Genomic DNA, 51287 nt, shown 5'->3' on the forward strand with positions numbered 1-51287 from the left:
GGCCAGGACAGGGGGAGACACCCCTGGCCCGGGCAGACGGCCGGCACCAGCCCTCCAAGGAGACCTCATGATCGAGCAGAACCCGTGGCCGACGGAACGGGCGGGACGGTCGACCGTCCTGGCCCAGTTCGGCCAGGCCCGAGCCGACCTGATGCAGTGGGCACTGACCACCGGCGACGTGCTCGCCGACGCGGTCGTCGCCGAGATGCACCAGATCGGGATGAAGCAGGCCAGACCCGTGCTGAGCAGAGGCATCCGGGAGGGCCTGGACTCCCTCACCGATCCGCCTCCGGCAGTGGAGGCGCTGCTGCGGCAGACCGAGAGCGTGCCCGGCTACGTGGACGACTCCCTGCTCGACCAGGGCCCGATGCCGTTCTACACCTCACCGCTGCCGGTGCACATCATCGCGCTCAACGCGGGTTCACTGATCCGGGTCTACGAGTCGCCGTCGATCTCCAAGGTACTGACCACGACGGGCCGCCTGGTCGACTCCGCCCAGCGGCGCATCCGAGAGACCGGGGCGTGGCACGCACAAGTCATGCTGCCCGGCGGCCTTCGCGTCGGGCAACCGGGCTATGTGGCGACCCTGGAGGTGCGCATGCTGCACGCACACATGCGCAGACTCGCGCTGGACCGCGGCTACGACAGCTCGGCGGACGGCTGTCCGATCAACCAGGTCGACCTGGGGCGGACCTGGATGGACTTCACCCTGACCGCCTACACGGCCGAAGAGCTTCTCGGGTTCGGGCTGAGCAACCGCGAGCTGGCCGACCTGTACCGCTACTGGTGGTACATCGCCCACCTGCTGGGGATCGATGCCCGCCTGGTCGAGGGGATCACGGGCAACGAGGCCGCCGCGCGCCTCGACGCCGTGTTCCAGACCGTGACCGGACCGGTCACGGAGGACTCCGCCCTGCTGGCGGACGCGACGCTGGTATCGGTGACCTCCGCGCTGCACGGAATGCTCAAGGTCCCGCGCGGACTGGCCCGACCGGCGCTGAACGCGATCACCCGCCGGGTCCACGGCGACAGCATGTGCCAGGACCTGCGCATCCCCGCGGCTCCGATCGCCGACGCGTGGCTGGGGCCGGCGCTCTCCGGGCTCGCCCTGGCGCGCGACCGCCGCCGCCGGGACCCGGGACGATGGCAGGCCGCGATCGACCAGAACCTGGCAGCCACCCGCAGCGTGCTGGCGCGGCCCGACCAGCCGACGGCCTACCAGCGCGGCGCCACCGGATCCCACGACTGAGGGACCGGGACCTTGCCCGCGAACCCCCTCCACAGCCAGAACCAGCAGGCGGGCCTCGTGGCCGAGCAGCCGAGCAGCCGAGCAGCCGAGCAGCCGACGCATCTGATCAGCCGAGCAGGAGAGGGAACTTGATGCAGACGAACGGATACATGGACACGTTCTACGTGAACGGGCGCTGGGTCCGCTCGCACAGTACGCGACAGGCCGTGGTGACCAACCCGGCCACCGAGGAGAGCCTGGGACAGGTCACGTTGGGGGACGTCACCGACGTCGAGGCCGTGGTCGACGCCGCCCGTCGGGCCGCGCCGGGGTGGGCCCGGACGCCCGTGTCCGAGCGTGCGACGCTGCTGCGCGCCATCGCGGACGAGCTGACGATCCGTCATGAGGACATCGCACAGTTGGAGACGGCGGAGGTCGGCTCCCCGATCGCCCTGTCCCGCCGGGCGCACGCCGGGAGCCCGATCCAGTTCTTCGCCTCGGCCGCCGACCTGATCGAGCAGTCCGAGCCGGACGAGACGATCCCCGGCGCGACGGTGCTGCGTGAACCGTACGGGGTGGTCGGTGCGATCACACCGTGGAACTACCCGCTGCACCAGAGCGCGGCCAAGACGGCGCCGGCACTGGCGGCCGGGAACACCGTCGTGTACAAGCCCAGCGAGCTCACTCCGCTGGGGGCCTACGCCCTGGCCGAGGCGATCGATTCGGTGGGCCTGCCGCCCGGTGTGTTCAACATGGTCATCGGCGACGGAACGACCGTCGGAGCGCGCATCGCCGCCCATCCGGACGTCGACCTCGTGTCGTTCACCGGTTCCACCCGGGCGGGCGTCCAGGTCGCGACCGCGGCGGCGGCCACCGTCAAGAAGGTGTCCCTGGAACTGGGCGGCAAGAGCCCCGCCGTCATCCTGCCGGGCGCGCCACTGCAACCGGCCGTGCGGCAGGCACTCCGTTCGGGTTTCCTGAACTCCGGTCAGACGTGCATGGCCCTGACCCGGATCCTCGTCGACCGGGCGCGCCTGGCCGAGACCGAGACGATCGTCCGCGACACGGTCGCCGGTTACGTCGTGGGCGACCCGACCGACCCGGACACCGACTACGGTCCGCTCGCCTCGAAGGCTCAGCAGGATCGCGTGCGGGACTACATCCGCCGGGGACAGAGGGAAGGCCTGCGACTGGTGACCGGCGGCCCCGATCGCCCGGCCTCGCTGAGTCGTGGCTACTACCTGCCGCTGACGGTCTTCTCCGACGTCCCGCCGGGCTCGGCCCTGGTGACCGACGAGATCTTCGGGCCCGTACTGGTGATCCAGGCCTATGACTCGGTACACGAGGCCGTCGACCTGGCGAACCGCACGCCCTACGGTCTGTGCGCCGGCGTGTGGGGTGCCGACCGCTCCGAAGCCGTCGAGGTGGCGCGGCAGCTCCAGGTCGGCCAGGTCTTCGTCGACGGCGCCGGGTTCAACCCCGCCGTCCCGTTCGGCGGCTACAAGCGGTCAGGGATCGGCCGCGAGTGCGGACGCCACGGGTTGGAGGAGTTCCAGCAGACCAAGGGACTGGTGTTCGGCGCCGACACCGCCGACTCCGGTTCACCCCGCTGACGAGAGCTGGGTGTGACCGACCTCAGTGGTCAGTGCTTCTAGTCTTTGGTCTGGCCGTCGGTGAACCGTCCGACCGGCTCCAGGTCCAGGCCGCGCAGGGCTTTTGAGATGTCGGACAGGGCCTTGGCGTTGGCCAGGGAGGCGAAGAACCGGGCACTCTCCAGGTCCCCCCTCTCCTCGGCCGCGACCGCCTTGTCCACGAAGTGGTCGATCCTGGTGTCCGTGAACCCCATCGAGACCCCCGGTGTCGTTGTTGAACTCACAGTGGAACGCCAGGTCAGCTTAGGGCTTGGGTGACCTGCGCCCCCGGCAACTCGCCCGACGACCGCACTCGGCCGCCGACCGTCGGGGCTTCCGTCCGGAGACGGCAAGGGCCCGGGGACGGTCACCACCGCCCCCGGGCCCTGACGAAACGCGTGCCTCAGTGCCGCTGGGAGGCCACCTCGTCCGCGTCCTCCTCCGCCGCGACCCCCCGCGCACGTGGACGGCGGTTCTCCGGGGCCGCGCCCCCCACATCGATGTCGGGCGGGGTCCGGGCGCGCCACGCGGGCCGCCACCAGGCCCCGTGCCCGGCCGGGTGCATGAGCGCGGGGTCCTTGTGCTCTGCCAGGTCCGGCGCACCGGAACCGCCGTGGGACGGCACGGACACCGGATCCGTCACCTGCTCGGGGGCCGGCTGCCGCGTACCCGACTGCCTGGCCGCTCGTCTGCGCAGGTAGAAGCGCCGCAGCAAGGTGAAGAAGCGGTCCGGAAGGAACACGGCGTCCGCGATGATCATCGCCCCGGAGAAGAGGGGCAGCCCCATGAACACTGCGATACCGATGTGCATACTCAGCAGCATGGCCAGAACAGGGTACTTGAGCCGGCCGAACAGGACGAAGGGGAAGGCGACCTGCAAGAGCACCGTCAGGTAGCCGACGATCGCGAGGAGGACCACGTGGTCCTCCGCCATGTGGGACAGCGCCGGCCAGGGCTGGAAGAGTTCGAGGTTCAGAACGTAGTGGAGAGCAGTCCCGTCGCCCCAGGTACCGCCTTGTACCTTGTACAGGCCGGCCGCCCCGTAGAGGATGCAGACCTGGGCCGCGATGACGAAAAGGCTGCAGTTGTGCAGCACCGTGGTCAGGGTGTTGCGCGCGTCGCGCAGTTGTTGTCCGAGGGAGTCCCCCACCGCTTCCGGCGCCTTGTCCGCGCCCGCCGCTCTGATCCGGGCCCGGCGCGCGTCCAGGGACCAGCGTCGGCCGCAGGCGGTGAAGACGAGGTAGACCGCCATCAGGAGGATGAGGTTGTCTCCTCCGTCCGTCATGAAGATCGACCTGGCGTGGAACGAGGCCACCATGAGGGCGAAGAGGATGGAGATGATCCGGGTCCGCCAGCCCAGCATGAACAGCACGGACGTGATGAGAGCCATCACGTAGCAGAGTTCGAAGTAGGCAGGGCTGTCGGAGAGGGTGAGGATGCTCTTCCAGCCCGTCTGGTCGAAGAGCTGCCTGGCCAGAGCGGGTGTCCACGGTGAAGCGGGGCCCCAGATCTCGTGGCGGTGAGGGAACTCGCGCAGCAGGAAGGCCAGGTAGAGCAGACCGTAGCCGATGCGCATGACCGCCACGGCATACAGGGAGATCGGCCGTTCCGTCAGGAGCGCGCACAGCGCGCTGGTCCTGTCGAGGAGCCGCCGAACCGTGGTCGCGTCCGCTTTCCTGCGGCGGGCGGGCCGTAGCGGTGAGTCCGGCTCGGGCTGGATGTGCTCAGTTCCCATGGAGGGTCACCTTCCACCAGGGTAGAAGCCGGGTCTCGATGGGCGCCGGCGAGGTCCCGGGCGATCGGTCGGCGTCCGTCGTTCCGGGCGCGGCGATGGGCAGGGTTCTCACCCGGAGCTGGATGTGCTCGAAACTGCCGCCGTTGTGTTCGGCGAAACGGGCCGCAGCGATGTTACACAGGTACTTCTGCATCAGCACGGCGTGTTCCGAGTACGACTCGTCGCCTCCTCCGTGTGATTCGAGATAGGACGTCCAGGACCGGCGCAACATGTTCTGCGACGTGTGGCTCGGGAATATGTTGTGCTCTACGGCGGAATTGTCCACAGCGGTCAGGTCGAACCAGTCGCTTACCTGGACCGAGCCGTCCGGGGCAGTATGTGCGGTCCTCGCTGAAATCTGCTGGTTGACCGAGTCCGGGTCCGGTGCGAAGAGACGCCAGTTCTGCTCGAACAGTGGATAGACCCATGCGTTGACCTGTTGGCTGTACCGCTGCGAGACGGTGTTGGAGGGGGCCACATGCAAGAACACCAGAATCACATGGGCCAGCGTCGTCACCACACACAGGACCACGGCGATTCTCAGACCCGCCTTCAGCGCGAGGGCCGTGGTGGCCCTCCTACGCGGCGTGGTCGTTTCTTCGTCGCTCTCCTGCGGGGTCGGACCGGAGCCGTTCTGTGGGGATTCCTTCACGTCCACTGATTCACTTCGGGCCTGCACCGCCCCACCCTGTCTTTCTCATATCGGCTACTCGTGTCCGCTTCTTCGGGGCCCATCACGGAAGGCGCGCGGCGGGGTCGACGAGGACCCCGCCGCGCGCTGTCAACCGGTGAGCGTGCTTCCTACTGCCCGTTGCCCAGTCATCAGGGCCGTCCCGGCCCCTCTACACGTCGGGCTGGTCCCCGTAGCCCCCGTGACGCGCGTGCTCGCGGCCGGGCTTCCCGTCGTGGCCGTGGCCGTGGCCGTGGCCCGGCTTACCGGGCTTACCGGGCTTGCCGGGTTTGCCGTCGTGGCCGTGGCCCGGCTTACCCGGTTTTCCGGGCTTCCCGTGGCCCGGCTTGCCGGGCTTGCCGGGCTTGCCGCCGCCACCGGTGGTGTTGCCCGCCGTGTTGCCCGCCGTCTGCCCCACCGTGTTGCCCGAGGTGTTGCCCGCCGTGTTGCCCGCGATGTTGCCGGCGGTGTTGCCCACGCTCACTCCGCCCGAGGTGCCCCCGTTGGTGCCCCCGTTGGTGCCACCGCTGGTGCCACCGGTCAGGACACCGCCCAGGAGGCCGCCGGTGGTGCTCCCAGCCGTCACGCCGCCCAGGACACCGCCGACCACGCCGGCGGTGGTGCCGTTGGTCGTTCCGTTGGTCGTACCCGTGGTGGTGCCGTTGGTCGTACCGGTGGTCGTACCCGTGGTGGTGCCGTTGGTCGTACCCGTGGTGGTGCCGTTGGTCGTACCCGTGGTCGTACCGGTAGTCGTTCCCGTGGTCGTACCGTTGTCACAGGTGGAACGGGTGATCGTGTTGGTGTCCAACGTGACCGAGCCTTCGCGGGCCAGCGCCCGCCCGTCGATGGTCGCGCCGGTGGTGGCGCTGATCGAGGTCAGGGCCATGATGGTGCCCACGAAAGTGGAGTCGGTGCCCAGGGTGGCCGAACTGCCGATCTGCCAGAACACGTTGCAGGCCTGCGCGCCGTTGATGAGGGAGACCTGGCTGGCAGAGGCCGTGGTCAGCGCTGAGCCGACCTGGAAGACCCAGACGGCGTCGGGGTTGCCCTGGGCGTTGAGGGTGAGCGTGCCGGTCAGACCCAGGGCCGAGGAAGCGGTGTAGACGCCGGGAACCAGCGTCAGACCGCCGGCATCGGGCGGAAGCGCCGCGTCCGTGGCCTGCCCTGCGGCGTTGTTGTACGCCGCTACCAGGTCGGACTTGGCCTGGAGCGCGACTGCGTCCGCCGAGTGCTGGGTCCCGTTGACCAGGCCGGGCGGGAACCCGGTGATGGCCGTGCCAGGACTCACTCCGATGTCTCCGGTGATCACGGAGGGACCGGTGTTGGTGATCGACTCACCAGCCAGAACCGCGAAACTCTCCGCCGTGCCCAGAGGTACGGGAGTGGCGATGGCGAGCGCCTGTGTCGGCGTCATCACGACCATGGCGGCGATGACTGTCGCGGAGAGCATTGCGGTGGGCCAGGCGGGCACGGTGCGCCGTCGAGCCACAGCACGAATCTTGAGCTTCATTAAGAGGCCGATTTCTGTGGGATACGGGGCATACCGGGCCGTTACCGATCGCCCGGAAAGCCTTAATTCTGTCGCTGGAATATTAAGCTCGGGAGCACTGTCGGCATGAGCAGCGCCGCGCCGCAACCACAAGATTTCACCCGCTGGGGTCGCGGGAATTCCACCGGGTCGAGCAGCCACCCAGGAGCAGCCCTAGGATCAGTTCGCGTACAAATCGCCATACTGAGTGACCGAAAGACCACAGGGCACCGCCTGCATCACACCCGGGGCGCCGACCGGGCTTCGCCGGACGAGAATCCCCAGGCAGGGACCGGTGCGCCGACCGCAACAGTATAAGCCATACCACTCGGATCGAGTTGGTGCCGAGCGCTTTCGTGGAGCAGAAAATCAGGCCCTGCGCCACAGCCATCATTCGCATTGCACCAACTCGGCAATTCGATTATTATTTGCGCGCCCTGACCATTTTATCTCTGTTTTCTCACAGGACCGCCGCATTCGCCCCCTTTCCGTCGAACTCGGGCGCCAGGTTGTGGATCAAGGCCCCGGGCAGGGCCGCGAACACCAACACGGGGCCACGGCTTCGCGGCCACCGGTGCGTCCTGGTCCGCCGCGACGCGGCCCGGACACGGCAAGGGCCCGGGGGCGGTCACCACCCCGCCCCCGGGCCCTGACAGAACGTGTGCCTCAGTGCCGCTGGGAGGCCACCTCGTTCGCGTCCTCCTCCGTCGCGACCCCCCGCGCACGCGGATGGCGGTTCTCCAGGGCCGCACCCTCCACGTCGATGTCGGGCAGGATCCGGTCGAGCCACGCGGGCAGCCACCAGGCCCCGTTCCCGGCCAGGTGCATGAGCGCGGGGATCAGCGCCATGCGCACGACGAAGGCGTCGATGAGCACGCCGAAGGCGAGCGCGAAACCGATCGAGCTGATCATGACGCTGTGGGAGAAGACGAACCCTCCGAACACGGAGATCATGATGATCGCCGCGGCGGTGACCACCGCACGACCGGCGTGGAACCCGCGCACCACGGCGATCCGGGCGGGGTCTCCGTGCACGTAGGCCTCACGCATGCCCGTACCGATGAAGAGCATGTAGTCCATCGCCAGGCCGAACAGGATCCCGGCCAGGAGCGTGGGCAGGAAGTTCAGCACCGGCCCGGGGTTCTCGATCCCGAAGAGGCCGCCCAGCCACCCCCACTGGTAGACGGCCACCACGCCGCCCAGCGCGGCGAAGTAGGACAGGACGAACCCGAGCGTGGCCACGACCGGCACGAAGACCGAGCGGAACACCAGCAGCAGGATCACCAGGGACAGGCCCACGACCACGGTGAGGTAGGTCGGCAGCGAATCGCTCAGGGTCGCGGAGATGTCGATGTTGCCGCTGGCCATGCCCGCGACCCCCAGCGGACCGGTGCCGTCGATCGGCTCCAGGTCGCGGAAGGTGTGCACGAGGTCCTCGGTGGACGCGCTGGCCGGGCCCTCCACGGGAACGACCTGGAAGATGGCCAGGGTGTAGTCGTCGGAGACCGCGATGGGGGCGACCGCCGCCACGTCCTCGTGGGAGTAGAGCTCCTCGGCGATCAGCGCCTGCTCGTGTGCGGCGTTCTGCTCGGCGGCCTCCTCGGTCGGCCCGCCGGTGAGCCCGGCCGCGACCAGGAGCGTGCCGTTCTGTCCCGCGCCGAAGTGCTCCTCCACCACGGAGTAGGCCCGGTACTGGGTGGAGTCGGTGGGTTCGGAGGAGCCGTCGGGCATGCCCAGCCGCAGGTCCAGGGCGGGCAGGGCGACGATACCCAGGGCGAGCACGGCGACGGCGGCCTGGAGCAGCGCCCGACCGGTCGCCATCGGCCGGACCTGCTCGGGGGCGCCTCCGTCCCCGTCCTTCCCGGTTGCCCCGTCCTTCCCGGCGAGGCGGGCGCGCTCACGCCGGGACAGGATCCGCGCGCCGAGCAGTGACAGCAGGGCCGGGACGAGCGTGATCGCGATGAACACGGCGACGGCGATGGAGATGGCGCCCACACTGCCCATGAGGCCCAGGAACCCGATCCCGGTCAGGTTCAGGCCCAGCAGTGCGACGAGTACGGTCGTCCCGGCGAAGACCACGGCGTTGCCCGCGGTCCCGTTGGCCAGGCCGATGGACTCGCCCACGTCGATGCCCTGCTTGAGCTGGCGACGGTGGCGGTTGACGATGAACAGCGCGTAGTCGATGCCGACGGCCAGACCGAGCATCAGGCCGAGGATCGGCGTCACCGACGCCATCTCCAGCACCCCCGACAGCGACATCGCGATCAGGGTGGCGATACCGACGCCGACCAGCGCCGTCAGGATGGGCAGGCCCGCGCCCACCAGGGTGCCCAGCATGATCACCAGGACCACGCCGGCCACGATCACGCCGATGATCTCGGCGGCGCTGACCAGGCTGGGCATGGCCATGGCCATGTCGTTGCCGAAGTCGACGGTGGTGCCGGGGACCGGGTCGCTCTCGAAGACCGCCATGACGGCGTCACGGGTCTCCTGGGAGATCTCCGTCTGGCTGTCGGTGAAGGCGATGTTGACCAGTGCGGTGGAGCCGTCCTCGGAGACCGTGCGGATTCCGGAGGCCATCTCAAGCAGGGACTCGCCCTGTTCGAGGTCCTCCAGGCCCGCCTCGATCTCCTCGCGGTTCTGGTCGATCACGACCTGTTCCGCGTCGAGCCCGGCTTCGGCCTGTTCGAGCACTCCGCCGGCCTCGGCCTGGGCGCGGCCCTCGTCGAGCTCGTCCTGGCCGGCTTCGAGGTCCTGCAGTCCGGTTTCGAGCTCGTCGCGGCCCTCCTCCAGCTCCTGCTGCTGGTCGGTGCGCTGGTCCTCGGTGGCGAACGGGTTCATCGCCGTCTCGACGCGGGGGGCCTCGGCGGCCTCCTCGACGCGGTCGGCGATCGCGTCCTGCTGTTCCTCGGTGAAGGCCGAGCCGTCCTCGGTCTGGTAGACGACGGTGCCCGCGCCGCCGCCCATCCCGGAGAACTCCTCCGACAGGAGCTGTTCCACCTCGTCGGTGGGTGTCCCGGGGATGGAGAAGCTGTCCTCCAGGTCTCCCGAGAAGAGGAAGAACGCGGTGCCGGCGGCCACGAGCAGTGCCAACCAGATCGCTATAGCGGTGACGGCCCGGCGCGCGCACGCGCGCCCGAGTCTGTAGAGAAATTCAGCCATGGGTGTTGTCTGCCAAACGGAGATGGGTGGTGGGAGCGCGTCGTGCGCTCAGGAGGAGGCGGGGCCGACCGAGCCGTAGCCGTCGCGGTTGACAGCGATCATGCGTTCCAGCAGCTCGGCCCACACCTGGCGGGAGGCGGCGGTGTCGGCCCCTCCGGTGGTCTGCTCCCAGTGCTGGACCGTGACCGCGCCGCCGCTGATGAGCGCGCCGCACATGAGGTCGACGACGAGCGGGTCGACACTCGGGTGCCGGCGCGTCATGATCGCCGCCAGGCGGACGCTCACGTCACTGATCGCGCTTTCGAACAGCGCGGCCCGGCTCGGGGCGAGCTCGTGCCCCTCCTGTCGGAGGAGGTGTTTGAGCCGGGTGATCGGCGTGAGCAGGTCGGTGCTGCGGATCGCTGCGGCGAACTCGTCGAACATGTTCCCCCGGCGGCCACCGGCCGTCGCGGGGAGGTTGTCCTCGATGCTGTCGACGATCGCCTCCAGCATCTGGCCGAACACTTCGAGGACGATGTCGTCCAGGGACCTGAAGTGGTTGAACACGGTCCTGCGGGAGACGTCGGCCCGTTCGGCGAGCTGGTCGACGGTGAAGCCTGTGCCCCCGCTCTCGGTCATCAGCTCGGTGGCGGCGTCGACGAGGGCACGGCGGTGGCGTGACTTCAGTGCCGCACGCCGGTCACGTGATGGCTGTCGGTGCTGGTCGTTCACGTTCTCACGCTAGACACCTGAATGCACTTGGTGCAACGAAGCACTTGGTGCAAAGGCTCACATCCGGCGTGGGGCGCGGTGTCGGGTCCGCGTCGCGTTCGCCCCCTCGCCCCGGGCATCTCCTCCCGGCCCGGCCCCGGACGGCGGCGCGGCGGGCCGCCGTCACCCCTCCGGTTCGGGTTCCTCAGGTGGGAGCGGGAGCAGTCTGGCCGCGAACTCGGTCCACAGGCCGTGGTCGAACTCACGGAAGGTCCCGATGTCGGGGTAGGAGTCCTCGCCGGACGCCCTCAGAAGGTGGGACAGTCCGATCGTCGCGCTGCCGAGGCGCTTCGGCTTCGGTACCAGCACGTACACCTCCGTGCCGGGCTCGTACTCCACCACCTCAACGCCCTCGGGCAGCGGAGCGTCCGTGCCGGGTCCCGGGGCGGCGATCGGAACGCTGACCCGTGTCATCAGCTCCCCCGCGACGTTGGACAGGGACCGCCACGGCATCCCGTCCCTCGTCCAGCCGCGTTCCGCGACCACCCGGCCGAGCCGGGCCTCGGTGTCGGCGACGTCGGCGTTCTCCGCCTCGATGTCGTACTCGGCGCCGGGCCCCAGGGGGATGTCCGACACCACGGCGGTGGCCGCCGCGAGTTCGCGGACGCGGACGGTGGAGTCGGCCGCCAGGGCGGCGGCCGCCTCCTCCAGGGCCCGGTCCTGGGCCTCGCGCTGCCGCCGGAGTTCGTCGGCGTAACGGCGCAGCCCCTCCGGTGCCCGTGGGAGGTCGTCGACCAGTTCCCTGATCCGCTCCAGGCTCAGCCCCGCCCTGCGCAGCGCCAGGATCTGACCGGCGCGCTCCAGCTGCTCGATCGTGTAGTGCCGGAACTGCGAATCCTCGTCCACGTGCGCGGGAACCAGCAGCCCCTGTGCGTGGTAGTGGCGGAGGGTCTTGGGCGGGAAACCCGTGAGCTCACTGAACGAGCCGATCGTTAGCATGCCCACCACTGTGGGCCTTCCCCCAGGGGGAGGGTCAAGTCGTCGGCCGGTCGGAGGGGCGGAGACCGCGGCCTACTCGTCACCGCCGGACGGACCGCCGTGTTCGCCGAAACCGGGAATGCTGCCCTGGCTCCGCTCCCAGGCGAGCTGCTCACCCTGGCGCTCGACGGCCCGCCTCTCCTCGGGTGTCAGGTCGTCGGGGATGGGGTCGCGGTCCTTGCGAGCCATGGTGGCCTTCCTGTTCCTTCTCCGTGTCGTGGTCCGGCACCGAACACAACCGGGTCCCCCGGTCGGTGCCTCGCCTACAGGACGGAGTCGGAACGGGGTTCTGACGCGGAGAACACCATCTCATTGAGTGACGCGCATCTCACTCTATGCGTTCTCCACTGTCCGGCGGCCCCGAAATCCCACCGGCGGACGGAGCTCCGGACGTGCGCCACCCCGGATGCGGCGGGGCCATCCCGAACCGCCCGCGCCGGGCGGGCACCGCGGGACCCGACCGGGCCCGCGTCTCCCCGCCGCATCCGGGGCCGTGTGGCATCATGCGACCATGATCGGACACCTGCGCACCATCGCCATCGACTGTCCGGACCCGGTCGCGCTCGCCGCGTTCTACTCCGAACTCCTGGGGCTTCCCCCCGCCGGCGGAGACCACGGGTGGGTGATCATCGGCAACGGGGAGGGGCAGCCCCGGATCGCCTTCCAACACGTCCAGGACCACCGTCCGCCCGCGTGGCCGGACCCGGACCACCCCCAGCAGATGCACTTCGACATCACGGTGGACGACATCGACGCCGCCGAGGAGCGGGTCCTCGCCCTCGGCGCCACCCCGTTGAGGCGGGTGGAGGAGGACCCCGACAACCTCTACCGCGTCTACGCGGATCCGGCCGGGCACCCCTTCTGCCTGGAGTTCACCAGGTAGTCGACCCCGGCCCCACAGGGCCTCAGGCCCGGTCGATCCGGTAGAGGGTGGTCGAACCGGACACCTCGTTGGCCACGGCCAGGAGGGGGACCCCCGGGACGGGAGAGTCCCCTGCCTCGATGAAGGTCAGGCCCTCCGCCCCGAGGTCGCCCGCCTCGCGGGTTCCGGGCTCGGCGGAGAAGTCCCGGTTGTTGAGGTACTGCACGTGGAAGGGGGCGTGCGGGTCGGTGACGTCGTACACCATCACCCCGCCCACGCGCTCCAGGCCGACGAACGCGTAGGTGCGACCGGACACCCCGCCCAGCACGACGCCCTCGGGCTCGGGGCCCTTGTCGTCGCTGCGGGTCTCGAAGCTGTTCTCGGTGTGGTTGGAGTTGAAGAAGTCGGGCTCGGCCTCGGCGGTGATCCGCTCGAAGTCGGAACCGGAGTCGAAGAGCTGCTCGCCGTCCGCCGTCCAGATCGAGAAGGACCGGCCGCCGAACGCGTACACGTCCTCGTAGCAGGTGCCGTCCGCGCGCAGGCCGTCGGCGGAGGTGACCGTCAGCCGCCCCAGGGCCGCGTCGTCCGCGAGCCCCTCCAGGGAGGTGACGCCCAGGTCGTTGTCGGCCACGAAGTCGCGCAGGCGCGGTGAGTCCTCGCACAGCGGGGTCTCCTCGACCAGGTCGGCCAGCCGCGACTCCTCGGAGTAGCCGGACCGGTCCCGGGTGTCGCCCTCGTTGGCGGTCACCAACAGGGTTCGGCCGCGCCACCGGTAGCTGTCGAAACCGTCGGGCTGGTACATGCCGTACACCGGCCAGTTCTCGACGCGGATCCCGCCGTCCCGGTCGGACACGTCCAGCTCGTTGCCGGGTTCCAGGTGGTCCTTGGCGCCGAAGGGCACGATGTCGGTGAACTCGGCGGTACGCAGGTCCAGGACGGCGAAGGCGTTGGCCTCCTGGAGGACCACGTGGGCGCTGTACGCGGTGTCGGCGACGATGTACTCGGGTTCGAGGTTGCGCGCCACCCGGCCCGGGGTCCCCGGCTCGCCGGTGGACAGGTCCGGCCCGAACACACGCACGCCGGGACGGAGCTCGCGGTCCCCGTCCCACGCGCGAAAGTCGGCGGTGCGGACGTCGTCCTGGGTGAGGGCGGCGGGCCTGCGGTTCACCCGGACCACGCTCACCGACCCCTCGGGGTCGACGGTGTGCTCGTCGTCGGGCTCTCCCTCGTTGGCCACCAGGAGGAGGCGGCCGTCGGGGGTGAAGGTCGCCATGTCCGGGAGCGCGCCGACCCGGACCGCGTTCAGCGCCCTGCCCCCGGTGTCGAAGAAGACCACCCAGCCGTCGTCGGTGCTGTCGGCGGCCTCGACCGCCACGGCCACGACGCCGCCGTGGACCGCCACGGAGTTGGCGACCGCGCCCTCCTCGACCACCGAGCCGTCCGCGGCCTCGATGCCGGGCGCGCGCAGGTCGAAGAGCTTGGCGGGGGCGGAGGGGTCCGAGATGTCGAGCACCTCGACCGTGGCGGCCTCGGCGTTGACCACGAACAGGCGCTGGGTGCGCGGGTCGTGGGCGACGATCTCCGCGGCGGCCGAGTCGAAGGAGTCCGCGTGGTAGGTGCCGACCGCGGACAGTTCGACGCCCCCGGTCCCTTCGTCGGCGGGGTTCCGGTCCTCGGCGTGCCCGGGGGCAGCCGCCCCGGTCAGGGCGACGGCGAGAGCCGCGGTGACCGCCATGGTCTTGCGCATGGTGCTTCCTGGTGGTTCGGGGGAAGGGCGCGGACACGCCCGCGCCGAAGCCAACCAGGGGCCGGCGAGGAGCGGCCGAACGGGCGGTGTCGGGAGGGTGAAGGGATCGCACGGTCGGTGTCATCGCGTTTGCCCTGGTCGTCGCCGTACCGTCACCCGTCGGACGGTTTCCCGGACGCGGTGTCCTCCGGAGCGGTCGGCCCGGGGTTGCCCGCTACTCCCAGGCCAGGCGACGGCCGGTGGACACCCCTGTGGGCACGCTGCCGAAGTGGGCGGCGAGGACGTCACGACCGGGGGCGCTCCGGGTGGAGACGACCTCCCCCGCGCAGACCCACGTGTTCCAGGCCCGACCGAAGGCCTCCGCCCCCTTCCGGCTGCGGCCGAACAGGGACGGGACCGCGTGGTACACCGCCGTGTTGGGAACGGGGTCGCCGGACAGCTGGGCGCGGGCGTGCGCGCGCTCCACCCCGGCGTCGGAGGGGACGGGGAGCACGTAGCGCGGCACCAGGTGGAGCGGGCTTCCGACCAGCGGACCGAGCACCTCGTCCAGTGCGGTGGCGAACGCCTCGGCGGCCTCGGGCCCCGCACCCGTCAGCGTGAACCGGTACACCCCGTCGGTGTCCACGTGGGCGCGCACCCCCTTCGCACCGACCGCCGACCGGCCGGTGGCGTGCAGGGCGTCGGCCACGGCGCACGCGTACCGGGTCGTGTCCACGGGCTCTGCCGCCCGTCGCAGGAGGACCGCTGCGGCGCCGATCCGACGGTGCCCGACCGCGGCGAAGAAGGCGGCGCCGAGCACCGCGGCGGCGGCGAGCAGCCACGGAAGTGCCAGGGCGAGCAGCAGGCACAGTGCCACCAGGACGGCCCCGGTGACGGCCACGGCGTCGGTCCCCGCCGGCGGCTCCCCCGCGCGGATCGCCCCGGCGGGGGCTGCCAGCGCTCCGGGGGGCGGGGGCAGGGCGACGTCCTCCCCCCGCACGGCGGGCGCCCTCCGGTCCCTGACCCGCAGGGTCGGCAACAGGACGTCCTCGTAGGGCTCACCGACCCGCCAGCGCGCCCGCGTCTCGTCACGCCGGGCCGCGCGGGCGACCATGCGCGCGTTGACCGCTCCGGGGTCGTCCGGGGGTTCGTAGGGGGAGAAGGCCGGGTCGACGTGCGCGACCCCGCTCATGACGGCGCCGTCGGCGGCGGCCCCCAGGTAACCCTGGTGTTTGCGCACGAACCGGGACCAGTCGGCGGCCCCGCGCGGGTGCTCGTGGCTGACGCAGACGACCGTCCAGGTGTGCGCGGTCTTCTCCGGCCAGGAGGGGTCCAGGCGCAGGGCGCGCCCCCGGCTCTGCACGACGGCGGTGGGAGTGGTCGCGGTCGTCAGGTCGACGACGGTGTTCACGCCCCGCGCGTCCCACCCCTCCCCGAGCAGGGCGCGGGTGCCGACCAGGACCTGCGCGCCGCCGGACTCGAAGAAACGCGTCACCACGCCGACCCAGGTACGGGGTGACCAGGCCCCCTCGATGACGTGCAGGCCGTCGGCCTCCCTGGTCGACAGGCCGGTGCCCGGGAGCCGGTCCCGGGCGAAGTCCAGGAAAGCCGCGGCGGTCAGCGGCGCCATGGCGACGGTGCGCCCGGTGACCAGGACCGGGTCGAGCCCGGCGGTGCGCGGGTCGGCGGCGAGAACGGACAGTTGGAGCCATGCGGACCCGGCGTCGTCGGCCAGGACCCCGCGCAGGGAGACGGGTGCGCGGGCACCGGCCCTCTCGTGGTCGCAGAGGACGAGAGCGCGCAGCCGGGGACCGACGGCGTCCCTCTCGGCGGCGATGATCTCCACGGTGGCGTGCGACTTGGCGTCGCTGCGGGCCAGGACCCGGTCCACGGGTGAGGTGCCGGTGCGGACGCCGTGGCGGGTCAGGTGGTAGCCGACGGAGGGCAGGGCGGTACGGAGGCGTTCGCGGGCGGTACGGTCGCGCCCGGAGCCGGTGAGGCAGTGCCGCGCGTAGTCGCCGATCAGCGCCGTCCAGTCCTCGGCGCGCGGCGGGTGCCGGTGCTCCTCCAGGAGGCGGGCCCCTTCGGGGAGGGCGCACAGCCCGGCGTGGTGCAGGCGCAGTACGGCGTCGGCGAGGGCGGGTTCGCCGGAGGCGAGCCGGGACCACGGGAGCCGCCCGCCCTCGCCGGTGGAGCGGTCCACGAAGCGGGCGTCCACCCAGGGCAGGAAGTCGGTGTCGGCGAACCCCGGGGTGAGCAGTTCCGTGCACATCTGCGCGAACCGGGTGCCCTGTTCGGCGAGGTACCCGCGCTCGGTGTCGGTGGGCCCGGTGACGTAGGCGAGTTCGGCGAACGGCGCGAGGTACCCGTCGCGGACCAGGGCGGGGATGGACGCCCCGGTGAGGGGTGGCCCGAAGAGGCGGTCCACCAGTGCCTTCTCCGTGGCGGTGAGGCTCGCGGCGGGGGTGCCGGTCAGGCCGATGACGTGCGCGTCGGGGAGTTCGTCGAGGATCTGCGCGAGCAGGCGTCCCCACACCTGGAGGAGGTGGTGGCACTCGTCGAGCAGGACCGTGAGCGGCCCGGCCCCGTGCAGGGCGTCGACCAGGGCCCGGCCGTTGGCGTGGAGGCGGTCGCGTGGTGAGGCGGTCGTGCGCCCCTCCTCGTCGGTCTCCGCGTCGGGGTCGAAGACGGCGAGGGACTGGTAGGTGAGGACGTTGACGTCGTCCGCGAGGTCCCGGCCGTGCCCCGCGGAGCATCCGTCCGGTCGGTCGAAGGCCTCCCAGTGGGTGGTCCACTGGCCCTGGATGGCGGTGTTGGGCACGAGGACGACGGTGCGGCGGCCGAGGCGGCGGGCGGCTTCGAGCCCGACGAGGGTCTTGCCGGATCCGGGCGGGAGGACGATCCAGGTGCGGCGGCGCCCCTCGGCCCAGAGGGCGCCGACGGTGTCCAGGGCGGTGCGCTGGTAGGGCCGGAACTCGCCGGGCCAGCGGGCAGCCGCGAACGGCGTGGACGTTTCGGACACGCGCCCACAGTAGCCGGGGCGGTCGTATCCGGGAGGGGCCGGGCCCCGGGGGTCAGTACCCGGCGGAGCGGAGCCGCTGCCAGGCGGTGGACCAGCGTTGGCGCTCACCGTCGTCGGTGCCGGCGCAGGCGGTGACGAAAGCCATGAGGAACACGTATCTGGGCAGCTCAGTGCCTTCGAGTGCCTGCTGGAAGGTGGACCTCTTGACCGCGCCCCCGCACAGGTACTCCAGTTCGAGGTAGGACCAGTCGCCCGCCCAGACCAGATAGCGGCGCATGATCAGCAGGAACTCGGCGGGGGTCTCGGCGTCCAGGGGATTGGGGCGCTGTTCGTAGCCGATGAGCGCCCGGACGGGGAGGCGGCGCTCGACGGTGGCGCTGGGGGTGGACAGGAGCCTGTCCAGCCACGTGGTACTGCCGAGGGCGTTGTTGGGACCGGTGGGCTCAAGGATGTTGGTGGGACTCACATCGTCTCCTTTTCACCGGTCGAAATCGGCGTCATGTAGTTCTTCCGTGCGTGGTACGCCTGTGGGCACATACGCGAACAAGGGGGCTGAGAGAACACCGACGGTCGGTCTCGGGATCTTGTGGAGGGAACTCCGACGGTTCGGTTACCAGGAAATCTACCGGATGAACACGACACGCGAAAGCGCCTGTGGACCGGGTTCCGGAGAGGCCTGGGTCTCCTCGCACTGTGACGTGGACACTCCGATGCGCCCCACTGAGGAATTTTTGCGCACAACACATCAAATGTCATCTGACTCCCCATGAGAAACGTCCGCATTGACAGAAAATGGACAGAGCGGCGCGACCTGGGAAATCCAGTGAAATGATCTTCGTGCACAGAAAAGCAGATGAGCCGAATCGGTAGTTCAGACGTGTCCGAAACTAGCTCTCCGGGGCCCGTGCCACGACCGTGGCATCGTCGCTTCCCTTGCCCCAAAGAAACACCGACCGCTTCGGGTCGGACGCCTCCAGCGCGCGGACCCGGTCCACCAGGGCGCGCGGGCCCCTCTCCGAAACCAGGGTGAGGATCTGTCCCCGGCCCCGGTCACCGAAGACCTCTGCCCCCGGCTCGCGCTGTCGGACATCGTCACGAGAGGACGTGCCGGAAGGGTTCCGGTGAGCGCCTCCTCGGCCGCCCGCGTGTCCGCGCCCGCCGTCCAAAAACCTCCGGGCACGTTGCGGTGGGAGCGGGGCGCGTCCCGGTCCGCGCCCCGACGGGCCAGCTCGGCCCGCAGGTCGTCGAGCCGGGTGTCGGCGGCCACGAGCGTCCCGCCGCCCTCCTCCTCCACCAGCACGGAGTCGGACAGCACCAGGTACTCCCCCGCCGCCCGCCCGCACCGCCACCACCGTCGCCGACGGCGTCTCCTGGTTGCCCAGGTCGCAGGTGTGCGCGGGCCGGTGTGCCCGGTGCCGGGGCGCGCCCGGCACCGGGCGGGGCTCAGCGGACGAGGACGGTGGTGTGCACGTCGATGTTCCCGCTCTCCCAAAGCCAGTCCATCGCGGCGAGGCTCACCCGTGCGCAGCCCTTGGAGGCGGGCTGGGCCGGGACGCTCGGGTACCCGTGGACGGCGATGCCGCCGTTGAAGTACTTGGGCCGGTAGAGGGCGCCGTAGGGGCCGGGGTCCCAGGCGTCCACATCGCGGAAGACGGTGTAGGTGCCGGTCGGGGTGGTGGCGATCCGCTCGCTGCCGTCCGAGCCCTCGTAGGGTTGGCCGGAGCCGGTGGAGGTGTTGACGACGCGTTCGACCTCGCCGTCGGACACCGCCAGGAGCAGCTGCCTGTCGAGGTCGATCTCCAACAGGTCGCCGGAGGTGGTCGTGGCCGCGGGGACGACGCCCTCGTCGAGCGCGGTGCGGGTGGCGGGGCCGACCACGCCGTCGCGGTCGAGCCCGGCGGCCTTTTGCAGGGCGACGACCGCCTGGTCGGTGTGGAAGCCGAACTGGCCGTCCACGCCGTCGATCCAGTAGCCCAGTTCGGTGAGCCTCTCCTGGAGTGCGGTCACCTCCGGCCCGGTGCTGCCCTGGCGCAGCTCCGGCCCGGAGACGGCCGCGGCGGAGGACGCGGACGCCGGGGGCGCGAGGACGACGGAGCCCAGGAGGAGGGCGCACGCCGCGGCCAGGACCGCGACGACCGCGCGGACCTGCCGTGTCTCGGTGGGCGGGGGGAGTATGAGGAGTGAGGGGGGAGTTGCCATACGTCACCTCATACCCACGAAAACGCCTGCTCTCCCCGAATCCCCGCGCCTGTGGGCAAGTCCTGTCCGTCCTCGCACGTGACGCGTGTCCCTCGTTTCGCGGCCCCGGTGTCCCGTCCCCCGCAGGCGTCCGGCCCCGGCAGGACGCGCTCAGCCCTGGCGGGTCCGGGCGTGCAGTGAGGAGGCCACCTGGACCAGCGCCCGGCAGCGGGCGAACTCCACGGCGGTGAACGGGACGCCCGTCCTGCGGACGGCGAGGACTCCGCCGTCGGGTGCGGGCAGGGTCATGGTGGTGTCCGACAGGTCCTCGCGCCCCACACCGTCGGGCGGGCCGGCGGTGTGCTCCACCTCCCGCGCCGCGGTGAGTGAGAGCAAAGAGCGTTCGAGGGTGGTCGCCCCGGCGATCAGGGCACTGACCAGGGCGAGGGTCCGGCTGGTGGTGTCGCTCAGCTCGTGTACGTCGGCCGGGCGCACGAGCGCGTCGCGCCCGCCCGCCTCGCGCAGGGCGGCGTGCAGCGCGTGCTCGTCCACGTGTTCGGGGGCGCTGACGAAGAACTCGTCCACGGCGTCGGTTCCGGCGGGGTGCACCTGCATGAGCCGGATGTCGACCCCCAGGGCCGCGAACCGGGCGGTCAGCGCCGCCAGGCCGCCGGGCACGTCGGCGACGGTGACCCGGACCCCCCACAGGCGGTCGCCGGACGGGTCGTGCGCGGTGGGCGTCGTGGCCTCCGCACCGGCGCGGAGGACCGGCACGGGACCGCCGGCCCCTGGTCCGTTCCGCGGCCCGTGCGCGTCCGCCCGCGGCCCGCCCCCCGGTGGCGCGTGCGCGGTCCGGTGCCGGCGCCAGCGGTGCAGCGCGGAGACCGCGATGAGGAGCGCCCCCACGCCGATCAGCGCGCGGACACCGCCGTCGCTGTGCCCCAGGGCGAGCACCACCACGTGCGCCGCTCCCGCGGCGAGGAGCAGTGCGCCCATGTCGAGTGCCTCGCGGCCGAGGAAGCCGTGGCGGTGGTCGTTGGTCCCGTGGTCACCATCGGAGACGTCCATGGCTCCGAAGGTGTCAGGCGCACGTTGCGCCCGGCTGTCACACCGTGACGAGCAGGTAACAACTCAGCGTGATGCCCATCACGGAGCGGAGTCGGCGGTGGTCCGGGCGACCATGGCGAACAGCTCTTTGCCGGTCCGGTCCGCGAGTTCAGGCCACGGGCCGCTCGGCACGGCGCCGACCGCCGTGGACGAGCCGGCGCATCAGCGCGTCCAGAGGGCCGGGACGCCCCGACCGGGCGAGCCACGCGGCCAGTCCGAGACCGACGAGCCAGGCCAGGGTAGCGACGACCAGCGCGCCGAAACCGCCCACCCGCGAACCCACGCCGACCAGGTCGGGGTGGAGCACCACCGCCACCAGCACCGAGTTGAGGATGTAGAAGGTCAGGGAGCGCCGACCCACCGCCGCGACGGCACGGGTCAGCGGTCCGCGGGTACGGTCCAACCGGATCGCCCACAGGGTGAACAGCGCCGCGTAACCGGCTCCGCCGAACACTCCGGTGAGTACTTGGAGGGCCATCAGCAGGCCGCCCCCGACCGTTCCCGCGTCGAAGGCCCCGACCGCCTCCAGCGCGGAGGGCAGTGCGCCCGCGACGGACACCGCCACGCCGACCACGGCGATCCGGGTCAGAAGCGTCCTGTGCGACGCCGGGCCGTCCAGCAGCCCGGCCCGTCCCGCCCGGTATCCGAGCACCACCAGCAGGAACAGCGGGTAGGCGATCGCGATGAACACCGGACCGAACGGAAGTCCGAACAGGCGGTTCGCCCAGTCCTCGGCGGTGAGGTAGCCCGCGGTGGCGTACGCCTCTCCGCCCGCGAGGTCGGTGCCCAGGCTCATGGCGAGCATCGCCAGGGGGACGGTCACCGCGTAGATCGCGGCGAACACCACCGCCGCGCGCGTGACCGCCCGGGTGGAACGCAGCAGCAGCCAACCGGTGACCAGGGCCGCGAGGCCGTAGGAGGTCAGGATCTCGCCGGGGAACACCAGCAGCGCGTGCACGAAGCCGAACAGCAGGAGGAACAGCCCGCGTCTGCGGAGCAGGCGGCGGATCTCCGCGTCGGTGGTGCCCCGCGCGGACTGGCGGGAGACCATCCACGCCATCCCGTAGCCGAACAGGATCGCGAACATCGGGAACGCCCGGTTGTCCAGCAGCAGGGTGGTCGCGAAGGCCGCCCCCCGGTCCAGCGGGCCCGAGTCGGCCGCATCCGTGCCGAACCCCGCCCCCGCGTACACCCCGGCGTAGGCCATGGCGATGAGCAGCAGCATGAACCCCCGCGCCAGGTCGGGGGCGAGTTCGCGTTCCGCTCGTGGTGGCGGCCCCGCGGTGGTTCCCATCTCGTGCGTCCTCTCCTCGGCGTGTCCTCCGTCCGAGGCTGGTACGCGGGGGCAGTGGCGGGCATCCCCCGATCGGCCGGACCGGACCGCCGAACGGCCAGAGAAGGCCGGGCGGTACGCGCCCGGAGACCGGGGGGCGGATGCCGGAGAGCGGCGAGGGGCCGGGGCGCGGCCGGGGCGAGGTCGGGGCGCGGCGGGGCACGGAGAGCCGACCGGCTCAGCCCCCTCCGGGCTGGTCCAGGTCGACGACGTCGATGTCCACGCGGGCCGCGCGCAACCCCAGGCGGTCCTCCACCAGGGAGCGCATGGCGCGCCGGGCCTCCTCGGCGGCCTCGACGATCGGCAGTCCGAGGGCCACCCGCGCCGCGGCCAGGACGACGAGCCCCTCCGGTGTCTGCTCGATCCGGCAGCGTCCGACGACCACTCCGGGGACGGACTCGACGGAGGCGCGCAGCATGGCGGCCACGGCGGCCACCCGGATCTCGGTGCCTCCGGGACCGGGGCCCGCCAGGACGACGGTTCCACTGGTGCGCCTCTCCGAGCGCACGACGCGCATGACGTCCGCGAGCAGCCCGGGGGGCGCGGTGAGGTCCTGGTCACCGGCCTGCTGGACCGCCGAGACGAGGGGGCTCAGCTCCTCCGCCTGCTCCCGGCAGTACTCGCAGGCGGATTCGTGCCCGGTGAGATCCCCTGAGGTCAGGTGCCGCAGGAGCTCGTCCACCGAGTTTCCGCAGGGAAGCCGGTCCTGGTCGTCGGACGGGTCTACCGCCATGGCTCCAGCGCCTCCACGAGATAGGTACGCGCGCGGTGAATACGTCCACGCACGGCGGTCGGGGTCGTGTCGACGATCCGCGCTATCTCTTCATAACCCAATCCTTCCATCTCGCGCAGGAGCCAGCAGGTCCTCTGCGGGGGCGGGAGCCCCGAGAGCGCGTTGGACAGCGCCTTCCGCAGGTCACCCGCGATGACCTCCCCCACCGGCCCGGGGCCGGAGGCGGCGAAGCCCTCGTCGTCCTCGACGGGCGACTCCGGCCTCCTGGCCCGCAGGACGTTCAGCGCGCGCCGACCCACGATGCGGTGGAGCCAGGCGGGGAAGCTCTGGGGATCGGTGAGTTCGGGGAGCTTGCGCCAGGCCGTGACCAGGGCCTCCTGCGCGGCGTCACGGGCGTCAGCGGGGTCGCCCACCACCCGCAGGGCGATCCGGTAGACGACGTCCTGATGCCTGCGGACGAGGGCCTCGAACGCCCGGTCGTCCCCGTCCTGGGCACGCTCCACGAGCACGCCCTCCGGCAGTGCGGTTTCCCTGTGCATCGGTGGTGTGGCCGTCCCTCCCAGTACACACGCACGGTAAAACTACCCTGAGTTGCCGAGTGGACACGCAAGGCAGTCGATCGCATGCGCCCGCCCTCCTGGTGATGCAGGTCACACCATAAAGACCGTGAGCCTGAGCCGGTCCGTCGTGTCCTCCCTGCGAAGACGCGACGACGATACGAGGCACCCACCGAGGAAGGACACTGACATTGACTTCCCTCCAGGAGGCATCGCCGACGCAGAGGGCACTCCCGGCCGTCTCCCCGGCCGGGGTCCGGTCCGCCCGCCGCACCGCCGTGCGGGTGTTCCGACCGCAGCGATCCCTGGCCGCCGTCGTCGCGGCGGTCACGGTGGCCCTCGCCGGCGGGCTGGCCCTCGTGGTGATCACCACGGACCTGGGCGTCCTGTCCACACCGTTCCCCGGGGTCGGCGGAAACCTCTCGCGCGTGTCCTCCACCCCGTGGGAGGCGCCCGAGGCCATGATCGCCTCCACCGTCGCAGCCGCCGTCGGCCTGACCCTGGTGCTGACCGCGCTCCTGCCGGGGACCGGCGACCGCATGGCCCTGCGCACCGACGACCGGGACACTGTGGCGGGCCTGTCCCCGAAGGGCCTGCGCGAGGTCAACGCCGCCGGGGCCCGCGGGGTCGACGGTGTCGGCTCGGTCCGGGCCCGCGGCGGACACCGCACGGTGCGGATCGAGGTCCGGACGCACGTACGCGGTGCGAGCCGGCTCGGCGATCGGGTGGACGCGGTGGTGCGCGAGAGGTTGGAGGCCCTCCTGCCGCTCCGCTCCCCGAGGGCGGTCACCCGTGGGAGGGAGGAGGCGTGAGCACGGAGGAGAACGCCGTCGGCCGGGGGCCCGCCGAGACCGGCCCCGCCCGCCCGGAGGGGCCCTCCCCGAAGCCGACCAGGTCCACGATCCGCGGGTTCCCGCACAGGAAGGCGCGAAGGACCACGCGCGGCAGCCGGTGACCTGGAAGGCACCGGCGCCCCGCCCAGACCCGCCGCTGGGCCGCCCCGGCCTGTGCTAGCGTCGATCCTTCGCGGCGACCCGGACCTGAGCCACCCACGGCGTCAGGGACGTGCCGGACCCCGCGTCTCCCCGGTGCTTTCCGCCCCGGTGCCGAGACCGGTTACCACCAGCACGTCTCGACCTCCGGGAGTCCGCGCCCTTGCGTGTCTACCTCGCGGTGTACGCCCTCGGCCTGCACCGCTACTCCACCTACCGCGCGGCCACGGTCGCCGGGATCCTCACCAACTCCGTCTTCGGCGCGATCAACGCGGCCGTCATGCTCGCCCTCTTCTCGGCCCGCCCGGAGATCAACGGCTACGACGCGGTGGACGCCGTCACCCAGGTGTTCGTCGGCCAGGCCCTCATCGGCATGGTCGCCATCATGGGGCCGCCGCTGGAGCTCGGCGAGCGCGTGCGCAGCGGGGCGGTCGCCACCGACATGCTCCGCCCCGTCTCGATGATGGGCTGGTGGCTGGCCGACGACATGGGGCGGGCCACGTTCAACCTCGTCTTCCGCGGGGTGCCGACCTTCGCGGTCGGCCTGGTCCTGTTCGACCTGGCCGTCCCCGCCGACCTGACCCGCTGGGCGATCGCCCTGCTCTCCTTCGTCCTGGCCGCACTGGTGTCGTTCGCTCTGCGCTACCTGTACGAGCTGGCCGGGTTCTGGCTCATGGACTCCACGGGGATCTGGGCGGTGGCCGGGCTGCTCGGCCCGGTGGCCGCCGGGATGCTCATCCCCCTCCCCCTGTTCCCCCCGGCGGTCGCCGACGTCCTGCGCGTGCTCCCCTGGGCGTCCATCGCCCAGATCCCGGCCGAGGTCTTCCTGGGCAAGGAGTCCCTGCCCGGGGGCACACCCCTCGGCGGCCTGGCGCTCCAGGCCGCGTGGGCGGTCGCCCTCCTGGCCCTCGGCGCCCGGATCACGTCCCACGCCACGCGGAGGGTGGTGGTCCAGGGTGGCTGACCTCCTCGCCCGCACCCGCGAGTCCGTGGCCTGGCCGGTCCGCACCTACGTGCTGCTCGCGTGGACCTGGTGCCGGGCCCTGGCGCAGTACCCGGCGTCGCTGGCACTGATGACCCTGTCGACCTCCCTGGGCGCGTTCGCCGAGATGGGGGCCGTCTTCGTCGTGTTCGGCCACGCCGGGGAGATCTCCGGGTTCGGCCTGGCCGAGGGCCTGCTCATCGCCGGGATGGCCACGACAGCCTTCTCCTGTGCCGACATGGTGATGGGCATGGTGGAGGGTCTGGGGCGGCACATCAGGACGGGTTCGCTCGACGTCATGCTGGTGCGCCCGGTCCCACCCCTCGTCCAGATCGCGACGGACCGCTTCGCCCCCCGACGGCTGGGCCGGATCGTTCCGGGGGCGGTGGTGACCGTGGTGGCGCTGACGGTGTGCGACATCGACTGGAGTATCGGCAAGGTGCTGATGCTGCCCGTGCTGCTGGTGTCGGGAACCGCCATCTGCTGCGCGATCTGGATCATCGGGGCCTGCCTCCAGTTCTTCGTGGCCGACGCCCGCGAGGCCGCCAACGCGATCACCTACGGCGGACAGGCCCTGACCGAGTACCCGATGGCCGTCTACTCCGCGAACGTCGTGCGCGCGGCGACCTTCGTGCTGCCCCTCGCCTTCGTCACCTGGCAACCCGCCCTGTACCTCCTCGACCGGCCCGACCCCACGGGGCTGCCGGGGTTCCTGCGCTTCGCCGCCCCCTTCGTCGCCGTCGCCCTGTGCACGGTCGCCGCCGCCTGCTGGCGGTTCGGCCTCCGCCACTACCGATCCACCGGGAGCTGAGGATGACCCTGACCGAACCGCCACCCGGCCGCGCCGCCGAACCCGTCATCGAGGCCGTCGGCCTCGGCCGCGACTTCGTCCTCTCCGAGGGCCCGTTCCTGCGGCGCAGGCGCCGCACCGTCAACGCCGTCAGCGACGTGACCTTCACCGTCCACCCGGGCGAGATCGTCGGCTACCTGGGGCCCAACGGCGCCGGGAAGAGCAGCACCATGAAGATGCTGACCGGCATCCTCACCCCCACCGCGGGGCACCTGCGGGTGAACGGCCTGGAGCCGTCCCGTGAGCGCACCCGTCTGGCCTCCCGGATCGGCGTGGTGTTCGGACAGCGCACCACCCTGTGGTGGGACCTGCCGCTGAAGGACAGCCTGGAGCTGGTCCGGCACATGTACCGGGTCCCGGCCCCCGACCACGCCCGCCGCCTGGCCGAGCTCACCGAACTCCTCGAACTGGGCCCGTTCCTGGCCACGCCGGTGCGCCAGCTCAGCCTGGGCCAGCGCATGCGCGGCGACCTCACCGCGGCTCTGCTGCACGGCCCGGACCTGCTGGTCCTGGACGAGCCGACCATCGGGCTGGACGTGGTCAGCAAGTCGACCATCCGCGAGTTCCTCCTGCGGTTGAACGCCGAGGCGGGCACGACGATCCTGTTGACCACGCACGACCTCGGTGACGTCGAGCGGCTGTGCGAGCGGGTCATCGTCATCGACAAGGGGCGGCTCGCGTACGACGGGGGTCTGGAGGGGCTGCGCGCGAGTGTGCCCACGCCCCGCGTCCTGGTCGTCGACCTCGCCGTTCCCGCACCGCCCATCGAGGTGGAGGGCGGTGTGTGCGTGCGTGTGGACGGCCCCCGGCAGTGGCTGGAGCTGTCCGGGAACCCGGCCTCGGTGATCTCGCGGGTCGCCGGGCACCACGAGGTCGTCGACCTGACACTGCGCGAACCGGACATCGAGGGCGTGGTCTCGGCCCTGTACCGGGGCGCCGTCACCGGCGGGTAGGGCCCACACCACCGGCCTCGGGGGTTCGCCCACCCTGGAGTCCGGAAGCGGGCCGGGAAACCCTGGGGACATGCGGAAAACGAGCAGGGCGACGACGATGGCGGAGACGGACCGGGAGGGGACGGTCGCGGCGGCGGGGCAGAGGGCGCCGGCATCCCGGACGGGGGCGGTGGGATCGGTCCCCCCGGAGGCCGGAGGACGGAGGCTCCCCCGGACGGTGGGGTGGGCGACGGCGGCGTGGGCGGCGGCGGTCGCGTGCGGCGTCACCGAGACCGCGATGGCGGTGGGCGGCATGGTCGCCTCGGGAGGGGACGTCCCGTGGGCCGGGCTCGCGCTGCGGCTGGTGGTCTACGCGTCCGCCGCACTGTTGGTGCTCCGGTTCGCGTGCGGCGGACAGTGGGCGCGGATCGCCCTCGCGGTCGCACTCGGCTTCGTCGGTCTCGGCACACTGCTCGTGCCGGTCGCGACGGCGGTACCGGACGGCGGAGCGGTCCTCGCGGCCATGGGGTACGAGGCGCACGGCCCCGCGTACCTGGTGGTACGGGTCACGCACATCGTGTCGGTGCTGACGGCGTGGGTGCTGTCGTTCACCCCGGCGGCGAACCGGTACTTCCGCCGGTCGCGGGGGCCCTCCGGGGTCTGAGGCTCCGCACGGGTCCGCCTCCTGCAAGCGGAGCACCGGGCGCGGTGTCCGCCGCCCGTCCCGTCCCCGTGGCGCGGTCGCCGCCGGAGAGCGGGATCATGGCAGTCATGGTGTTCGGGACGGGCTTGGGAATCATGTTCGCGTTGCTGTCGTGCACGGCCTACACGGCCGCCGCGGTGGCCCAGCGAAGGCTCGCCGTGCGGGTGTCGGAATCGCTCACCGGCGGCCGGCAGCTGACGGCGCTGCTGCGGCACCCGCTGTGGTGGGTGTCGCTGGCGTTCAACGGGGGCCGCGCGGGTTTCCAGGTGGCGGCGGTGAGCCACGCGCCGCTGAGCGTGGTGCAGCCGCTCGGTGTGCTGGTCCTGGTCTTCGGCATCCCGTGGTCGGCCCGGCTGGGCGGGCGGCGGGTGACCCGTGAGGAGTGGCGGGGGGCGGCGTTCACCGTGGTCGCGCTGGTCGCGCTGCTCTCGGTGACGGTGACCGGCGGGCAGGGCGGGGTCCTCGACGACACCGGTTCCGTCGTGGTCGGCCTGGGCACCACGGCCCTGCTGCTGGCCGCCGCGTGGCTGGCGGGACGCGTACCGTCCAAGGCCTGGCGCAGCTACCTCCTGGCGGGCGCCGCCGGGGTGGCGTTCGGGGTGTCCTCCGCCACGGTCAAGACCGCCGTCGCCGTCATCGGGGAGGACGGTGCCGTCGGCCTGCTGCACTCCTCCGCCCTGGCCACCCCGGTGATCGCCGTCCTGGGGCTGTTCCTGGCGCAGGCCGCCTACCAGGGCATGGACCTGGGAGCCCCGCTGGGGATCACCACCTTCACCAACCCGCTCGCCGCGACCGTCGTGGGGGTGGCGTTCATGGACGAGACGTACGCGGGAGGGTGGGTCGGCGGAGCGGTCGCCGCGGTGGGCGCCGTGCTCGCGGCCTACGGGATCCGGCTGCTCACCGTTCCGCAGAACGGGACACCCGCGCGGGAGTCCGAACCGGCGTCCTGAGGCACGCCTCCCCTCGGCACGGCCGGACGGCCCCGCCCACCCCGGGGGAAGCCGACCGTGACCACGAGTCCGCCGCCGGGGCGCGGCAGCGCCGCCGCCACCGCCCCGTGCGCCGAGGCGATGGACCGGACGATGGACAGCCCCGGCCCGCTGCCCGAGCGCTCCCCGTGCAGCCTGGCCGCGGGTCCCCGGTGGAACGGCTCGAAGGTGGGTGGGTGGGGTGGGTGGGCGGGTGGGCTGACGGGCCCCGGGCACGCCGAAGGGAGGGGGACCCGAGGTCCCCTTTCCAAGCACACCACGCCGGGGGCGGCCCCCGACAGCCCCGACCCGAACCTGTGGACGACGCCTGGGGGCGGACCGAGGCACGTACGATCCCCGTCCGCCCCGGGCCGTGAGCCCGTCGGCCCGGGGGCGACCGGGACGACCGGAGCGACCGGAGCGACCGGAGCGACCGGGACGACCGGAGCGACCGGGACGACCGGGACGACCGGGGTGACCGGGACGACCGGGACGACCGGGACGACCGGAGCGACCGGGGCGACCGGGGTGCCCCCGCCCGGTGGCCGCGCAACGCCTCGCATCGTGCTCGGAGCAGATCGGACCAGGCGGTTCCTCCCCGCGCCACCTGCCAGGATGAAGGGATCCTCATGTCCGTTTCATCTTGAATTCGCCCGGACCGGAGATGCTCTCGAACTATGAGATCACCGTTGGTGCCACTACTGGTCGCAGCCGTCGCGGCCGTCCTGGTCGCGGGGGCGGCCCTGGTGTGGGCCCTACCCGGGGACGGGCCGGACCCCGCGCCCCCGCACGAGGTGGTCGTCGGGGAGTCCCCCGGCGCCGACCCCGTGGAACAGGCGGACGATGACGTCGTCGCCCCTCCGCCTCCGGTCACCGACCACGACGGCGACGGGACCCCTGACGAGGAGGACCCCGACCATCCCGGTGCGGAGCCGCCCTCCCCGACCCCGGACCGCGAACCGGACCCGGCCCCCTCCGCTGCCTGCGGGGACGATGATGATGACGACTGTGACGACGACGACTGGGGCGACGACGATGACGACTGAGGGTCACTTCGGCGCCGACTCCCCGACGGAGGACCTGACCGGTGTGCCGGGCAGAGGCGCGTGGGACAGGACCGGGGACACCTCCGTCTACCCGACCATGGTCTTCGAGGGCCCCCAGCCCGAGGTCCCGCAGCGGCGGCGGGTTCCGGCGCGCCTGCTCATCATGGCCTGGGTCGCGCTGCTCATGGCAGCCCTCCTGGTCCTGGTCAACGTCGTCACCTGGAGCGCTCTCACCACCAGGAACACCGAACGCGTCGACAGCGCGCTCTCCCAGGAGATCGGCGAGTTCCAGGAGTTCGCGGCGATCGGTGTGGACCCCGGCACCGGTGAGCCCTTCACGGACGTGTCCACCCTCGTGCGGGTCCACCTGGAACGCCAGTACCCCGACGAGGCCGAGATCCTGTTCGGCTGGGTGGAGGGGTCCACGACCGCCGACGGGGGCGCGGGCGGCGCGCCCGGCGGCACCGGGTCCCCGGCGGAGCGCATCCGCCAGGGCCAGGAGCCGCCCTTCGACCTGTCCGCCGACCCCGCGGCGGTCGCCGCGATCCTGGAGGACCCCAACGCCCGCGGCACCGCGGACACCCCCGCCGGTCCCGCCCGGTGGGAGAAGATCCGGGTCATGGCCCCCGGCGGGGAGGGCGCCTCCGGGTGGTTCGTCATCGGCTACTTCACCGAGGCCGACAGGGACACCGTCACCACCACCATGCAGACGATCGCCCTGGTCAGCCTGGTCGGCCTGCTCGTCGCGAGCACCGCCGCATGGTGGGTGGCGGGCCGCATCCTCGCACCCGTGAGGCTGATCCGGCAGACCGCCGCGTACATCACCGAGGAGGACCTCACCCGGCGTATCGACGTGTCCGGACGGGACGACATCGCTGCCCTCGCCGAGCAGTTCAACAGCATGCTGGACCGCTTGGAGGGTGCCTTCACCTCGCAGCGGCGGTTCGTCGACGACGCCGGGCACGAACTGCGCACGCCCATCACCATCGTGCGAGGCCACCTGGAGCTGATGGGGGACGACCCCGAGGAGCGGCGCGAGGTCGTCCGCCTGGTCACCGACGAACTCGACCGCATGGGCCGGATCGTCGAGGACCTGCTGCTGCTCGCCAAGTCCCAGCAGCCCGACTTCCTCCGCCCCGAGGACGTCTCCCTGGCCGAGCTGACCAGCGACATCGACGCCAAGGTACGCAGACTCGGCGACCGGGACTGGCGGCTGGAGTCGGTGGCCGAGGGGGCCTCCCGGCTCGACCCCCAGCGCGTCACCCAGGCCGTGGTCCAGCTGGCCGCCAACGCCGTCCGCCACACCGGGCCCGGTTCCACGCTGCGGGTCGGCTCCACGCTCAGCGGCTCGGACGTGCTGTTCTGGGTCGCCGACGAGGGGCCCGGCATCCCCGCAGAGGAGCACGGCCGTATCTTCGAACGCTTCTCCCGCGGCGGCGGCGCCGCCCGCGGCGACCGGGGCGCCGGGCTGGGCCTGGCCATCGTCAGGGCCATCGCCGAAGCCCACCACGGCCGCGTGGACCTGAGATCCGCGCCGGGCAGCGGGTCCACGTTCACCCTGGTCGTCCCCACCACCGCAGGAAGGGAGCACGTGTGAGCCGCATCCTCATCGTCGAGGACGAGGAGCGCATCGCCTCGTTCGTCCGCAAGGGGCTGGACGCCAGCGGGTTCACCACCACCGTGGTCGGGACCGGAGCGGAGGCCGTGGACTACGCGGTGACCGGGGGTTTCGACCTGATGCTGTTGGACCTGGGGCTTCCGGACACCGACGGGTTCGACGTTCTGCGACGCGTGCGGTCGCTGGGCGTGGACATCCCCGTGGTGATCCTGACCGCGCGCGACGGCGTGCGGGACACGGTGACCGGTCTGGAGATCGGCGCGGACGACTACGTCACCAAACCGTTCCGGTTCGAGGAGTTGCTGGCCCGGGTGCGGCTGCGGATGCGCAACGAACGGCCCGCCGACCTGACGGTGCTGCGCGCGGGTGAGCTCGCCCTGGACCTGCGCACCCGCCGAGTGGCGGTGGACGGGCACGCGGTGGACCTCACCGCCCGGGAGTTCGGCCTGATGGAACTGCTGATGCGGCATCCGGGACAGGTGCTGACCCGGCAGCAGATGCTGTCGCACGTGTGGGGCTACGACTACGACCCGGGATCGAACGTGGTGGACGTGTTCGTGCGAGCCCTGCGCCGCAAGGTCGGGGCGGAGCGGATCATCACCGTACGGGGCATGGGGTACCGCCTGACCGGGTGACCGGTGCGCCCGCCCGACGGGACCGGGGAACCCTGGTGGGCGGGTGGCGGGGCGGGTCCGGTGACGCCGGGAGCCGCCCGGGGCGGGGGCTTCTGTGACGCCTCTGCCCCGTTTCCGCATGGGATGCCTCCGACCCCGTGTCCTCCGGGTGACCGGATGAGGATTTCCTCATGTGTTCCTCATGGCCACCTCACTCCCCGCCCAGAGGATGATCACCATGTTCTGGTTCGCACTGGCGGTCGACCTGACCGCGATCACCGTCCTGTCGTACGCCCTCTACTTCCGCCGCCACGGGCGTCGGGACCTGCTGCTGGCCTACGTGGCTCTCAACACGGGCATCTTCGCCGTGGTGTCGACACTGACCAACCAGGAGGTGGGGCTCGCCGTCGGTTTCGGGCTGTTCGGCGTGCTGTCGATCCTGCGGTTGCGGTCCGACCTCATCAGCCAGGGGGAGATCGGCTACTACTTCACCGCGATCACCCTCGGCCTGGTCAACGCGGTCGCGGTACAGACGCCCTGGCTGCTGCTGGGTCTCAACGTGCTCCTGCTCACCGGCCTGTACGCGGCGGACCACCCGCGCCTGCTCGTCCGGCACCAGCGCCGGGTGATGACCCTGGACGTGGTGCACGAGGACCCCGTGGCGCTGCGGCAGGACCTGGAGGCCCGGTTGCGGGGCCGCGTGAAGCGGGTGGAGGTGACCGAGGTCGACTACGTGCGGGACATGATGATCGTGGACGTCCGCTACCTCGCGCCCAGGACCGGCGCGGCCACCTCCGCTCCCGAGCGGACCACCGTCCCCCTCCCGGCCTGGCTGGGTGGCCGATGAGCACCGACGCCTCCGCACCGCCCCCTTCCGAGGGGCTGGCCGCGCTGCGCCCCATGACGCTGGACGAGATCAACGAACGCGCCGCCCTGGTCACCCGCACCTGCCGCAAGTACCTGGTGCCCGTCACCTTCGTGGACTCACTGTTCGCGGGGGCCGAGGAGCGGTTCGGGGTCCTGACGATCGGGGGGCGCCGGGTGTTCCAGTACTCGTCCACCTACCTGGACACCCCCGACCTGCAGGCCTTCCACGCCCACCGGGGAGGGCGGCGGGTGCGGTTCAAGGCCCGGGTGCGCACCTACGTGGACACCGGGACGCGCATGTTCGAGGTCAAGCTGAAGGGGGCCCGGGGCGTCACCGACAAGACGCGGATCGAGTACGGGGGCCCGCCCGACCGGCTCACCCCCCTCACCCGCAGATTCCTGGACGACACCCTGCGCGGGTACGGGATGGAGCCGCCGGACGTACTGACGGCGAGCGCGGTGACCGACTACCGGCGCACCACCGTCGTGTCGTTCTCCGGTGAGGAGCGGGTGACGGTGGACACGGACCTGGTGGGGTACCGGAACGGCTGGTCCGTCGGGATGCGCCCGGACACGGTGCTGCTGGAGGTCAAGACGCGCGGCGGCCTCACCTCCACCGAGCGCCGCCTGCACCAGCACGGTTTCCGCGAGGTCGGGTTCAGCAAGTACGGGGCGACGGTGGCCGTGCTGGAACCCCGGCTGAGGGGTAACCGGTGGCACCGGGCGATGGCCGCCTGTCTGGACCACCAGGCGCCGGCGTCCGTGCACCGGGCGCCGGTCGGAGCGGTCATCGACGCCTGAACACCGCGCGGGTCCGACTCCTCCGCACCGGGCCGGGGGCCCCGCGGAGCCCCCCGGCCCGGTGCGGGCTTGACCTTCTCGCTACGTCAACTTCTAGTGTCGGCGTCATGAGCGAGAACACCGCGTCCGTCATCGACCGGACCATCTACCCCATGCCCATGTTCGTGACCTTCCAGGTCGCCGACATCGTCGCCGCCGAGGCGTTCTACCACTCCGTCGGCTTCATCTCCCTGGCCGTCCTCGGGGGTCCGGACGAGCCCCCCGCCGTGGTCCACCTGCGGAGGATGAAGTACCAGGACATCCTGCTCACCCCCGGCACGCCGGAGCGCGGCAGCGCCACCGCCAGCTTCGCCGCGGGCGGACAGGACCTCACCGAACTGGCGGAGGCCCTCCGGGCCGACCTGCCTCGGGGCGCCGCCGTCGACGGCCCCTCGGACACCCCCTGGTTCACCTCCGACCTGACCGTCGACGACCCGGACGGCAACCGGGTGATCCTCACGGCCTACCGTGAGGAGGAGGCGGACGACGCCAAGGAGTGGGTCCGAAAGACTGTCACGAGAGGCGACTTCATCGCCGAGGAGTAGGGGCGTCACGACGCCCGGGGAGGGGGACGCGTGGAGTGGACCATCCAGCAGGTCGCGGCCCGTGCCGGCGTGACGAGCCGGACGCTGCGCCACTACGACGACGTCGGGCTCCTGCGCCCCTCCCGGGTCGGTGACAACGGCTACCGCTACTACGACATGGACGCGGTCGCCCGCCTCCAGCGCATCCTCCTGCTGCGGGACCTCGGTCTGGGGCTGCCCGTGATCGCGGACGTCCTGGACCGGCAGGGGGACGAGGAGGCAAGGGCCCTCAGCGACCACATCGGCCTCCTCGAAGCCGAGCGCAGCCGCCTCGACCAGCGGATCAGGGCCGTTCAGCACACCCTGGACGCCCGGCGCTCGGGCTCCGACCCCTCCATGGGCATGATGTTGGACGGCTTCAACGATCCCTACCGGGACGAGGTCGTCGACCGCTGGGGGGAGCGCGTCTTCCAGGAGAGCAACGACTGGTGGCACGGGAAGACGGTGCGGCAGCAGATCGCGTGGAAGCGGGACACCGACGACCTCGTCGGCTCGTGGACAGAGGCGTGGAAGGACGGCGCCTCGACCACGTCGGACCGCGCGCAGGCGCTGGCCGCCCGCCACGTGGAGTGGCTCCGGGCGATCCCCGGGACACCGGTGGCCGAGGGCGACCGCGAGCGTTCCGTCGAACTCGTGCGCTGCCTCGGCACCATGTACGTCGAGGACCCGGCCTTCTCCACCACCTACGGGAGCGTGGAGGGTGCCGCGTTCGTCCGCGACTCGCTGCACGAGTACGCCCGACTGTCCATGTGACGGTCGACCCGCGGGGCCCGGCCCCGGGATGTTTCACGTGAAACCCCGCCGCCCCGGGGTCGCATGACACCTGAACTGCGAGGACGCACCCCCTTGCTGCCACACCGCTGCCGGGCTGTCCCTCGCCTCCGTGGCCGGTACACCCCTGGGTGATGGCATCGACAACGAACCCCGACCGCTCAGTGCACGATGGCGTCGGCGGGGTCGCCCCACAGCGGGCCGGGCTGGGCCAGCAGCCGCTCCAGCGCGGCCGTGCGGGTGGGCACGGCGGCCACCACCGGGGGGCGCTCGGGCGGCCGCCCGGTGGTGGAATCGGCCGGGGCGTAGGCCCACCGGCGGGCGGCCTTGTGCCACAGGAACCCGAGCACCCGGTGGTCGGTCGGGGACTCGACCCGGTACAGGCCGTGCTCGTCCCGGGGGTCCTCGCGCACCACCCGCACCCGGGCCAGTTCTTCGGGGGTGTAGGGGCACAGGGGCCGGTCCGCGGCGAACCGGGGCTCGGGCTTGCGCTCGGCGCGGTCACGCTCCCCCGGCAGCGGCGCGTGCAGCGCCTCCGGGAGCGGATCCCCGTCTTTGACGGGGGCGGCCTCGGGGAACGTCGCAGACCAGGCACGGCGGACCGCCTCGGGGTCGGCGCCGTAGGCCTGGCCCAGGGCGGATCGCACCCGGATGTCCGCGACCGGCGGACACCAGGTGGGCGGCACCGCCCCGCGTTCGGCGTCCGCGAGGACCGGGCGCGAGCACGCGATCCGGGCCCCGGCGGGGAGTTGGGCGCGCACCGCCGCGGCGGCCGCGGCCAGGGTGAGGCCGGCACCGATCCGCAGCCCGGCCAGGCCCTCGGGGAGGGAGCCTTCGGCGACCAGGTCGCCCACACCCACGCCGATCGCGCGGGCCAGCTCCGCCAGACGCCGGGCCTCGGGGCGCTCGGCACCCTGCTCGTAGCGGATGACCTGCTGGCGAGTGGTGGGCAGCCGCTCGGCGAGCTGGCGCTGGCTCAGCCCGGCGGCGGTGCGGGCGGCCCTCAGCCGGGCGCCGTCCAGGGGCAGGCCCTGTCCGCGCGGCATCAGGCCGCCCCTGCGGTGGTGGTGCGGGCTCGGGTCATCATGGCGGTGGTCCTGTCGAAGCGGTCGGATACGCGTCAGCGATTATCCTAAACCACACGTTCCTTTCAGGTAACGTGCTTCTGTGGCCCGCCCCCGCACGGTACGTGTGGCGCCGTCGTCGCCACCCGCACACCCTCAGGGCCCGTGACCGGCGGCGGGTACGGCCGGTCACGGGCCCTGAGGGTGAAGGTGGCCCCTGGGGGCGGTGGTGCTCCTGCGCTCGTCGTGCTGTCCGACTACTCCTGGTCCCCTGGCCGGTGCCCCGACCCCAGGCCCCCCGCGTCGGCGGCGATCCGCTGCAGGGCGCTGATGTGGCCGGACAGTGCTTCCCGGCCGGCCCGGGTGAGGTTGAGCCAGGTGCGCGGTCGCTTGCCGACGTAGCCCTTCTCCGTTTCCACGTAGCCCAGTTTGTCCAGCGCGCTGATCTGCTTGGACAGCGCCGAGTCGGAGAGTTTGACGGCCTCGCGCACATGGCCGAACTCCGCCCATCGGGTGGCCGCCAGCACCGAGACGATCGAGAACCGCGTGGGGTTCAGCAGGGACTGGTCCAGTCCGTCGTGGTCGGCCACCGCACTAGACCTTGGGGTCGCGCGCGGCGCGGTTGAGCAGCCGGTGCCACAGCGGCATGGTCACGACGACCACGAAGCTGGCGATGGTGGTGGGGTAGGGCACGTCCCAGCTGCGCAGCGCCACCGCTCCGGCCGCGAACACGGCCATCAGCGCGAGCATCACGAGCGCCCGCAGCGCCCTGCCGCGGGCCGAGATCCCCACCGGCCGGGGGTCGCTCTGGTAGCCCATCGCGGAGCCGGGGCGCTTCCAGCGCGGCAGGAAGACGAGCAGCAGCGCGCCCGTGGCGAACAGGTAGAGCAGTTCCGTGCTCCGCTCGGGCCACAGGTCCGAGGCCAGACCGAAACCGATGGCCCCGGCCCCGATGACCCACAGCGTCCACACGGGGTGGGCGTTCGTGCTCGCCGCCTGCTCGCGGCGCTCGGCGACCTCGTTGAGGGCGCTGGCGGCTTCCTCGGGTGTGGGCTGCGTTCCCATGGCGAAAACTTCCTCTCGTCGTCCTTCGGGGCCGGCGGGCGCCGTGCGATCTCCGGTGCTTGCCGAGCTTTCATGTCGTTGCCTACAAGGAAAGTACAAGACACTTTCCCTTCAGGCAAGTAGATCCCCGCAAGAAAATACGGTCCGCCCGCTCCCCAGGCACTTGAAGTCGCCTCACCCGCGAGCCGAAACCACAGGTGGGGGCGGGCCAAAGGGTGCCGGCAAGAAGCGCGCCGCCAGGCGTCGCACAGGCACGGTTCTCCCGCAGACCCGGCCACAGGACGAGCAACCGGCGAGTGGCTTCGCCGTTCCGGCGACCCCTCACGCCATGAGGTGCGGTTTAGGTAGATCGGTTTCCCGGCCGGACGCTCCCCGCGCCACCGGAGACGCGGCTCTCCTGCACGGCCCGACACCTGCGCCCCTCGGCGTGCCCCCGCTCTCCCACGGCGGATCGGACACGCACCAGAGGCCGACGGCGATCCACACCCGGCCGATCCACCAGGCGAGCACGTCGCGGCCCTCGGGGGCGGCCGCGCACGAGACGGCCACCGTCCCGTATCCGATCGGGACGGTGGCCGCGCGCGGTGTCCCTCCCGCTACCGGAAGGACTCCGCGGCCCTCTGGATGTTCCCGGGCCCGGCGCCGCCACTCACGATCGCGGGAGGGACCTCGGCCGGGTCGAGGCCGCAGGCGTACGGAATCGCGTCGACGCTGCCGCCTCCCTTCTTCGGGCCTCCCGTTTCGGGGTAGGGCAGGGGCAGGACCGACACGGGAGAGCCATGACCGACCGCAGGACCGACGAACGCGGGTTCCTGAGTGGACCGCACACCACCGAGCGCCCGCGGGCCACGAGCACCGCCGTGTACGGCGCGCGCTTCGACGCGCCGCCCGACCGGGTCTTCGCCTTCTGTACGACCAGGTCAGGGCTGGAGCGGTCGATGCCCGGCGTGGTGAGGGTCCTGCACTGGCCCGAGGACGGGCTCGCCGAGGGCGAGACGATGGTGCTGAGCTGGCGGATCGCCGGGGTGGTGCCGGTGCGCTGGGTCGGCGTCATCGACTCCTTCGAGGACGGGGAGCACTTCACCGATCTGCAGCTGCGCGGGCTCTTCCGGTACTTCCGGCACACCCACACCGTCGCCCCGGACGGGACCGGAACCGCCTACACCGACCGGGTGGAGTTCGCGAGCCGGTTCGGCGTCCTCCTCGACCGAACCGTGGTGAGGTTCGTGATGAACCGGATGTTCCTGCGGCGGCTGGCCCTGATGAGGGACCTGGTGGAGGAAGCGGCACACCCCTGACAGATCTGTCCGTGAGGGCCCGGACCGGGCACCTCCGGCCGCCCTGTCCGGGAAAACGCGGACGGCGCCCACCGGACCCGTGTCCGGAGGGCGCCGTCTCTGTAGGCCGGCTGCCGGGTGGCGGCGCGGCACCGTGTGTCCGCACCGTCACCGGGGCACTCACTCCTTCACCGCGAGCGGGCCCTCCTTGCGGCCGTACCAGGGCCACCACTCCACCGTGCGGCCGTGCGGGATCATCCGGTCCAGTCGGATGGTCACCCTCAGCGCGAAACCCCCGGCGAACATCCCCGCCACCAGGTCCGTGAACCAGTGGAAGTGCAGGTAGATCGAGACGGTCGACTGCAACAGGGCGATACCCACGATGCAGTACGCCAGGCGCCGGATGATGTGCGGCCGCGCCGCGCCGAACCTGATGATGAGGAACAGCACCAGCCCGTAGATCAGGATGGCGTTCGCCCCGTGCCCCGACGGAAAGGCCACGTGGCCGGGGCCCATGAAGAAGTCCGGGTCGAAGTGCTTGGCATGTCCCCGGTTGGTGCCCAGTTTCATCACCGACACCAGCGACATCATCCCCACGACCCCGACCGCGCCCAGCACGATCGGGCGCCAGCTCCGGTGCCAGTAGGCGAGCTGCAGCACCGTGACGCCCAAAACGGGCAGTGCCACCGCACGGGAGGCCACCGTGTCCGGCCAGAGGATCAGCGGTTCGCGGAGCACGTCCCAGAAAGGTCTGGGCAGCTCGTTCAGGAAGTTGTCCACCGGATGCAGGGGGCCTGCCGCGAGCATCGTCATGGCGATCAGCGCCACGGCGAGCATGATGGCCACCCGGTCGGAGGCCACGCCCCATGCGATCTCGCTCACGCTCGGCCATCGGACCGCGCGCACGACCGGGGGACCGGGGGCGTACTCGCTCGTACGCACCACGGGGATGGGACCGCTGTACGGCCCCGGTTCCGGGGTCGTACGCTCTTCCCTGTCGTGTGGTTGGTTCAACTGCCTGGACCGTGGATGTCGGGTCCTCGAAGAGTGCGTCATGTGCTCAGTGCTGTCTCACACGTCGTGGGCTTGCCTGTGGCACCTGGGAAGCGTGGGGGACGGGCTAGCCGTGGTTGCTGAAACTGATTCTGACGTCCTCAGGGTCGACTCGGGGTTGGGACGGGTGCCGGGGTGGATCTACCCCGCTCATCCGGTTCGACGGCCGAACCACGGGACTGGTTCACTGGGTCGTGACCGCCGCCGATCGGGTCCGGTGCCTGGGAGGCACGGGGCTGACCAGCGCCGACTGTGTTGCACCGGGTACTGCCCGGTCGTCGTCGGCGCAGGTCAAAGCACCTGTATCGAACTCATTGCCGTCACGTGCCCTACACCACGCACGACAGTGGGTGAGTGTTGCCAACAGATGAGCCTACCCGGACACTTCGCCGGATCGGCGGCATGCCGGATCAACCGTGACCCTTCTGCCTCGGGCTTTGCCGCGGCCCCCGACAACGCTTCCCCGCGGTTCACCACCGCGCGATAGTTTTGTGATCGATCCGTTAGCGGTTCGAGGCCTGCTGTCCGGCCGACCCGCCAGTGTGTGGCACCCTTCAAAGAGCTTGTACGAAGCTGAGCGAACCGGCCCGGGCACACGGTGTGCGCGGGCCGTGGAACGGAAGGGCCCTGGATGGTCGACCTGCCCCAGTTGCCGGATGATCCCTCGAAGCTCGCCCGCGAGCCGCTGAGGGAGCAGATCCGGCAGGTACTGGTCGAGGGCCTGCTGTCCGGACGCTGGCAGCCCGGCGAGCGGATCGTGGAGCGCCGTGTCGCCGCCGAGCTGAAGGTGAGCCAGGCGCCGGTCCGCGAGGCCCTCCGCGAACTGGAGACCCTGCGTCTGATCGAGACCGTGCCCAACAAGGGCGCCCGCGTGCGGGACTTCGGGGTCCAGGACATGGCGGAGATCTACCCCGTGCGCGCCGGCCTGGAGCTGGTCGCCGCGCGGTTGGCCGCGCCCCGGCTGGCCGCCGACCCCTCCGCGCTGGAGCGCGAGGTGGAGGCGCTCAAGCGGGCGACCGCCGAAGGGGACGTCTCCGAGCAGATCAGGCACAGCGTGGAGTTCCACCGGGAGATCGTGCGTGCCGCCGACAACAGCGTGCTGCTGCACACCTGGGAGTCGCTGGGCGTCGAGGTGTGGACCGCGCTGTCGGTGCGCTGGCTGAACATGGAGCTGCACGCCAAGGCGGCCGACCACGACCAGATCACCCGCGCCTTCCGGGAGGGCGACCCCTCGGTCGGGGACATGGTCAGCGAACACGTGCTCAACTACGTCGAGGCGGCCCTGAAGTCCCACGAGAGCGTGCGCTGAGGCGGTCCCGGCCGACATTCCGTGTTCCCGGACGACCGCCGGGCCGTCGGCCGTCGCCGCTCCGATGTCTGCCGACGCTCCCTTCCGGCCTTGACCTGCCCCCTTGCACCAAACTGCGGTTATCTGCCGTAAAGTCGTATTGATCGATCATCGATCAGACCGTAGAGTGTGCGCGACGCACGTCACACGTACGCGCGCGACCCCCTCGGGTGCGCGGAGTCGTTCATCCGGCCGGTGGACGAACCCTCGCGACCGACACTGCCACGCCGAGTCACGGATGCATAGGGCAGTGAAGACCGGGAAGCAATGCGGTCAAGGGTCCGGGGGACAACTGCACACGAGACCCCACGAGCGCTTCGCGTCCGGGAAGGACGAGCCACGCTTCCCGCGACGCGCCCCGCAACAGCCACAGAGCACCGCCACCGAATGAGCCCGGCGGCGGCGCACGCCGAGGTCGCGCCCGACAGCGGGACCGCGGCGGGTCTGGCACCCCCGCCCACAGGCCGGGGCGACAGGCCTTCTCGTACGTAGAAAGGCACACCATGGCTGACACGGCCAAGCCGAAGACCGGCACCGCCCGGTCCTCAGGGATCCGGCGGCGCAGTCGCAAGGACACCTCCGCCGGCCTCACCGGCGAGACCCCCGAGGTCCTCCTCGACTACTACCGCCAGATGCTGTTCATCCGGCGGTTCGAGGAGCGCACCGCGCAGGCCTACACCCAGGCGCGGATCGGCGGCTACTGCCACCTCAACCTCGGTGAGGAAGCCACCGTGGTCGGCCTGATGACCGCCCTCCAGCAGCGCGACTACCTGTTCACGAACTACCGTGACCACGGGTACGCCATCGGCAAGGGCATGGACCCCAAGCGGGTCATGGCCGAGCTCTACGGGCGCTCCGACGGCGTGTCCAAGGGCTGGGGCGGCTCCATGCACATGTACGACACCGAGACCCGCATGCTCGGCGGCTACGGCATCGTCGGCGGCCAGCTGCCGCTGGCCACCGGTGCCGCGCTGGCCATCTCCTACCGGGGCGGCGACGAGGTCGTCATGTGCCAGATGGGCGATGGCACCACCAACATCGGCGCCTGGCACGAGTCCCTCAACATCGCCAAGCTGTGGAACCTGCCCGTCGTGTTCGTGGTGATCAACAACTTCACCGGCATGGGCACCACCGTGGACATGTCCTCCGCCGAGCCCGAGCTGCACAAGCGGGGTTCCGCCTTCCGCATCGAGGGCGAGCGCGTGGACGGCCGTGACGTGCTCGCGGTCCGCGACACCGCGGCCCGCCTGGTCGAGCGCGCCCGCGAGGAGCAGACGCCGTTCCTGCTGGAGGCGTGGAGCCACCGGATGAAGGGCCACTCCGTGGTCGACCCGGCCAAGTACCGCACCGATGAGCAGAAGGACGAGGCCAGGTCCGAGGAGAACGACCCGATCGCCCTCTTCGGCGCCCGGCTCACCGAGGCCGGCATCCTCACCGACGAACTGCGCGACGAGCTCGCCGCCTCCGTCAAGGCGGAGGTGACCGAGGCCGCCGAGTTCGCCGAGAACAGCCCGCACCCGGACGTGTCCACGCTCTTCGACTACACGTACGCCACGCCCGTCCCCAACGAGTCGCGCCGCATGCCCGCCGACCCGGTGTTCGCAGAGTAGAGAGGCAACGAGCACATGTCTGTGATCACTTACCGTCAGGCTCTGCGCGACACGCTCCGCGCGGAGATGGTCCGCGACGAGAACGTCCTCGTCATGGGCGAGGAGATCGGCGTCTTCGAGGGCTCCTACAAGATCACCGAGGGCCTGCTCACGGAGTTCGGCCCCCGGAGAGTCAAGGACACCCCGATCGCGGAGGAGGGGTTCGTCGGCGCCGCGATCGGTGCGGCCATGCTCGGCCTGCGCCCGGTCGTCGAGCTGATGACCATCAACTTCTCGCTGATCGCCATCGACCAGATCATCAACCACGCCGCCAAGATCTACGGGATGTTCGGCGGCCAGACCAGCGTTCCCCTGGTCATCAGGACCCCCGGGGGCGGCGGCCAGCAGCTCGGTGCCACGCACTCGCAGAACATCGAGCTGTTCTACTCGTTCATCCCCGGCCTGAAGGTGCTCGCTCCCAGCACCCCGGCCGAGGCCTCGGCGATGCTGCGGGCGGCCATCCGCGACGACGACCCGGTCCTGTTCCTGGAGAACCTGGGCCTGTACAACTCCAAGGGCGAGGTCCCCGACGACTACGCCCAGCCGTCGAACGACAACGTCGCCACGATCGGCCGGGCCAAGGTCACCCGCGAGGGCTCCGACATCACCCTCATCGGCTACTCGCGGATGGCGATGGTCGCCACCCAGGTCGCCGAGAAACTGGCGGAGGAGGACATCAGCGTCGAGGTCGTCGACCTGTGCAGCCTCCGGCCCCTCGACCGCCAGACCTTCGTCGACTCGGTCAAGAAGACCGGCGCCGCGGTGATCTGCGAGGACGACTGGCTGACCTACGGAATCGGTGCGGAGATCGCCGCGTCGATCCAGGAAGGCGCCTTCGACTACCTGGACGCCCCTGTCCGCCGGGTCGCGATGGCGGAGGTCCCGATGCCGTACGCCAAGCCGCTGGAGACGGCCGCCCTGCCGTCGGTCGATTCGATCAGCACCGCCATCAAGGAGACCCTGAGCGCCGTCGGCAAACGGGTCGGGTAGAGGGAGATTCCAAGCATGAGCGAGATCCAGATGCCGCGCCTCTCCGACACCATGGAGGAAGGCGTCATCAGTACGTGGGTCAAGCAGGTGGGCGACAAGGTCGCCTCCGGCGACGTCCTGGTCGAGATCGAGACCGACAAGGCCGTCATGGAGTACGAGGCCTACGAGGACGGCTACCTGGTCAAGCAGTCCGTGTCCGAGGGCGACACGGTGCAGATCGGCGCCGTCATCGGCGTGATCGGTGACTCCCCGGACGCGGTGCCGGACGACTCCGGCTCCGGCGGGTCCGAACCCGCCCAGGAGTCGGCGGACGAGGCCGGGGAGGAGGCCGCCCCGGCCGCCGAGGAGGAGGCCGCTCCCGCAGAGGCCCCCGCCCCGTCCCCGGGCGACGGTGGGGACGGTCCGCGACCGCGCACCTCCCCCCTGGCCCGCAGGTTGGCCCGTGAGTACGGCCTGGACATCAACAGCATCCAGGGGTCGGGCCCCAAGGGCCGGATCGTGCGCGCCGACATCGAGGCCGCCAAGGACGGGGGCGCCCGCGAGGCCGCTCCCGCCGCCCCGGCGGCGAAGGAGGAGCGGTCCGCCCCCGCAGCCCCGGCCTTCGACGACGGCCGCGACTCCGAGGAGCTCAAGGTCAGCAACGTGCGCAAGGTGATCGCGCGCCGCCTGAGCGAGAGCAAGCAGACGGTGCCGCACTTCTACCTGCGGCGCACGATCGACGCCGAGGCCCTCAAGGGCTTCCGCGGCCAGATCAACGAGCAGTTGGCGTCCACGGGCGCGAAGATCAGCTTCAACGACCTGATCGTCAAGGCGTGCGCGACCGCGCTGAAGCTGCACCCGGCCGTCAACACCTCGTGGGTGGACGACAAGCTGCTCCAGCACCGCCGGATCAACGTCGGCGTGGCCGTGGCCGTGGACGCCGGCCTGGTGGTGCCGGTGCTGCACGACACCGACAGGGCGACGCTGTCGGAGATCTCCACGCGCACCCGCGAGCTGGCGGGCAAGGCCCGTGACGGCAAGCTGAAGCCGCAGGAGATGAGCGGTGGCACGTTCAGCGTGTCCAACCTGGGCATGTTCGGCGTGGACAGCTTCTCGGCGGTCATCAACCCGCCGGAGGCGGCGATCCTCGCGGTCGGCGCGATGCGCCAGGAGCCGGTGGTCGTGGACGGTGAGGTCGTGGTGCGCAACCGGATCTCCCTGGAGCTGTCGGTGGACCACCGCGCGGTGGACGGCGCCGTCGGCGCCGCCTTCCTGAAGGACCTCGCGGAGATCCTGGAAGAGCCGATGCGGATCATCCTGTAGCACCCGGTAGTACCCGAACGCGGACGCCCCGGCCCTCCAAGGCCGGGGCGTCCGTCGTTTCCGGAACCGCCGCGCGTCGGCGGATCGGCAGACTCTGTCCACAGCCTGTGGATAAGCGGACCGACGGACAAACGGACAAGGGGACAAACGGGTAGGCGGCCAAAGGAACAAGTCACCAAGGCGACATGGCGACGACCTGGCCGAGGAGAACGCCTCCGGCGACTGCGGCGCCGTAGGACAGCGCCCGCCAGCCGGACCACCGGGGCCGCGGGGGACGGGACCGCCGGTGGCGCCCGCCCGCAGCGGGCACGGGCCCCTCCTCCGGGACGTCTGGTCGGGCCGAGGTCCGGTCCCGCTGAGCGCGGCGCTCCTCCGCCACCCTCATCCAGTGGGGCAGGGCTCCGTGTTCGAGCCGGTAGGCGACCCGGGGGTTGCCGCGCATCTGGTCAAGGAGCTGCTGTTCCCTGGTGGGCGGGGTGGGTTTGGATGTGTGGGAGGGGCGAGCGGGGTGGGAGGGGCGGGAGAAACGGTGTCCACGAGGTGTGTCGAGCACCGCGCGCATGCGCGGGTTCACGGCGGTGGTCATCGGATCGTCTCCCCGGTGGTGAACTCGGCCCACACGGCCGTCCCCAGGTCGGCGCAGAAGAGGAAGGGGACCAGCGGGTAAGTTCCCCAAGCCCGTGCGAGGGCGTCGACCATGAGCAGGCCGCGCCCGCGTTCGGCGCTCGTCCACTCCGCCTCGGTGCGCTGCGCCGGGATCTGCGGGGAGGATTCTCGTGCCCCGTCGTCCACGACCACCAGGCGCAGCACGCCCGGCGCGGTGAGAAAGAGGGCTCGCACAACCTGGCCGCCCAGGTCAGCGCTGCGGGTGTGCTCGACGGCGTTGGCGACGATCTCGCTGGCGCACAGGGTCACGTTCTCGACCAGGTCCTCACCGAACCGGGCCAGGTCGCTACGCAGGTCTGCCCGGACGGAGCTCATCTGGGCGAGAGTTCCGGGGTGGACACGCGCTTTCCACCGGGGGCCGGGAGGCAGGGCGTGGGGCACAATGGACATGTCGACAGATCGCTTTCTGGATTATTGCTGGTTGGTTGTCGGCCTGCTCTGGGGGTGTTCTCTGCACCCGCCAGAGCTTTTTCTTGGCCGCCCTCAGCGGGCGGTCTGGTTCACGGAGGTGGGGGGCGCGGGGAGAACCCCGTCGCCCGCGCGGTCTCCGCTGGTGATCGCCTTGCGGTCAGAGCCGGACCTGAGGGATTCGCAGATGTGGACCACCAGGTCCAAGGAGTCGCTGACCGGGAGCGCGGCCCCGCGCAGGTCCTCGAACAGGTCAGCGAAGGCCCGAGCCTCCTGGGGTGCGGAGATGAGCTGGCCGTCCCCGCAGGGGGAGACCAGGTGGGCGACGGTGTACACCGACCCCAGGGACAGGAGACGAAACGGCCCCATCGGGCAAGGGTGTTCGGCCACGTCAGCAGGGATGACCTGGAGGCACAGGCCGCTGTCCCTCATGGAACCGATGATGCGGCTCAGCTGTTCGCGCATCACCTTGGCCCCGCCTACCGGAGTGCGCACGGCGGCTTCGTTGACCACCACCCGCAGCGAAGCCGTGCGGTTCCAGCCGATCGACTGCCCCGTGGGTTTTCCCCGCACCCGACCGAGCGCGGTCGCGTAGGCGTAAGTCTGGACCGTGGTCGGAAGTGCCCCGGGGTGGAACTCGCGCAGGCTGCTCACCGAGGAGTCGAGTTCGTGCGGCCGGGCCCCCGACTCCAGATGGGTGTTGAGCGTGGAACGGGCCCAGGCGTTGACCAGGCTTCCCTGCGCGTTGAGCTTGCGGTCCAGGTACTCGGCGAGATGACGCGGTACTGCGGAGCCGCCCTCCTCCACCCGGCGGAGTTCGGAAGCCTCACACACCTCTCGCACCACCAGGTCCTGGGCGCTGAGCCCAGCGGCCTCCCGCAGTTCCCCCACCCGCCTCCCGAACCGCTCCCACCCCAAAGCGGCACTGTCCTGTCCCCCACCCACCGGCCCCGCGCCACTTCGCTTGACGGTCGACATACCGGACTCCTCATCTCACGCGCGACGCCCTGCATCGTCACGCTTCGAGATCAAGTATGAACACGAGTATTCCTGACCGCAAGTCTTACTGCTCGTAAAATTTACGTACTATGTATTGTACTGCCAAAGAGGAGGCAGACTATGAGCGATGACGGATCGAGGAGGAACACGGTGATCCCAGAGGTGCCCTCACTGAGGCAGAAGTGGCTAGGCGACAAGTTTTCCCTGCTCAGACACGAAGCGGGTTTGTCTCTCACCGCTGCTTCCAAAATCGCGGACCGGTCGACCGCCTCCCTGAGCCGCATCGAGAACGGGCTGGTCGCGGTCCCGCCCCGCGATGTCCGGCCACTTCTGGACGCCTACCAAGTAACTGACAGGGACATAAGGGAGACCCTGATCACGGTGGCCGCAGAGGTACAGCAAGAGCGCAAGGGCTGGTGGGTCGAACAGAGCGACAGCCTCAGTCCGTCCTTCGTGGACCTGCTGCGGCTCGAATCGACCGCCACGTCGATCCGCACGTTTGAACCCAGCCTGATCTACGGGCTGCTCCAGGACGAGGGATACGCACGCTACGCGGCGCAGTCCACCCGTACATGGGCGTCCGATCAGGAACTTGAGCGCTTCATCGCAACGCGCAAGGCTCGTCAGGGCATCCTGAAACGTGACGAACCGGTGGAATTCCACACCATCATCAGCGAAGCCGTCCTGCACCAGCCGCTCGGAGGACCGGAGATCTTCGCCCGGCAGTTGAAGGCGCTACTCGACAGCAGCGAACGCGACAACATCACAGTCCAGGTCCTGCCGTTCTCCGACAAACCGCACCCTGGCGTCACCGGAGCCTTCGCGATCCTGTCCCTGTCAAGGTTGGACTTTGTCCACGTCGAGCTGATGACCAGCGACGTCTACGTCGAAGACGAGGTGAGCGTCGCCGAGTACAGCGCCGCATACGACGTCCTGGCGGAGCTGTCCTATCCCCCTGAGCGATCACGCGAAACTATCGCTGGCATCATGGAGTCCCTGAAGCGATGAAAGTAGGGCGAGACCCAGTGTTCCCGTACGAGTGGCGTAAAAGTTCCTACAGCGCCGGGCAGAGCGCGTGCGTGGAGGTCGCGATGCCGACCCATACGAGTGCCGCGATGCGCGACACCAAGCACAGAGACCTCGGTGCGCTCACCTTCCCCGGCCCCGAGTGGCAGGCTTTCCTCAACACAACCCAGAGCGACCCAACGTAGGGGCTTCTCGCGAAGCCACCGAGTGGCAAGCCTTCCTCAGTACCACCGGGTACCCCCCCCGCCCAGCATTTGCGCAACGGCAACTCACTCTCCGGTTGGCCCACAACACCCGAACCAACCTCCGTCCCCGGCCGATCCTCGGCCGGGGCTTTCGCGTCTGCCCACAGGCCGTGGACCGATCCCGCACGCCACGAGAGGCTCCCCCTCGTGCATGGCCGCTTCCGGACTGTCACCGAAATCTGCCAGGATCTCCACGAACCGACCTGAGAGGTGCACCATGAGCTACCCCCACCGGGCCCCCGACGTGGCCGCGCTCGCCCACCGGCTCCGTGGCCTCGCCACCGGGAAGTGGAGCGGCGCCGACCTGCGTCGGATGGCCGCCGACCAGGGATGGGAGTGGGTCGATGACGACGGGGGGCCTGTTCTTCGCACGGGAGCCGACCTCGGGGAGGCGCGGCTGCGGCCGGTGGACGAGTGCCTGGAGATCCACGTGACCACGGAGGAGTACGTGGGCCTGCACGTCCCCCTGGAGGAGGTCGGGGGTGCGACCAGGGAGCACGTCGAGGCGTTCCGGCGGGCCGCCGACATCCTGCGCGCCGAGTTCGACCAGCCCCACATCCTCGGGGCCGACGACGACTCCGTCCCCTTCCACGACGACCACCCCGGGTGGGGTGCCCCCTTCATGCGCTGGCGGATGCGGCGGAACAGCCTGGAACTGCGGGCGGGGGCCAGGGGCCCCGTGCTCTCGCTCCTGCCCAGCGGTCCGGCCGAGGGGTGGTTCTGGTACTACCGCAAGGAGGGTGTCGGCGACGTGGGCGGGTTCGTCGGCACGCTGATGAGCCGCCGGTCGGGCGACCAGGGCGGCAGCATGTCCTTCGCGGGCATCACCCGCTACTCCGACTGGAAGGAGTACTGCACACTCCTGGCCCGCTCCCTGAACACCATGCCCGCCGAGCTGCACGCCCTCGGCCTCTCCCGCTCCTTCGGCTTCCACGGCACGATCCCCGGCCGCGGCGGCCCCTGGGTCTTCCAGTTCGAACTCGGCGAACACGCACAGCTCGGCCTGGACCAGGCGGTGGTCGACCTCTTCGGCCCGGCGCGGTCGGCGCCCACTCCGCAGGAGCTGGGCTGGACCGAGGCGACCGAGGAGCACCACCGCAGTGAGGACGTCGCCTTCCACTCTCCGAGGTACCCCTACGACGAGGTCAACGGGACGCGCCTGGCGATGCTGGTGCTGGAGACCGCGGAGGCGCTGGGCATCCCCTCCCCCGGGGACCTGTCCCTGACCGACTGGGGCGACCACGTCAAGGTGGCCTCGGTGACCGGGGGGTGGACCGCCGAGTACTTCCTCCACGACTACGGGCTCCGCGTGGTGGGCAACCCGTGACCGGGGTACGGTCGGCCCGGACCGCCCGACAGGGGCTCCGGGGAGGGGACCGCTGACACGACGGAGCCCCGGGCGGACTCCTCCCGCCCGGGGCTCCGTCGAGGCCTGGGGTCGCCCTGGTCAGGCGCGGCCCAGTCCGGGACGGCCGTAGCCCGCCCCGGCCCGGTTCCCACGCATGCCCACCCGGCTGCCGTCCGCCCCGGACCGGTCGTCACCCTGGTAGGTCCGGTCCTCGCCCTGGTAGGTCCGGTCGCCACCCTGGTGAGACCGGTCCTCGCCCTGGTGAGGCCGGCCCTCGCCCGAGTAGGTCTGGACGTCGCCCTGGTAGCCCTGTGCGCCGCTCAGCCCTCCGTTCCGGCCGTTGGTCACGTTGCTGTGCTGGCCGACGCTGGAGGGCACCGTGTGGCGGGCCCTCCCCTTGTCGATGCCGAGGAAGCGGTTGAGGTGGCCCTTCTTCCCGACCACGAACCAGGCGACGGCGCCGAACAGCGGGAACCAGATGATGAAGATGATCCACAGGAGCTTGCCGCCCCCGGTGGTGTCACCGTCGACCAGTGCCGAGATGACGGCGGCGATCACCAGCACCACCAGGACCAGGGCGATGAAAAGGAAGATCAACCCGGTGATACCGCTCATCCAGGCGATGGCGGTGTCCGTGCTGTCGGCGAGGCTCGTGATCATGACTCCCCCAAGCATGACGTAGTCTAATTGTCACGCAGAGTAGTCTTTCGTCGTGCCTACTCAGGCGCATTCCATGGTTTTCGGGCGTTTCCCGACCGCCTGCGCCGGGTTTCGGTTCTGCGGCCTCTCCGGATCGAAGCGAAGACTTTCGAATACCGCCCCCTACCAGGCCTTTCCACTGCTTTACTGAGAAGCATGGGCGAGCTTCGGCGATCTTGCAGGTTCACTCCCCTCCTCCGAACCGGAGCCCCCACCGGCAACGGTGGTGGCACCGGCACCCACGACCCCCAACCCGGGCGTACCGCCGCCACCCCGCGTCGGCGCAGAGGCACGACGTCCACGGGAGGCCCCTCGTCCCGGGCCTCATGACGTGGTGAGGCAACCGCGCTACCTGTGGCTGGCCGAACAGCTCCGCGAACCGATCCTGCGCGGGGAGATGCCGCCCGGCACCCGGCTCCCCTCCCGGACCCGGTTGGCGCGCTCCTACAGGGTCAGCGAACAGATCTCCCGCACGGCGCTCCGGCTCCTGGTCACCGAGGGCCTGGTCGAGGCCAGGCCCGGTTCCGGGTACTTCGTGCGCACCGTTCCCGAACTCTTCCGGCTGTGCCGGACCGACTCCTCCTCCGGCTCCGGGCTGGGCACACTCCTGCGCGAGGAGATCGGCACCGACCAGGAGTCGAGCTCGGCCCCACTGAGCTCACGGCTCCGGCTGCGCGACGGAGACCCCGTCTACCGCACCACCTCACGCGGGCTGGCATCGGATCTGCCCATCACCCTGCACCAGTCGTGGGAGCCGGCGGCACTCACCGCGGGCACACTGCGCACTCCCTTCGACGCCGCACCCGAGATCGGCCTGCTGGAACGGCTCAGCGCCGCCGGCCACCCGGTGGACCGTGTGGTCGAGGAGGTGTGCGTGCGCTCCCTGCGTGACTCCGAGGCCACCCTCCTCGGGTCGGCTCCCGGGATGCCCGTGCTGGTGGTGGAACGCACCCACTTCAGCGCCAACCGGCCCGTGGAGACCTCCGACCTCATCGGTTCGGCCGAGCAGTGCCGACTCCTCTACAAGCTGACGCTGGCGCGGCCGCGCCGACCCGGGGACCCCCGGCGGCGCTGAACCGCGCACCGCGCCCGGCACGGCAGCTCCGGCCCGGGCACGACGAAGGGCGGTGGCCGCTCCCCTC

49 protein-coding genes and 1 pseudogene are annotated in these 51287 nt (G+C 71.1%); 26 read left to right on the plus strand and 24 right to left on the minus strand.

What is annotated here, in order from left to right; all coding sequences use genetic code 11:
- Positions 1 to 67: 67 nt before the first annotated feature.
- Together ACFWTE_RS16310 and ACFWTE_RS16315 are read left to right on the plus strand one after the other, a co-directional pair.
- Positions 68 to 1249 (plus strand): oxygenase MpaB family protein, encoded by a 1182-nt coding sequence (locus tag ACFWTE_RS16310; protein ID WP_378780248.1) that lies wholly within the window; start codon positions 68 to 70, stop codon positions 1247 to 1249.
- Between the two features lie 131 nt (positions 1250 to 1380).
- On the plus strand, positions 1381 to 2841 hold the full coding sequence (locus ACFWTE_RS16315; protein ID WP_378780249.1) for an aldehyde dehydrogenase family protein: 1461 nt from the start codon (positions 1381 to 1383) through the stop codon (positions 2839 to 2841).
- 38 nt (positions 2842 to 2879) lie between these two features.
- Here the strand turns inward: ACFWTE_RS16315 and ACFWTE_RS16320 are convergent, their stop codons facing one another.
- From ACFWTE_RS16320 to ACFWTE_RS16355, 8 genes are all read right to left on the minus strand, one after another.
- Complete coding sequence (locus ACFWTE_RS16320; protein WP_378780250.1) at positions 2880 to 3104, minus strand: hypothetical protein; 225 nt, start codon at positions 3102 to 3104, stop codon at positions 2880 to 2882.
- A gap of 158 nt (positions 3105 to 3262) precedes the next feature.
- Positions 3263 to 4594, minus strand: a complete 1332-nt coding sequence (locus ACFWTE_RS16325) for an HTTM domain-containing protein (protein WP_378780252.1) — start codon at positions 4592 to 4594, stop codon at positions 3263 to 3265.
- Positions 4584 to 5291 (minus strand): DUF5819 family protein, encoded by a 708-nt coding sequence (locus tag ACFWTE_RS16330; RefSeq protein WP_378780253.1) that lies wholly within the window; start codon positions 5289 to 5291, stop codon positions 4584 to 4586. Before ACFWTE_RS16330 ends, ACFWTE_RS16325 begins: the two co-directional genes overlap by 11 nt.
- A gap of 184 nt (positions 5292 to 5475) precedes the next feature.
- Complete coding sequence (locus ACFWTE_RS16335; RefSeq protein ID WP_378780254.1) at positions 5476 to 6792, minus strand: ice-binding family protein; 1317 nt, start codon at positions 6790 to 6792, stop codon at positions 5476 to 5478.
- 705 nt (positions 6793 to 7497) lie between these two features.
- Positions 7498 to 9993 carry an MMPL family transporter gene (locus ACFWTE_RS16340; RefSeq protein WP_378780255.1) on the minus strand — a complete coding sequence of 832 codons (2496 nt, stop codon included), beginning with the start codon at positions 9991 to 9993 and terminating at the stop codon, positions 7498 to 7500.
- Between the two features lie 48 nt (positions 9994 to 10041).
- Positions 10042 to 10704 (minus strand): TetR/AcrR family transcriptional regulator, encoded by a 663-nt coding sequence (locus tag ACFWTE_RS16345; protein WP_378780256.1) that lies wholly within the window; start codon positions 10702 to 10704, stop codon positions 10042 to 10044.
- A 162-nt stretch (positions 10705 to 10866) separates the two neighbouring features.
- Entirely contained in the window at positions 10867 to 11682 is an 816-nt protein-coding gene (locus ACFWTE_RS16350) for a MerR family transcriptional regulator (RefSeq protein WP_378780257.1), read from the minus strand.
- Between the two features lie 72 nt (positions 11683 to 11754).
- Entirely contained in the window at positions 11755 to 11910 is a 156-nt protein-coding gene (locus ACFWTE_RS16355) for a hypothetical protein (protein WP_378780258.1), read from the minus strand.
- Positions 11911 to 12232: 322 nt separating this feature from the next.
- Here ACFWTE_RS16355 and ACFWTE_RS16360 point away from each other — a divergent pair, with 322 nt between their 5' ends.
- Positions 12233 to 12604 (plus strand): VOC family protein, encoded by a 372-nt coding sequence (locus ACFWTE_RS16360; RefSeq protein WP_378780260.1) that lies wholly within the window; start codon positions 12233 to 12235, stop codon positions 12602 to 12604.
- A gap of 22 nt (positions 12605 to 12626) precedes the next feature.
- Here the strand turns inward: ACFWTE_RS16360 and ACFWTE_RS16365 are convergent, their stop codons facing one another.
- From ACFWTE_RS16365 to ACFWTE_RS16400, 8 genes are all read right to left on the minus strand, one after another.
- Positions 12627 to 14330, minus strand: a complete 1704-nt coding sequence (locus tag ACFWTE_RS16365) for a choice-of-anchor I family protein (RefSeq protein WP_378780262.1) — start codon at positions 14328 to 14330, stop codon at positions 12627 to 12629.
- Positions 14331 to 14544: 214 nt separating this feature from the next.
- Entirely contained in the window at positions 14545 to 17331 is a 2787-nt protein-coding gene (locus ACFWTE_RS16370; protein WP_378780263.1) for a DEAD/DEAH box helicase family protein, read from the minus strand.
- A 52-nt stretch (positions 17332 to 17383) separates the two neighbouring features.
- On the minus strand, positions 17384 to 17797 hold the full coding sequence (locus ACFWTE_RS16375) for a hypothetical protein (RefSeq protein ID WP_378780264.1): 414 nt from the start codon (positions 17795 to 17797) through the stop codon (positions 17384 to 17386).
- Between the two features lie 977 nt (positions 17798 to 18774).
- Complete coding sequence (locus ACFWTE_RS16380) at positions 18775 to 19530, minus strand: peptidoglycan-binding protein (protein WP_378780265.1); 756 nt, start codon at positions 19528 to 19530, stop codon at positions 18775 to 18777.
- A gap of 150 nt (positions 19531 to 19680) precedes the next feature.
- Complete coding sequence (locus ACFWTE_RS16385) at positions 19681 to 20577, minus strand: ACT domain-containing protein (protein ID WP_378780266.1); 897 nt, start codon at positions 20575 to 20577, stop codon at positions 19681 to 19683.
- Between the two features lie 148 nt (positions 20578 to 20725).
- Positions 20726 to 21910, minus strand: coding sequence for a DUF418 domain-containing protein (locus ACFWTE_RS16390; protein ID WP_378780267.1), 1185 nt, complete (start codon positions 21908 to 21910; stop codon positions 20726 to 20728).
- A gap of 217 nt (positions 21911 to 22127) precedes the next feature.
- Positions 22128 to 22682 carry a hypothetical protein gene (locus ACFWTE_RS16395; RefSeq protein WP_378780268.1) on the minus strand — a complete coding sequence of 185 codons (555 nt, stop codon included), beginning with the start codon at positions 22680 to 22682 and terminating at the stop codon, positions 22128 to 22130.
- Positions 22673 to 23221 (minus strand): RNA polymerase sigma factor, encoded by a 549-nt coding sequence (locus tag ACFWTE_RS16400; RefSeq protein WP_378780270.1) that lies wholly within the window; start codon positions 23219 to 23221, stop codon positions 22673 to 22675. Before ACFWTE_RS16400 ends, ACFWTE_RS16395 begins: the two co-directional genes overlap by 10 nt.
- Positions 23222 to 23430: 209 nt before the next feature.
- On the opposite strand from ACFWTE_RS16400, the gene ACFWTE_RS16405 reads away from it, so the two are divergent.
- From ACFWTE_RS16405 to ACFWTE_RS16470, 14 genes are all read left to right on the plus strand, one after another.
- Entirely contained in the window at positions 23431 to 24051 is a 621-nt protein-coding gene (locus ACFWTE_RS16405; RefSeq protein WP_378780271.1) for a DUF6286 domain-containing protein, read from the plus strand.
- Positions 24048 to 24194 (plus strand): hypothetical protein, encoded by a 147-nt coding sequence (locus ACFWTE_RS16410; RefSeq protein WP_378780272.1) that lies wholly within the window; start codon positions 24048 to 24050, stop codon positions 24192 to 24194. Before ACFWTE_RS16405 ends, ACFWTE_RS16410 begins: the two co-directional genes overlap by 4 nt.
- Positions 24195 to 24394: 200 nt before the next feature.
- Positions 24395 to 25195 (plus strand): ABC transporter permease, encoded by an 801-nt coding sequence (locus ACFWTE_RS16415; RefSeq protein ID WP_378780273.1) that lies wholly within the window; start codon positions 24395 to 24397, stop codon positions 25193 to 25195.
- Positions 25188 to 26024, plus strand: coding sequence for an ABC transporter permease (locus ACFWTE_RS16420; RefSeq protein WP_378780274.1), 837 nt, complete (start codon positions 25188 to 25190; stop codon positions 26022 to 26024). The genes ACFWTE_RS16415 and ACFWTE_RS16420 overlap by 8 nt, the downstream gene beginning before the upstream one ends.
- 2 nt (positions 26025 to 26026) lie before the next feature.
- Positions 26027 to 27016, plus strand: coding sequence for an ATP-binding cassette domain-containing protein (locus ACFWTE_RS16425; protein ID WP_378780275.1), 990 nt, complete (start codon positions 26027 to 26029; stop codon positions 27014 to 27016).
- A gap of 70 nt (positions 27017 to 27086) precedes the next feature.
- Positions 27087 to 27659, plus strand: a complete 573-nt coding sequence (locus ACFWTE_RS16430; RefSeq protein WP_378780276.1) for a hypothetical protein — start codon at positions 27087 to 27089, stop codon at positions 27657 to 27659.
- 98 nt (positions 27660 to 27757) lie between these two features.
- On the plus strand, positions 27758 to 28648 hold the full coding sequence (locus ACFWTE_RS16435) for a DMT family transporter (RefSeq protein ID WP_378780277.1): 891 nt from the start codon (positions 27758 to 27760) through the stop codon (positions 28646 to 28648).
- Positions 28649 to 29343: 695 nt separating this feature from the next.
- The gene (locus tag ACFWTE_RS16440) at positions 29344 to 29712 is read left to right on the plus strand and encodes a hypothetical protein (RefSeq protein ID WP_378780278.1); all 369 of its coding nucleotides are present in this window, start codon (positions 29344 to 29346) and stop codon (positions 29710 to 29712) included.
- Positions 29702 to 31309 (plus strand): sensor histidine kinase, encoded by a 1608-nt coding sequence (locus tag ACFWTE_RS16445; RefSeq protein WP_378780280.1) that lies wholly within the window; start codon positions 29702 to 29704, stop codon positions 31307 to 31309. Before ACFWTE_RS16440 ends, ACFWTE_RS16445 begins: the two co-directional genes overlap by 11 nt.
- The gene (locus ACFWTE_RS16450; protein WP_378780281.1) at positions 31306 to 31965 is read left to right on the plus strand and encodes a response regulator transcription factor; all 660 of its coding nucleotides are present in this window, start codon (positions 31306 to 31308) and stop codon (positions 31963 to 31965) included. Before ACFWTE_RS16445 ends, ACFWTE_RS16450 begins: the two co-directional genes overlap by 4 nt.
- Before the next feature lie 217 nt (positions 31966 to 32182).
- The gene (locus ACFWTE_RS16455; protein ID WP_378780303.1) at positions 32183 to 32791 is read left to right on the plus strand and encodes a DUF4956 domain-containing protein; all 609 of its coding nucleotides are present in this window, start codon (positions 32183 to 32185) and stop codon (positions 32789 to 32791) included.
- Positions 32788 to 33612 (plus strand): polyphosphate polymerase domain-containing protein, encoded by an 825-nt coding sequence (locus ACFWTE_RS16460; protein WP_378780282.1) that lies wholly within the window; start codon positions 32788 to 32790, stop codon positions 33610 to 33612. The genes ACFWTE_RS16455 and ACFWTE_RS16460 overlap by 4 nt, the downstream gene beginning before the upstream one ends.
- 107 nt (positions 33613 to 33719) lie before the next feature.
- Entirely contained in the window at positions 33720 to 34196 is a 477-nt protein-coding gene (locus ACFWTE_RS16465; RefSeq protein WP_378780283.1) for a VOC family protein, read from the plus strand.
- Positions 34197 to 34226: 30 nt separating this feature from the next.
- Positions 34227 to 34988 (plus strand): MerR family transcriptional regulator, encoded by a 762-nt coding sequence (locus ACFWTE_RS16470; protein ID WP_378780284.1) that lies wholly within the window; start codon positions 34227 to 34229, stop codon positions 34986 to 34988.
- A gap of 179 nt (positions 34989 to 35167) precedes the next feature.
- Here the strand turns inward: ACFWTE_RS16470 and ACFWTE_RS16475 are convergent, their stop codons facing one another.
- The 3 genes from ACFWTE_RS16475 to ACFWTE_RS16485 all read right to left on the minus strand — a co-directional run bounded on the left by ACFWTE_RS16475 (position 35168) and on the right by ACFWTE_RS16485 (position 37135).
- On the minus strand, positions 35168 to 36052 hold the full coding sequence (locus ACFWTE_RS16475) for a helix-turn-helix domain-containing protein (protein ID WP_378780285.1): 885 nt from the start codon (positions 36050 to 36052) through the stop codon (positions 35168 to 35170).
- Between the two features lie 275 nt (positions 36053 to 36327).
- Positions 36328 to 36660 carry a winged helix-turn-helix domain-containing protein gene (locus ACFWTE_RS16480; RefSeq protein ID WP_378780286.1) on the minus strand — a complete coding sequence of 111 codons (333 nt, stop codon included), beginning with the start codon at positions 36658 to 36660 and terminating at the stop codon, positions 36328 to 36330.
- 4 nt (positions 36661 to 36664) lie between these two features.
- Positions 36665 to 37135: a hypothetical protein gene (locus ACFWTE_RS16485; RefSeq protein ID WP_378780287.1), complete on the minus strand. Its 471-nt coding sequence runs from the start codon at positions 37133 to 37135 to the stop codon at positions 36665 to 36667.
- 779 nt (positions 37136 to 37914) lie between these two features.
- Here ACFWTE_RS16485 and ACFWTE_RS16490 point away from each other — a divergent pair.
- Entirely contained in the window at positions 37915 to 38433 is a 519-nt protein-coding gene (locus ACFWTE_RS16490; protein WP_378780288.1) for an SRPBCC family protein, read from the plus strand.
- Positions 38434 to 38592: 159 nt separating this feature from the next.
- Here ACFWTE_RS16490 and ACFWTE_RS16495 read toward each other — a convergent pair whose 3' ends face one another.
- Entirely contained in the window at positions 38593 to 39357 is a 765-nt protein-coding gene (locus tag ACFWTE_RS16495; protein ID WP_378780289.1) for a phosphatase PAP2 family protein, read from the minus strand.
- A 739-nt stretch (positions 39358 to 40096) separates the two neighbouring features.
- Here ACFWTE_RS16495 and ACFWTE_RS16500 point away from each other — a divergent pair.
- The 4 genes from ACFWTE_RS16500 (at position 40097) to ACFWTE_RS16515 (ending at position 44754) form a co-directional block, all read left to right on the plus strand.
- Complete coding sequence (locus tag ACFWTE_RS16500) at positions 40097 to 40774, plus strand: GntR family transcriptional regulator (RefSeq protein ID WP_378780290.1); 678 nt, start codon at positions 40097 to 40099, stop codon at positions 40772 to 40774.
- Positions 40775 to 41316: 542 nt separating this feature from the next.
- Positions 41317 to 42423, plus strand: coding sequence for a pyruvate dehydrogenase (acetyl-transferring) E1 component subunit alpha (pdhA, locus tag ACFWTE_RS16505; RefSeq protein WP_378780291.1), 1107 nt, complete (start codon positions 41317 to 41319; stop codon positions 42421 to 42423).
- A gap of 15 nt (positions 42424 to 42438) precedes the next feature.
- Complete coding sequence (locus ACFWTE_RS16510; RefSeq protein ID WP_378780292.1) at positions 42439 to 43452, plus strand: alpha-ketoacid dehydrogenase subunit beta; 1014 nt, start codon at positions 42439 to 42441, stop codon at positions 43450 to 43452.
- 15 nt (positions 43453 to 43467) lie between these two features.
- Positions 43468 to 44754, plus strand: a complete 1287-nt coding sequence (locus ACFWTE_RS16515) for a dihydrolipoamide acetyltransferase family protein (RefSeq protein WP_378780293.1) — start codon at positions 43468 to 43470, stop codon at positions 44752 to 44754.
- A gap of 172 nt (positions 44755 to 44926) precedes the next feature.
- Here the strand turns inward: ACFWTE_RS16515 and ACFWTE_RS16520 are convergent, their stop codons facing one another.
- The 3 genes from ACFWTE_RS16520 to ACFWTE_RS16530 form a co-directional block, all read right to left on the minus strand.
- A complete protein-coding gene (locus tag ACFWTE_RS16520) occupies positions 44927 to 45340 on the minus strand; it encodes a hypothetical protein (RefSeq protein WP_378780294.1) in 414 nt (137 codons plus the stop codon).
- Positions 45337 to 45735, minus strand: a complete 399-nt coding sequence (locus ACFWTE_RS16525) for an ATP-binding protein (protein WP_378780295.1) — start codon at positions 45733 to 45735, stop codon at positions 45337 to 45339. Before ACFWTE_RS16525 ends, ACFWTE_RS16520 begins: the two co-directional genes overlap by 4 nt.
- Positions 45736 to 45903: 168 nt before the next feature.
- The gene (locus ACFWTE_RS16530) at positions 45904 to 46806 is read right to left on the minus strand and encodes a helix-turn-helix domain-containing protein (protein WP_378780296.1); all 903 of its coding nucleotides are present in this window, start codon (positions 46804 to 46806) and stop codon (positions 45904 to 45906) included.
- A 141-nt stretch (positions 46807 to 46947) separates the two neighbouring features.
- Here ACFWTE_RS16530 and ACFWTE_RS16535 point away from each other — a divergent pair, with 141 nt between their 5' ends.
- The 3 genes from ACFWTE_RS16535 (at position 46948) to ACFWTE_RS16545 (ending at position 49425) form a co-directional block, all read left to right on the plus strand.
- Complete coding sequence (locus ACFWTE_RS16535) at positions 46948 to 47835, plus strand: helix-turn-helix domain-containing protein (protein ID WP_378780298.1); 888 nt, start codon at positions 46948 to 46950, stop codon at positions 47833 to 47835.
- Positions 47832 to 48038, plus strand: a complete 207-nt coding sequence (locus tag ACFWTE_RS16540; protein ID WP_378780299.1) for a DUF397 domain-containing protein — start codon at positions 47832 to 47834, stop codon at positions 48036 to 48038. Before ACFWTE_RS16535 ends, ACFWTE_RS16540 begins: the two co-directional genes overlap by 4 nt.
- 277 nt (positions 48039 to 48315) lie before the next feature.
- Positions 48316 to 49425 (plus strand): hypothetical protein, encoded by a 1110-nt coding sequence (locus tag ACFWTE_RS16545; protein WP_378780301.1) that lies wholly within the window; start codon positions 48316 to 48318, stop codon positions 49423 to 49425.
- 348 nt (positions 49426 to 49773) lie between these two features.
- Here the strand turns inward: ACFWTE_RS16545 and ACFWTE_RS16550 are convergent.
- Positions 49774 to 50106 (minus strand): annotated as a pseudogene (locus ACFWTE_RS16550) (PLD nuclease N-terminal domain-containing protein); the annotation flags it as partial.
- A gap of 370 nt (positions 50107 to 50476) precedes the next feature.
- Between ACFWTE_RS16550 and ACFWTE_RS16555 the strand changes: the two are divergent.
- Positions 50477 to 51220, plus strand: coding sequence for a GntR family transcriptional regulator (locus ACFWTE_RS16555; RefSeq protein WP_378780302.1), 744 nt, complete (start codon positions 50477 to 50479; stop codon positions 51218 to 51220).
- Positions 51221 to 51287 lie beyond the last annotated feature (67 nt).

It is taken from the genome of Nocardiopsis sp. NPDC058631 (assembly GCF_042716955.1).
Taxonomy (GTDB): domain Bacteria; phylum Actinomycetota; class Actinomycetes; order Streptosporangiales; family Streptosporangiaceae; genus Nocardiopsis.

Bases quoted from the DNA above. Each gene is read 5' to 3' on its own strand.
- ACFWTE_RS16435 (WP_378780277.1), top strand. From the start codon at position 27,758: ATGGCAGTCATGGTGTTCGGGACGGGCTTGGGAATCATGTTCGCGTTG.
- ACFWTE_RS16360 (WP_378780260.1), top strand. From the start codon at position 12,233: ATGATCGGACACCTGCGCACCATCGCCATCGACTGTCCGGACCCGGTC.
- ACFWTE_RS16440 (WP_378780278.1), top strand. From the start codon at position 29,344: ATGAGATCACCGTTGGTGCCACTACTGGTCGCAGCCGTCGCGGCCGTC.
- ACFWTE_RS16545 (WP_378780301.1), top strand. From the start codon at position 48,316: ATGAGCTACCCCCACCGGGCCCCCGACGTGGCCGCGCTCGCCCACCGG.
- ACFWTE_RS16485 (WP_378780287.1), bottom strand. From the start codon at position 37,135: ATGGGAACGCAGCCCACACCCGAGGAAGCCGCCAGCGCCCTCAACGAG.
- ACFWTE_RS16460 (WP_378780282.1), top strand. From the start codon at position 32,788: ATGAGCACCGACGCCTCCGCACCGCCCCCTTCCGAGGGGCTGGCCGCG.
- ACFWTE_RS16355 (WP_378780258.1), bottom strand. From the start codon at position 11,910: ATGGCTCGCAAGGACCGCGACCCCATCCCCGACGACCTGACACCCGAG.
- ACFWTE_RS16455 (WP_378780303.1), top strand. From the start codon at position 32,183: ATGTTCTGGTTCGCACTGGCGGTCGACCTGACCGCGATCACCGTCCTG.
- ACFWTE_RS16525 (WP_378780295.1), bottom strand. From the start codon at position 45,735: ATGAGCTCCGTCCGGGCAGACCTGCGTAGCGACCTGGCCCGGTTCGGT.
- ACFWTE_RS16365 (WP_378780262.1), bottom strand. From the start codon at position 14,330: ATGCGCAAGACCATGGCGGTCACCGCGGCTCTCGCCGTCGCCCTGACC.
- ACFWTE_RS16465 (WP_378780283.1), top strand. From the start codon at position 33,720: ATGAGCGAGAACACCGCGTCCGTCATCGACCGGACCATCTACCCCATG.
- ACFWTE_RS16340 (WP_378780255.1), bottom strand. From the start codon at position 9,993: ATGGCTGAATTTCTCTACAGACTCGGGCGCGCGTGCGCGCGCCGGGCC.
- ACFWTE_RS16445 (WP_378780280.1), top strand. From the start codon at position 29,702: ATGACGACTGAGGGTCACTTCGGCGCCGACTCCCCGACGGAGGACCTG.
- ACFWTE_RS16390 (WP_378780267.1), bottom strand. From the start codon at position 21,910: ATGGGAACCACCGCGGGGCCGCCACCACGAGCGGAACGCGAACTCGCC.
- ACFWTE_RS16400 (WP_378780270.1), bottom strand. From the start codon at position 23,221: ATGCACAGGGAAACCGCACTGCCGGAGGGCGTGCTCGTGGAGCGTGCC.
- ACFWTE_RS16475 (WP_378780285.1), bottom strand. From the start codon at position 36,052: ATGCCGCGCGGACAGGGCCTGCCCCTGGACGGCGCCCGGCTGAGGGCC.
- ACFWTE_RS16520 (WP_378780294.1), bottom strand. From the start codon at position 45,340: ATGACCACCGCCGTGAACCCGCGCATGCGCGCGGTGCTCGACACACCT.
- ACFWTE_RS16500 (WP_378780290.1), top strand. From the start codon at position 40,097: ATGGTCGACCTGCCCCAGTTGCCGGATGATCCCTCGAAGCTCGCCCGC.
- ACFWTE_RS16530 (WP_378780296.1), bottom strand. From the start codon at position 46,806: ATGTCGACCGTCAAGCGAAGTGGCGCGGGGCCGGTGGGTGGGGGACAG.
- ACFWTE_RS16425 (WP_378780275.1), top strand. From the start codon at position 26,027: ATGACCCTGACCGAACCGCCACCCGGCCGCGCCGCCGAACCCGTCATC.
- ACFWTE_RS16325 (WP_378780252.1), bottom strand. From the start codon at position 4,594: ATGGGAACTGAGCACATCCAGCCCGAGCCGGACTCACCGCTACGGCCC.
- ACFWTE_RS16540 (WP_378780299.1), top strand. From the start codon at position 47,832: ATGAAAGTAGGGCGAGACCCAGTGTTCCCGTACGAGTGGCGTAAAAGT.
- ACFWTE_RS16395 (WP_378780268.1), bottom strand. From the start codon at position 22,682: ATGGCGGTAGACCCGTCCGACGACCAGGACCGGCTTCCCTGCGGAAAC.
- pdhA (WP_378780291.1), top strand. From the start codon at position 41,317: ATGGCTGACACGGCCAAGCCGAAGACCGGCACCGCCCGGTCCTCAGGG.
- ACFWTE_RS16515 (WP_378780293.1), top strand. From the start codon at position 43,468: ATGAGCGAGATCCAGATGCCGCGCCTCTCCGACACCATGGAGGAAGGC.
- ACFWTE_RS16430 (WP_378780276.1), top strand. From the start codon at position 27,087: ATGCGGAAAACGAGCAGGGCGACGACGATGGCGGAGACGGACCGGGAG.
- ACFWTE_RS16510 (WP_378780292.1), top strand. From the start codon at position 42,439: ATGTCTGTGATCACTTACCGTCAGGCTCTGCGCGACACGCTCCGCGCG.
- ACFWTE_RS16385 (WP_378780266.1), bottom strand. From the start codon at position 20,577: ATGGACGTCTCCGATGGTGACCACGGGACCAACGACCACCGCCACGGC.
- ACFWTE_RS16350 (WP_378780257.1), bottom strand. From the start codon at position 11,682: ATGCTAACGATCGGCTCGTTCAGTGAGCTCACGGGTTTCCCGCCCAAG.
- ACFWTE_RS16380 (WP_378780265.1), bottom strand. From the start codon at position 19,530: ATGGCAACTCCCCCCTCACTCCTCATACTCCCCCCGCCCACCGAGACA.
- ACFWTE_RS16535 (WP_378780298.1), top strand. From the start codon at position 46,948: ATGAGCGATGACGGATCGAGGAGGAACACGGTGATCCCAGAGGTGCCC.
- ACFWTE_RS16315 (WP_378780249.1), top strand. From the start codon at position 1,381: ATGCAGACGAACGGATACATGGACACGTTCTACGTGAACGGGCGCTGG.
- ACFWTE_RS16310 (WP_378780248.1), top strand. From the start codon at position 68: ATGATCGAGCAGAACCCGTGGCCGACGGAACGGGCGGGACGGTCGACC.
- ACFWTE_RS16490 (WP_378780288.1), top strand. From the start codon at position 37,915: ATGACCGACCGCAGGACCGACGAACGCGGGTTCCTGAGTGGACCGCAC.